The sequence below is a fragment of the Paraburkholderia humisilvae genome (genome assembly GCF_902859855.1).
Taxonomy (GTDB): domain Bacteria; phylum Pseudomonadota; class Gammaproteobacteria; order Burkholderiales; family Burkholderiaceae; genus Paraburkholderia; species Paraburkholderia humisilvae.
The window spans coordinates 1-43210 of the sequence record NZ_CADIKH010000053.1 but is presented as its reverse complement, the minus strand read 5'-3'; the positions used below and the strand labels follow the sequence as shown (position 1 = coordinate 43210).

At 60.7% G+C, this 43210-nt stretch carries 41 protein-coding genes, 1 tRNA gene and 1 pseudogene; 22 read left to right on the top strand and 21 right to left on the bottom strand.

Features of this window, described 5'->3' with window-relative positions; all coding sequences use genetic code 11:
• The first annotated feature begins 347 nt into the window (after positions 1-347).
• The 3 genes from imuA (at position 348) to HV796_RS33030 (ending at position 3693) form a co-directional block, all read left to right on the top strand.
• Positions 348-1055, top strand: coding sequence for a translesion DNA synthesis-associated protein ImuA (gene imuA, locus HV796_RS33040; protein WP_175232102.1), 708 nt, complete (start codon positions 348-350; stop codon positions 1053-1055).
• Positions 985-2466 (top strand): Y-family DNA polymerase, encoded by a 1482-nt coding sequence (locus tag HV796_RS33035; RefSeq protein ID WP_175232101.1) that lies wholly within the window; start codon positions 985-987, stop codon positions 2464-2466. Before imuA ends, HV796_RS33035 begins: the two co-directional genes overlap by 71 nt.
• A 288-nt stretch (positions 2467-2754) precedes the next feature.
• A complete protein-coding gene (locus tag HV796_RS33030; RefSeq protein ID WP_175232100.1) occupies positions 2755-3693 on the top strand; it encodes a LysR family transcriptional regulator in 939 nt (312 codons plus the stop codon).
• Between the two features lie 42 nt (positions 3694-3735).
• Here the strand turns inward: HV796_RS33030 and HV796_RS33025 are convergent, their stop codons facing one another.
• Positions 3736-4752: a bile acid:sodium symporter family protein gene (locus HV796_RS33025; protein WP_175232099.1), complete on the bottom strand. Its 1017-nt coding sequence runs from the start codon at positions 4750-4752 to the stop codon at positions 3736-3738.
• Positions 4753-5133: 381 nt separating this feature from the next.
• Between HV796_RS33025 and HV796_RS33020 the strand changes: the two genes are divergently transcribed.
• Positions 5134-8283, top strand: a complete 3150-nt coding sequence (locus tag HV796_RS33020) for an error-prone DNA polymerase (protein ID WP_175232098.1) — start codon at positions 5134-5136, stop codon at positions 8281-8283.
• A gap of 117 nt (positions 8284-8400) precedes the next feature.
• On the opposite strand, the gene HV796_RS33015 is transcribed toward HV796_RS33020, so the two are convergent.
• Together HV796_RS33015 and HV796_RS33010 are read right to left on the bottom strand one after the other, a co-directional pair.
• Positions 8401-9399: a dTDP-4-dehydrorhamnose reductase family protein gene (locus tag HV796_RS33015; protein WP_175232097.1), complete on the bottom strand. Its 999-nt coding sequence runs from the start codon at positions 9397-9399 to the stop codon at positions 8401-8403.
• 14 nt (positions 9400-9413) lie between these two features.
• Positions 9414-9623 carry a heavy-metal-associated domain-containing protein gene (locus HV796_RS33010; protein ID WP_175232105.1) on the bottom strand — a complete coding sequence of 70 codons (210 nt, stop codon included), beginning with the start codon at positions 9621-9623 and terminating at the stop codon, positions 9414-9416.
• Between the two features lie 130 nt (positions 9624-9753).
• Here HV796_RS33010 and cueR point away from each other — a divergent pair, with 130 nt between their 5' ends.
• The 3 genes from cueR to HV796_RS32995 all read left to right on the top strand — a co-directional run bounded on the left by cueR (position 9754) and on the right by HV796_RS32995 (position 11202).
• On the top strand, positions 9754-10185 hold the full coding sequence (gene cueR / locus HV796_RS33005) for a Cu(I)-responsive transcriptional regulator (protein ID WP_175232096.1): 432 nt from the start codon (positions 9754-9756) through the stop codon (positions 10183-10185).
• Positions 10186-10485: 300 nt separating this feature from the next.
• Entirely contained in the window at positions 10486-10632 is a 147-nt protein-coding gene (locus tag HV796_RS33000; RefSeq protein WP_175232095.1) for a DUF3563 family protein, read from the top strand.
• Between the two features lie 174 nt (positions 10633-10806).
• The gene (locus HV796_RS32995) at positions 10807-11202 is read left to right on the top strand and encodes a hypothetical protein (RefSeq protein WP_377694686.1); all 396 of its coding nucleotides are present in this window, start codon (positions 10807-10809) and stop codon (positions 11200-11202) included.
• Between the two features lie 33 nt (positions 11203-11235).
• Here HV796_RS32995 and HV796_RS32990 read toward each other — a convergent pair whose 3' ends face one another.
• Both HV796_RS32990 and HV796_RS32985 read right to left on the bottom strand, forming a co-directional pair.
• Entirely contained in the window at positions 11236-12081 is an 846-nt protein-coding gene (locus HV796_RS32990; protein ID WP_175232094.1) for a 23S rRNA (adenine(2030)-N(6))-methyltransferase RlmJ, read from the bottom strand.
• A gap of 203 nt (positions 12082-12284) precedes the next feature.
• The gene (locus HV796_RS32985) at positions 12285-13256 is read right to left on the bottom strand and encodes a potassium channel beta subunit family protein (protein ID WP_175232093.1); all 972 of its coding nucleotides are present in this window, start codon (positions 13254-13256) and stop codon (positions 12285-12287) included.
• Positions 13257-13473: 217 nt separating this feature from the next.
• On the opposite strand from HV796_RS32985, the gene HV796_RS32980 reads away from it, so the two are divergent.
• A complete protein-coding gene (locus HV796_RS32980; protein WP_175232092.1) occupies positions 13474-14271 on the top strand; it encodes a 3-hydroxybutyrate dehydrogenase in 798 nt (265 codons plus the stop codon).
• 15 nt (positions 14272-14286) lie between these two features.
• Positions 14287-15531, top strand: coding sequence for a DUF3734 domain-containing protein (locus tag HV796_RS32975; protein ID WP_175232091.1), 1245 nt, complete (start codon positions 14287-14289; stop codon positions 15529-15531).
• A 273-nt stretch (positions 15532-15804) separates the two neighbouring features.
• Here HV796_RS32975 and HV796_RS32970 read toward each other — a convergent pair whose 3' ends face one another.
• Complete coding sequence (locus tag HV796_RS32970) at positions 15805-17004, bottom strand: amino acid aminotransferase (protein ID WP_175232090.1); 1200 nt, start codon at positions 17002-17004, stop codon at positions 15805-15807.
• A 384-nt stretch (positions 17005-17388) separates the two neighbouring features.
• Here HV796_RS32970 and uvrB point away from each other — a divergent pair, with 384 nt between their 5' ends.
• The 6 genes from uvrB (at position 17389) to HV796_RS32940 (ending at position 23575) form a co-directional block, all read left to right on the top strand.
• Entirely contained in the window at positions 17389-19482 is a 2094-nt protein-coding gene (uvrB, locus tag HV796_RS32965) for an excinuclease ABC subunit UvrB (RefSeq protein ID WP_175232089.1), read from the top strand.
• A 296-nt stretch (positions 19483-19778) separates the two neighbouring features.
• Positions 19779-20327, top strand: a complete 549-nt coding sequence (locus HV796_RS32960; protein WP_175232088.1) for an iron transporter — start codon at positions 19779-19781, stop codon at positions 20325-20327.
• A gap of 144 nt (positions 20328-20471) precedes the next feature.
• The gene (locus tag HV796_RS32955; protein ID WP_377694696.1) at positions 20472-20789 is read left to right on the top strand and encodes a cupredoxin domain-containing protein; all 318 of its coding nucleotides are present in this window, start codon (positions 20472-20474) and stop codon (positions 20787-20789) included.
• A 90-nt stretch (positions 20790-20879) separates the two neighbouring features.
• The gene (locus HV796_RS32950) at positions 20880-21725 is read left to right on the top strand and encodes an FTR1 family iron permease (RefSeq protein WP_175232086.1); all 846 of its coding nucleotides are present in this window, start codon (positions 20880-20882) and stop codon (positions 21723-21725) included.
• On the top strand, positions 21722-23128 hold the full coding sequence (locus HV796_RS32945; RefSeq protein ID WP_175232085.1) for a 4Fe-4S binding protein: 1407 nt from the start codon (positions 21722-21724) through the stop codon (positions 23126-23128). The genes HV796_RS32950 and HV796_RS32945 overlap by 4 nt, the downstream gene beginning before the upstream one ends.
• A gap of 30 nt (positions 23129-23158) precedes the next feature.
• The gene (locus HV796_RS32940; protein WP_175232084.1) at positions 23159-23575 is read left to right on the top strand and encodes a GlcG/HbpS family heme-binding protein; all 417 of its coding nucleotides are present in this window, start codon (positions 23159-23161) and stop codon (positions 23573-23575) included.
• Positions 23576-23926: 351 nt separating this feature from the next.
• Here HV796_RS32940 and hemP read toward each other — a convergent pair whose 3' ends face one another.
• The 4 genes from hemP to HV796_RS32920 all read right to left on the bottom strand — a co-directional run bounded on the left by hemP (position 23927) and on the right by HV796_RS32920 (position 26374).
• Entirely contained in the window at positions 23927-24205 is a 279-nt protein-coding gene (hemP, locus tag HV796_RS32935; RefSeq protein WP_175232103.1) for a hemin uptake protein HemP, read from the bottom strand.
• A 174-nt stretch (positions 24206-24379) separates the two neighbouring features.
• Positions 24380-24874 (bottom strand): SRPBCC family protein, encoded by a 495-nt coding sequence (locus tag HV796_RS32930; protein WP_175232083.1) that lies wholly within the window; start codon positions 24872-24874, stop codon positions 24380-24382.
• Positions 24875-24905: 31 nt separating this feature from the next.
• Complete coding sequence (locus HV796_RS32925) at positions 24906-25304, bottom strand: OsmC family protein (RefSeq protein WP_175232082.1); 399 nt, start codon at positions 25302-25304, stop codon at positions 24906-24908.
• A 197-nt stretch (positions 25305-25501) separates the two neighbouring features.
• Positions 25502-26374 carry a pirin family protein gene (locus HV796_RS32920; protein WP_175232081.1) on the bottom strand — a complete coding sequence of 291 codons (873 nt, stop codon included), beginning with the start codon at positions 26372-26374 and terminating at the stop codon, positions 25502-25504.
• Between the two features lie 124 nt (positions 26375-26498).
• Between HV796_RS32920 and HV796_RS32915 the strand changes: the two genes are divergently transcribed.
• Positions 26499-27485: a LysR family transcriptional regulator gene (locus HV796_RS32915; protein WP_175232080.1), complete on the top strand. Its 987-nt coding sequence runs from the start codon at positions 26499-26501 to the stop codon at positions 27483-27485.
• 477 nt (positions 27486-27962) lie between these two features.
• Here the strand turns inward: HV796_RS32915 and HV796_RS32910 are convergent, their stop codons facing one another.
• The 8 genes from HV796_RS32910 to HV796_RS32875 all read right to left on the bottom strand — a co-directional run bounded on the left by HV796_RS32910 (position 27963) and on the right by HV796_RS32875 (position 34714).
• Complete coding sequence (locus HV796_RS32910; protein WP_175232079.1) at positions 27963-28379, bottom strand: ExbD/TolR family protein; 417 nt, start codon at positions 28377-28379, stop codon at positions 27963-27965.
• Positions 28380-28395: 16 nt separating this feature from the next.
• On the bottom strand, positions 28396-29154 hold the full coding sequence (locus HV796_RS32905; RefSeq protein WP_175232078.1) for a MotA/TolQ/ExbB proton channel family protein: 759 nt from the start codon (positions 29152-29154) through the stop codon (positions 28396-28398).
• 60 nt (positions 29155-29214) lie between these two features.
• Positions 29215-29955 (bottom strand): energy transducer TonB, encoded by a 741-nt coding sequence (locus HV796_RS32900; protein ID WP_175232077.1) that lies wholly within the window; start codon positions 29953-29955, stop codon positions 29215-29217.
• 200 nt (positions 29956-30155) lie between these two features.
• A complete protein-coding gene (locus HV796_RS32895) occupies positions 30156-30392 on the bottom strand; it encodes a (2Fe-2S)-binding protein (RefSeq protein WP_175232076.1) in 237 nt (78 codons plus the stop codon).
• A 260-nt stretch (positions 30393-30652) separates the two neighbouring features.
• Positions 30653-31630 carry a glutamate racemase gene (gene murI, locus HV796_RS32890; protein ID WP_175232075.1) on the bottom strand — a complete coding sequence of 326 codons (978 nt, stop codon included), beginning with the start codon at positions 31628-31630 and terminating at the stop codon, positions 30653-30655.
• A gap of 219 nt (positions 31631-31849) precedes the next feature.
• Positions 31850-32332: a bacterioferritin gene (gene bfr / locus HV796_RS32885; protein ID WP_175232074.1), complete on the bottom strand. Its 483-nt coding sequence runs from the start codon at positions 32330-32332 to the stop codon at positions 31850-31852.
• Between the two features lie 182 nt (positions 32333-32514).
• The gene (locus HV796_RS32880; RefSeq protein WP_175232073.1) at positions 32515-34056 is read right to left on the bottom strand and encodes a fumarate hydratase; all 1542 of its coding nucleotides are present in this window, start codon (positions 34054-34056) and stop codon (positions 32515-32517) included.
• Positions 34057-34111: 55 nt separating this feature from the next.
• A complete protein-coding gene (locus tag HV796_RS32875) occupies positions 34112-34714 on the bottom strand; it encodes a TIGR00645 family protein (RefSeq protein ID WP_175232072.1) in 603 nt (200 codons plus the stop codon).
• A gap of 851 nt (positions 34715-35565) precedes the next feature.
• On the opposite strand from HV796_RS32875, the gene acs reads away from it, so the two are divergent.
• The 4 genes from acs to HV796_RS32855 all read left to right on the top strand — a co-directional run bounded on the left by acs (position 35566) and on the right by HV796_RS32855 (position 40230).
• Positions 35566-37548 (top strand): acetate--CoA ligase, encoded by a 1983-nt coding sequence (gene acs / locus HV796_RS32870; protein WP_175232071.1) that lies wholly within the window; start codon positions 35566-35568, stop codon positions 37546-37548.
• A gap of 149 nt (positions 37549-37697) precedes the next feature.
• Positions 37698-38051: a DUF4212 domain-containing protein gene (locus HV796_RS32865; protein WP_175232070.1), complete on the top strand. Its 354-nt coding sequence runs from the start codon at positions 37698-37700 to the stop codon at positions 38049-38051.
• A complete protein-coding gene (locus HV796_RS32860; protein ID WP_175232069.1) occupies positions 38048-40066 on the top strand; it encodes a sodium:solute symporter family protein in 2019 nt (672 codons plus the stop codon). Before HV796_RS32865 ends, HV796_RS32860 begins: the two co-directional genes overlap by 4 nt.
• Before the next feature lie 73 nt (positions 40067-40139).
• A tRNA-Ser gene (locus HV796_RS32855) sits at positions 40140-40230 on the top strand.
• Between the two features lie 392 nt (positions 40231-40622).
• Here HV796_RS32855 and HV796_RS32850 read toward each other — a convergent pair.
• The 3 genes and pseudogenes from HV796_RS32850 to HV796_RS44335 all read right to left on the bottom strand — a co-directional run bounded on the left by HV796_RS32850 (position 40623) and on the right by HV796_RS44335 (position 41747).
• Positions 40623-41161 (bottom strand): annotated as a pseudogene (locus tag HV796_RS32850) (type VI secretion system amidase effector protein Tae4).
• Positions 41162-41164: 3 nt separating this feature from the next.
• Positions 41165-41395, bottom strand: a complete 231-nt coding sequence (locus HV796_RS44340) for a hypothetical protein (RefSeq protein ID WP_246356160.1) — start codon at positions 41393-41395, stop codon at positions 41165-41167.
• 58 nt (positions 41396-41453) lie between these two features.
• A complete protein-coding gene (locus HV796_RS44335) occupies positions 41454-41747 on the bottom strand; it encodes a PAAR domain-containing protein (RefSeq protein WP_246356161.1) in 294 nt (97 codons plus the stop codon).
• 618 nt (positions 41748-42365) lie between these two features.
• On the opposite strand from HV796_RS44335, the gene HV796_RS32840 reads away from it, so the two are divergent.
• Positions 42366-42632, top strand: a complete 267-nt coding sequence (locus HV796_RS32840; RefSeq protein ID WP_175232068.1) for a hypothetical protein — start codon at positions 42366-42368, stop codon at positions 42630-42632.
• Positions 42633-42852: 220 nt separating this feature from the next.
• A complete protein-coding gene (locus HV796_RS32835) occupies positions 42853-43047 on the top strand; it encodes a hypothetical protein (RefSeq protein ID WP_175232067.1) in 195 nt (64 codons plus the stop codon).
• Positions 43048-43210: the final 163 nt, after the last annotated feature.

The following is a 43210-nucleotide window of genomic DNA, read 5'->3' as shown; positions in this document are numbered from 1 at the left end:
TCCCCTTTCCAGACGCCCCAACCCCGCCCTCCCAGGCGGGGTTCGTGCGTTTACGCCTACACAATCTGCCCGGTCTACGCAGCCCAATTCCAGCCAGCCAGCACTACCGGCTAGCCTCTCCAGTATTCCTTAGCACTCCGTCGACTTCATCAGCCCGTTTTTCAATCGCGCCGGTTAAATTACCTTCCCCCAATCGTTTCTCGCTGACGCCCATATTCAGCCTGAAAACACACATTGCCGCTTCTACATCAGACAAAACCCTCCAACGGCATCTCAAAAGTACCAGTTCAGAGCGTCTGAGTTGAGTGTAGGATACTGTATAAACATACAGGTTTTTCCTACGATCGATGTCACCCGCCGCTATTCCTGCCGAAGATATCCATCCGGCGCTCTGGCGAGCTTCGCAGCTTGCGCATGGGCGCGGGAAGACGATCGACACGGGCTATCCGGTACTGTCTGTGGAATTACCGGGCGGCGGTTGGCCGATTGGTGAACTGGTCGATTTGCTGGTCGAGCAACCGGGTATCGGCGAGATGCGGCTCCTGCGGCCCGCATTCAGCGTGCTCGACGAGCGGCCTATCGCACTGATCAAACCGCCGCATATCCCGGATGGACCGGGTTTGAACCATATCGGGCTGTCGCTCGAACGGCTACTGCAGGTCAGAGCGACGAACATCACCGATGCATTATGGTCTGCCGAGCAAATTCTTCAGACCGGCAGTTGCGGTGCGGTGCTGCTGTGGGCGCAGCATGCAAAAGCATCGTCGTTGCGGCGCTTGCATCTGGCGGCCCAGTCATCCGAAACGCTGTTCATCATGGTGCGGCCGCTCGCGGCCGCACAAGACTCATCGCCAGCGCTGTTGCGGTTGGCGCTAAGGCCAGCAGCAGAAGGCCTGATGGTCGACATTGTGAAACGACGAGGTCCCATGCGCGCAGAGCCTCTGTCGATTTCCCTGCAACCCACCCCTGTTCTGTATTCCCGTCATGCGCGTCTTTCTCGCCGTTCACTTGCCGAAACTACCTCTCGAGGTCTTCCAGCCGAAGTGGCTGCGTGAGGACGGAGTCAAAGCGGCATACGGCAGTGCCGTGCTGGAGAAGGGCGTGGTGATCGTCGTCGATCGTGCGGCCCGGGCGGCCGGCGTGCGGCCCGGCATGAAGCGCGCCGGCGTGACGGCATTGTCTGTGCAGACACATCTCTATGAGCGCGACATCACGCGCGAAAACGCGGTGCAGCGCGAAGTCGGCATCGCGTTGATGAAGTTCTCACCGGATGTCGCATTACTCGACGAGGCGACGGTCATCGTCGAAGTCGGTGCGAGTCTGCGGCTCTTCAGCGGCGTGCTGTCGCTGTGCCGGCAGGCAAAGATGCTCCTCGAGACGTTCGGCCTGACCGCACGCATTAGCGTGGCGCCGACGGGCGAGGGTGCCTGGTTACTGGCGAAGCATGGCAACCGGCGAGTACTGCAAATCAAATCGCTTGAACGTGCACTCGCGTCCTTGCCGATGCAGGCTGTGCCGGAGATCCGCCCATTGGCCGACTGGTTCACGGGGCTCGGCTGCGAATCGATTGCCGACGTGCGCCGCCTGCCGCGCGCCGGCTTGCAGCGTCGTTGTGGCGAGCATCTGCTGGATTCGCTGGATCGCGCCTTCGGTTTAGCGCCGGAACTCTTCGACTGGCTCGAACTGCCGCCCACTTTTTCCGCGCGAATCGAATTGCCTGATCGGCTCGAGCATGCGGACGGCGCGGTATTTGCCGCTCATCGGTTGCTTGCACAACTATGCGGCTGGCTATGTGCAAAGCAACTCGCGGCCGCCGCTGTGACGCTGTCTTTCGAACATGAGCGGGGCAGACAGGCGCTTGCGCCGACCCTGATCGAAATCGCGCTCGGCGAACCGGCATGGCGCGAGGATCATCTGCTGCGACTCGTTAAAGAACGTCTGCATCGCATGGAACTGCCGGCGCCGGCCATTGCACTGCGACTCGACGTGACAAAAATCGCATCGGCGCAACCCGCCACCGATAATCTTTTCCCGGAGCCCGGCGGCACGCTGGAAGACCACGCGCGCCTGCTCGAATTGCTGATCGCGCGTCTGGGCGCCGAAAACGTGCTACGTCCCGCGCCAACGGCCGATTACCGGCCGGAAATTGCGAACCGCTGGGTACCGGTCGGCGACCCGGAAAAGAAGATCGCATTGCCGAAGGGTCTGCCGCGCCCGACATGGATGCTGGAGACACCCGTGCGCCTGCTCACGCGTCAGAACCGACCGTTTTACGGCTCACCGCTGCGGATGGTGTCGCCCGCCGAGCGGATCGAAGCCGGCTGGTTCGACGGTGGCTTGATCACGCGCGACTACTACGTCGCGCAAGCCGAAGACCGCAGCTGTTACTGGATTTATCTCGAGCGCGTCAGCAGCCGCGCGGCCGAAGAAGCGCAACGCTGGTTTCTGCACGGCCTGTTTGGTTAACGGAAATACCGGGAACCCGCTGCGGAAGCACGATGGACGATGGACTTAATCGTCCGCGGCCCGGCTGAACACGCCGTAGATCGATTGCAGATGCCGACGGCTGCACTGGGTCATGTCATGTGCACCATGCGTTCTCGCAAGCGGCTGCAACACGCTGACGGCAATCCGCGTCGGCAAGCTGGCTGATGAATGCGGATCGGCAATACCGGAAAACCAGCCCAACGCATAGGCACACGCATTCTGAGCCGGCAGCATAATGGGTCGCTATCCACTTCGGAGTCGAAAAGCATGGGTGAGAGAATCGACGAGGAGATAAGCTTTCGTAGGCTAGAAGTTCTGCTGGCTTTCCTGGAAGGTGGCAGCTTAGGAAAAGCCGCGGAATTACTCGACGTTAGTACTGTCAGCGTTCACCGCGCACTGCACTCTTTAGAGAAAGGCATGCGGTGCAAGCTATTCGAGCATCAGGGAAGACAACTGATACCAACCGATGCCGCGAGGACACTGGCGAGCACCGCGCGTGAGGTGCTAACCGCAATGTCCGTCGGCATTCGCACGGCGCGCGAGCTTGCCGGCTATTCGTCCTCGCTCTTGCGGTTGGGTTCTCTTTACTCGCTGACGCTCGAAACCGTTCCGGCACTCATCGCGGAACTCAAGGCACGCGGAATAGGGCTGGAAGTTGACCTGACACTTGGCTCCAACACGGAGCTAACCGAACTGTTGTCCCACGGTACGCTGGACGCGGCGCTGCTGGCAGTCTCCGACCTGGGAGCGGAATTTCAGTCGATTCCGCTGTTTGAAGATGAGATTTACTTCGCAGCACCTACCGGCTCACGGTACGCAGATCTCGAGACCATCGATCTGCAAATGTGCTCACACGAACCTTTTGTCTCGCTACATGAAGGGTTTGCGACGTATCACGGATTTCATCACGCGTTTCATGTGGCCGGAGCGATACCGACGGTCGTCATGACTGTCGGCGATATATTTTCCTTGACCAGCCTTGTGAGCGGCGGCGTTGGATACACGCTTTTGCCGGGGAGAATTCGCGGACTTTTGAAAGACAAAGTCCGCTTTATTCCCTTGAGCTCCCGCTTCCGGATGAAGCAGAAAATTGGATTAACCTTTTTGAGCATTCGCGAGCGCGACCCCACATTGCTGAAGCTTGGCGTCGCTTGCCGAGCCATCGCGCGGGCAGCTGGCAAAAGTAGACCCCATCCTGACCGGTAATCCGAAGATCGCTACCCAATACTCGACGTGCAACGTTGCTTGCTACTGCACCGTGCCCGTCGCCTTCGCGTTAGCGACTCTCTGAACGGGCTCGGCTTTCGTATGTGAGCCCCAGCGCTGCGCCAGCACAGAGCAGGTCATCAATTGAATCTGGTGAAACAGCATGATGGGCAGAACGATCAGTCCGGCATGGGTGCCGAAGAGTATTTTGGCCATGGGTATTCCGGATGCCATACTTTTCTTCGAGCCGCAAAAGATGATCGTGATTCGATCTTCATCGGAAAAGCCCAGCCACTTGCTGCCGTGTGTCGTCAATAAAAGAGCAATCGCAAGCAACACTGCGTTGGCGATGACGATTCCAACGAGAGCGCCTGCGGAAAGCTGATGCCAGATGCCCTCGTTAACTGCCTCGCTGAATGCCACATAGACGATGAGGACAATCGATCCCTGGTCGACAAAGCGGAGAATTTCCTTGCGCGTATCTATCCAGCGACCGATGACCGGACGCATGAGTTGGCCGGCGACAAATGGCACGAAGAGCTGAAGGACGATGTCGCCCACGGTACTAAACGATGAAGCGCCGCCGTTTGCGTGACTGCCGATAATCAGGCTCACCAATGCAGGGGTAAGGAAGATCCCAAGCAGGCTCGATGCGGAAGCGCTGCAAACAGCTGCCGGGACATTGCCCTTTGCCATTGACGTGAATGCAATAGACGATTGCACCGTCGAAGGCAGGGTGCAGAGAAACAGGATCCCAAGATACAGCCAGGGCTTCACAAAGTGTCCCAGCACCGGATGCAGTGCGATTCCGAGAACGGGGAAAAGCACAAAAGTGCTACCAAACACCGCTGCATGAAGCTTCCAGTTTGTCGCGCCGGCGACGATTGCCTCACGGGACAGCTTCGCCCCATGAAGAAAGAACAGCAAAGCGATAGCAGCGTCTGTCAGGCCGTTAAAAGCGGTGGCTGCGGAACCGCGACACGGAAACAGCGAAGCGAACGCAACGGTACATACCAGCGCCAAGGTGAATTTGTCTGGAAGCAGCTTGCGGAGTGTCATTGCCTTTCCTTCGAACGGGGGGCGGATTTCACCATCTCGTTTGCGGGTTGCGTAAGCGACGCAGTGGAAGACGAGCGGGTGCAGCCCCCAAGTTAAGGCGCAGGCAATGTTCAATCAATCAACGGGATGAGCAGATCTTTACGCGTGGCGAAATGGTTGAAGCTCCGCGTTTTGCACGGCTATCGCGGTGATAGGGTGCGGACCACACCCTGTGAAATTTTCGCCACGGCGCGGAAACAACCGTGACGAAGTGAGCTTGCCGCCCCGCCAGGAGAAAAAGTGGCAGTTCACTAGCTGCGATTTCAGTGTAAAGTACTGTATAAATATACAGGTATTCCCGTGCCAATGTCGCTTGCCGGCGGACCGTTCGGATGACATGCGATGGATACGACGCTGACTTCCTTGCCGGCCTACGCCGAGCTGTTCTGCTTTTCCAATTTCACGTTCCTGCACGGCGCATCGCATGCCGAGGAACTGGCGCAGCGTGCGGCGCAACTCGGTTATGCAGGACTTGCGATCACCGACGAATGCTCGCTTGCCGGTATCGTGCGCGCGCATGTTGCGGCGAAAGAAGCGGGCTTGCCACTCGTTATTGGCTCGTATTTCCAACTGCGCAATGCCGACGGTTCGCCGGCCTTCGGGCTGATCCTGCTGGCACAGAATCGCGAGGGATACGGCAATCTGTCGGAGCTGATCACGCTTGCGCGCAAGCGCGCGCCGAAAGGCGAATACCGGCTAACGCCACACGATCTGTCGCGGCCTGATCGCGAGAATGCCCATCTGCGCGGCATGCCCGATTGTCTTGCGATTCTGGTGCCCGAATTTCCTGCGAAAGAGGAGGCGCTCGAAGCGCAAATCCAATGGCTCGACGAGTCATTTCCGGAGCGCGCATGGGTCGGCCTCGTGCTGCATCAGCGGGCAATGGACGATATTCATCGCGGCTCGGTTGAATACGTCGCAGATCGTCTGCAGGTGCCGGTCGTTGCGCTGGGTCATGTCGTGATGCACGTGCGCTCGCGCAAGCCGTTACAAGACACACTGACGGCAATCCGCATCAGCAAGCCGGTTCATGAATGCGGCTACGCACTTGCGCCGAATGCGGAACAGCATTTGCGTTCGCGAGTGCGCATCGCCAATCTTTATCCCGAACATACGGTACGCGAGACGATCAGCGTGCTCGCGCGCTGCTCGTTTTCGCTCGATACCCTTCGGTACGAATATCCGGACGAACTCGTTCCCACGAGTTTCACGCCGACCGCCTATTTGCGGCATGAGACGTACAAGGGCGCGCAGCGGCGCTTTCCATCAGGCATTCCGTACGAGGTTCAGCAACAGCTCGAACACGAACTCGCACTGATCGCGGATCTGCAATACGAGCCATACTTCCTGACGGTCTATGACATCGTGCGCTACGCACGCAGTCAGAACATTCTGTGCCAGGGGCGCGGCTCGGCAGCCAACTCCGCAGTCTGCTATTGCCTCGGCGTCACCGAAGTGGACCCGGCTCGCGGCAATATGCTGTTCGAACGTTTCATTTCGAAAGAGCGTGGCGAGCCACCCGACATCGACGTCGACTTCGAGCATCAGCGGCGCGAAGAGGTTATTCAGTACATCTACAACAAATATGGCCGTGACCGCGCGGCAATTGCGGCCGCGGTCTCCACCTACCGGCCGCGCGGTGCGCTGCGGGAAACCGGCAAGGCACTCGGCATCGATCCGCAGATCGTCGACAAGGTCGCGAAATCGCATCACTGGTTCGACTCGAGCCGCGATCTGCTCGCGCGCTTCGAAGAGTCAGGACTCGACCCGCAGATACCGCTGATCCAGTTGTGGGCGAAACTGGCGTCGCAACTGCTCAATTTTCCGCGGCATCTGTCGCAGCATTCGGGTGGCTTCGTGATCAGCCGCGGCAAGCTGACGCGGCTTGTGCCGGTCGAGAATGCGGCGATGCCGGACCGCTCGGTGATCGAATGGGACAAGGACGGTCTCGAATCGCTCGGCTTGCTGAAGGTCGATGTATTGGCGCTCGGCATGCTGTCGGCCATTCGCCGTGCGCTGGACCTGGTCGCACAGCGGCGCGGCGAAGACTTCGAGATGCAGTCGATTCCACCGGAGGACACGCCAACGTACGAGATGATTTCACGCGCCGATACGGTCGGTGTGTTCCAGATCGAATCGCGCGCGCAGATGAGCATGTTGCCGCGCCTGCGGCCGAAAGTGTTCTACGACCTCGTTATCGAAGTCGCGATCGTCCGGCCTGGGCCGATTCAGGGCGGCGCTGTGCATCCGTATCTGCGCAGGCGTCAGGGTCTTGAGCCTGAAACGTATCCGAACGAGAACCTGAGAGCCGCGCTTGGCCGCACGCTTGGTGTGCCGATTTTCCAGGAACAGGTGATGCAGGTCGCGATTATCGCGGCCGGTTTCACCCCCGGCGAAGCCGATGAATTGCGCCGTGCGATGGCCGCATGGAAGCGCAAAGGCAACCTGCAGCGTTACTACGACCGTATCGTCGATGGGATGCTCGCACGCGGCTACGAGAAGCGTTTTGCCGAGGCGATCTTCGAGCAGATCAAGGGCTTCGGCGAATATGGTTTTCCAGAAAGCCATGCGGCAAGTTTCGCGCTGCTCGTGTACACGAGCAGTTGGCTGAAGTGCCACGAACCCGAGGCGTTTCTCGCGGCGATGCTCAACAGCCAGCCGATGGGTTTTTACTCGCCATCGCAGCTTGTGCAGGACGCGAGGCGGCACGGCGTCAAGGTGCTGCCGGTCGATGTCACGGTGAGCGGCTGGGACGCATCGCTCGAGATGCTCGACGGCGATGCGCGCCCCGCCGTGCGTCTCGGGCTTTCGCTGTTGCGCGGAATGAAGGATGGAGCCGCGGAGCGCATTGAAATTTCGCGCGCGGTGCGGCCGTTCGACAGCGTGCACGATCTTGCGTATCGTGCGCAACTCGATCGTCGCGATCTGCACGTGCTGGCGGATGCGAATGCGCTGGTGACGCTCGCCGGCAACCGACGCGAGGCGTTGTGGCAATCGGTCGCCGCCGTGCCCGACAAGGACATGCTGGCGGCTGCCGCGGTCAGCGACGAGACACCTCGACTAGGCGCGCCGTCGGAAGCGCAGGACATTGTCGCGGATTACCGGTCAGCGGGCCTGACGCTTGGGCGCCATCCGCTCGAGCTACTGAGACCGCAGTTGCTCGAACACCGGTTGATGCCGGCCGCGACGCTCAACACCTACCGCAACGGCCGGCTCGCGCGCGGCTGCGGGATCGTCACGGTGCGGCAGCAGCCGGGCACCGCGAAAGGTGTGATCTTCGTGACGATCGAAGACGAAACCGGCAATGTCAACGTGATCGTATGGCCGAAGCTCGTCGAGGCACAGCGCAAGGCGTTGCTGAGCGCGTCGCTGCTGGCGGTGTACGGTGTCTGGCAATGTCAGGGCGAAGTGCGGCACCTCGTTGCGCAGCGGCTTGTCGATATGTCGCATCTGCTTGGCGGATTGCAGTCGACGAGCCGGAATTTTTGCTGAGTCCGGTTGCCGCTGTCGTTGCTGTTATTTTGTCCACGGGCCGTGCGCCAACCGGTCGTGGTGCACAACGCCATGCGTCAGCTGCGCCAGCTCAGGCAACGCAACAACGCGGGCGCGCTATGCCGTGGTCTGCGACGCATCGCCGCGCCAGGGAAAATCGGACAGTACCTGCCGGATCGCGACATCGAACGGCGTGCGGCGCCCGATACCGAGCGCTTCGAGTACGCCCGAATCAAGGCGGCAATCGCGCGGACGCGGTGTCGCGTCGGCCGGCGTGTATTGCGGCGTGAGGTGCGCATCGATCTGCAGCGCGTCGGCGAGCCGCCGCGCGATATCGTACTTCGTCATCGGTTCGTTGCCCGACCATTGCGTGATGCCGCACACCGGTGCGCCGCGCAAGTGCCGCTCGATCATTTGCTCAATCACACATGCGACGTCGGGTGTGAAGGTCGGGTAACGGGTCGCCCATGCGTCCATCACAGCAGGCCGCGGGGCTCGATCTGCACACGCCGGATCTGAGTGTCGATCGGTGAGTGGCTGCGCCTGCGCAGAAGTATCGGCCCGCGCGCGCGCCGATGCGGCGATCGCTGGCACGAGGCTCGTCACCGCCGACTCCTGCCAGCTGACGATCGGCCCGTATAGCAATGGCAAGCGCAGGATGCAGCCCGTACTGGTCGACTCAAGAAGCGCCTGTTCGCCTTCCAGCTTGCTGCGACCATAGGCGTTGATCGGCGCAGGCGGAGCATCGTGCTGATAGGGCGGCCGGGTGCCGTCGAACACATAATCGGTTGAAACCGACAGCACCCACGCGCGATGCCTTTGCGCAGCGCGAGCGATCGCACGCACCGCGTCGACGTTCAATGCGTGTGCAAGCGCCGGATCGCTCTCACAAATATCCGGACGGCGCTCGGCTGCGGCGATCACAATGGCGTCCGGCGCCTGCGCGTCGACAAAGCGGTCAATCGCTTGCGTGTCAAGAATGTCGAGCACGACATGCGGCGCCCGGGCGCGCGTCAACGCCGTTTGTACGACCTGCCAGCCTGTCTGCTGCGACAGACGCTGCGCAATCGCGCGACCCAGCAGGCCGGATGCGCCGATCAATGCGATCTTGCCCATGCGCCGCCCGTCTGTCATTGATTTGCGACGGCGACGACCGTGTAGCCCGCGTCGTCGATCGCGTCTTTCAGCGTCTGGACCGGCGCAGCAGATTCGACGGTGACCTTGCCTGCCGCAAGGTCGACCTGGACGCGCGCCGCTGCGTCGCGCTCGCGGATCGCGTGGGTCACGGCCGACACGCAATGCTGGCAACTCATGCCTTCCACGTTGAATTCGATGGTCATTTCGGGTTCCTTCTGCAGAGAGATACGGATGATCGGATTATGCCCATCGATGCCCAACAGGCATGTTGACCTTCCCAACATGGGAAGGTGTAGGATCGGGCGGCATGGTGATGAAAGAGGGGCAAGCGGCATGAATATTGGCGAAGCGGCGCGCGCGTCGGGCGTGACGGCGAAAATGATCCGCTATTACGAAAGCGTCGGTTTGCTCGCAGCCAAGGCGCGCACGCCGGCAGGTTATCGCGTGTACGGGACGCAGGAGGTTCACTCGCTGCGCTTTATCCGCCAGGCGCGGCGCCTCGGCTTCCTGGTCGACGACATTCGCCGTCTGCTGGCGCTGTGGCACGACCGCTCCCGGGCGAGCGCGGAAGTCAAGACGATTGCCCTTGAGCATGTGGCCGAACTCGACCGGCGAATTGCCGAACTGGCGGAAATGCGCGACACGCTCGCTCATCTTGCCGACCACTGCCACGGCGACGATCGACCCGATTGTCCGATCATCGAGACGCTCGCAGCCATCGATGGAAAGCTGGGCAGCAACGGATGTCACGACCACGACGGATGAGCCATCGATGGGTAGGGAGGGCGATGGAGATGGGATTCGCCACGAGTGCGTCAACATGCACTTAATCGGTGCAAATTGGCATGGAAGGTTTCCCTGTCGCCGGCCTGCAGTTGGAAAACGTATCAGAATCAACCGTTTGCTCTGACAAAAACGGTGCATTGTTCCAAATTTAAATGCACAGAATTCAGGCATTTCACTAGCATAAGCGCGCCGAACGTCTATAATGCGGGTTAACCCTCTTACGGGAAATCCCTGATGTTCGACCCACCGGGGATTCATACTGATCCTTGGAGAAACATCATGATCGCGTTTGTCATCGAAAAACTGAGCAACTGGTTCGAAAGCGCAGAACAAAGCCGCCGCGAAGCGTATCTCGCCGAGTCGACCGATATCGTCCAACTCGAACAGCGGATCCGCGCGCTCGAAACCAATGGTTATACGCTGTAAGCCAGTGGTAGGCGAAAGCCTGCGTCGAAGCGAAAAAAGCCCCGCCAAGCGGGGCTTTGTCATGACTGGCACCCGTACACTCAATATTCACTAGTCTGAACGTTGCCACTGCGGTAAGGTAAAGCACTTTTTTGTGTGGACTTCGTCGCATTTCGCGCGAGGCGTTTGTCCCACTTGAAGTTGCCTCTTAATCTGATCTGCCCGTCGCCTATGCTCAAGGTCCGTTCGACCCATTTGGTGATCACCGCCGCAGCCTCGATGCTGCTGGCGCAGGCATTCGCGGCTTCGTCTGCGTTCGCGGCATCGGGCGGACAGCCGCTGATCCTCGACTCGCAACACGGCATTAGCGATGGCCAGAGCGGCACCGTGCTGCAGAACGCGCCGCTGTCCCAGCAGCCGATCGTGCAGGCGACGCCGGCAGCCCAGCCTGAGCAGCTGGCGCCGTACAATAATTCTTCGACGCCGATTTATGTGGCGCCGTACATCAATTTGCCGACGAACGCCGGAAAGCCGCCGCACTCAGGCGGGCCGCGTCCACAACCGCCGCGTCCGGCCCCACAGCCGCAGTAGCACAACCCACCGGCCAAGGCACCCCGGACTGCGTTAGTCCGGCCGAAATTCGACCTTGAATTGCGCCGCCTTGTCCTGTCCCAATGCTTCGACAAGCCACGGCATCGTGTCCTTCATTGCCTGGGGCAGCGTGAACGGTGGATTCAGTATGAACATGCCGCTGCCGAACAGCCCGAATCCATCGGTCGGCGGGCTGCCGACGGTCAGCGATACATGCAGCCAGTTTTTTTCCTGCAGCCGCTTGAGTTGGTCCGCGAAGCGCTGCGATTCGGGCCGCGCGACCTGTGGATACCAGATCGCGTAGGTTCCGGTGGCAAAGCGCTTCAGGCTCTCTTCGATGCAAGTCAGCGTGCGCGCATAGTCGCGTTTGTCTTCGTACGACGGATCGATCAGCACCAGCGCACGCCTGGGCGCCGGCGGCAGCAGCGTCTTGATGCCGTCAAGCCCGTCTCCCGCGAAAAGCATGGCCCGCCGGCCCGCGTCGCGAAAGTTGTGGCGGAGTACCTCGATTTCGGTGCTGTGCAGTTCGAACAGGCGCATCCGGTCCTGTGCGCGCATCAGACGATACGCGAGATAGGGCGAGCCGGGATAGTAGCGAAGCTCGCCGTCCGGATTGATCGCGCAGACTTCCTCGACGTAGTCGGCGAGCACGGGCGGCAGGTCATCGCGCTTCCACAGTTTCGCAATACCGCTTGTGGATTCGCCGGATTTTGCCGCGTAGCCTTCCTTTAGCGCGTACACGCCGGCGCCCGCATGCGTGTCGATGTACCAGTACGCCTTGTCTTTCTGACCGAGATAGCGCAGCAACTGGACCAGCATCGCGTGTTTCAGAACGTCAGCGTGATTGCCGGCGTGAAAGGCGTGTCGATAACTGAGCATGGTGGAATCCGGGGCGGGTGTCCAAAAACATATTAGGCACGTGCCGGCCGTTCCGACCGGTGACGCATGTACCGCGCGTTGCCGGTTCACGCAACGCGGGCGCGTATTGTAGTACGCGACGCCGCATTGCGGTCCACTAAAACGTTATGCTGAACTAGCCAGTGCCCGGAGCCGCGCGCTCCCCGAGCATGCGACGCATTCGCTCAATTGAACGAGTCGCCGATGATCGCTTCGATGCGCTGCTTGATCTCCGGCGTGATCTTTGACGTAACGTCTTGCGCCTTCATGTTCTCGCCGATCTGTTCGACGCGCGACGCGCCGGTAATCACCGTGCTGACGTTCGGGTTCGTCAGGATCCACCCGATCGCCAGTTGCGCGAGCGTGCAGCCGAGTTCGTTTGCGACTTCACCGAGCTTGCCCACAATGCTGTTCTTGCTCGCGTCGGTCAGCGAATGACGCAGCCAGTCGTAACCTTGCAGTTCGGCGCGGCTACCGGCGGGCACGCCGTTGCGGTATTTGCCAGTCAACAGGCCCGAAGCGAGCGGACTCCAGGTGGTCAGGCCGAGGCCGATGTCTTCGTAGAGCCGGCTGTATTCCTCTTCAACGCGTTTGCGGCAAAACAGGTTGTATTGCGGTTGCTCCATGACAGGCTTGTGAAGGTGATGCCGTTCGGCAATTTCGTAGGCCGCGCGAATTTCATCCGCGCTCCATTCCGACGTGCCCCAGTACAGCGCCTTGCCGCGCGTGATCATGTCGCTCATCGCCCATACGGTTTCCTCGATCGGCGTATGCGGATCGGGCCGATGGCAGAACACGAGATCGACGTAGTCGAGCTGCAGGCGTGCAAGCGAGGCGTCGATGGCGTTGAGCAAATACTTTCGATTGAGCGTGTGGTATTGGTTCGGTGCTTCATTGAGGCCCCAGAAGAACTTCGTGGAGACGACATAGCTGACGCGCGACCAACCGAGTTCCTTGAGCGCATGCCCCATGATTTCTTCGGACTGGCCGCCTGCATAGACTTCCGCGTTGTCGAAGAAATTGATGCCGGCATCGCGTGCCGCCGCGAGCGATTCACGCGCGACGCGGCGATCCACCTGATTGCCGTAAGTGACCCACGAGCCGATCGACAGCTCGCTGACCTGCAGGCCGGAGCGGCCAAGACGACGATAGTTCATGCAATTCCCCTTCTGGTTGTCCAAAACTGCGTGAAAACCGCTTAGCTTAATCCGATTCCGCTCAGCACGTGATCGGTGCTTTACGCGTTCAGCTTCATGCACAATAGCAGCGCTGGCCGCGGTGCAACATTCGTCCGGACGGGATATGCCGTTCGGCTAGCTTCACGGCACACGCGCGCCATGGTTTCATTGTTCATCTACTGCATGGAGGTTCGGGATGTCGTCATTGAATACGAGTCTGAAAGGCAAGGTCGCGGTCGTCACCGGCGCGGCTAGCGGTATCGGCAAACAGATCGCGTTGACGTTGTCGGAAGCCGGCGCCGCCGTCGCGATCGCCGACCTGAACCAGCAAGGCGCGAACGCGGTTGCCGATGAAATCAAAAGCGCGGGCGGCAAAGCGATTGGCGTCGCGATGGATGTCACGAACGAAGACGCGGTCAATCAGGGTATCGACAAGGTTGCCGCCGAGTTCGGTTCGGTGGATATCCTGATTTCAAACGCCGGCATTCAGATCGTTAACCCGATCGAGAACTACGCGTTTTCCGACTGGAAGAAAATGCAGGCGATCCACGTCGATGGTGCGTTCCTTACCACCAAGGCCGCGCTCAAGCACATGTACAACGGCGATCGCGGCGGCGTCGTGATCTACATGGGTTCCGTCCATTCGCATGAAGCTTCACCGCTCAAGTCGGCGTACGTTGCCGCCAAGCATGCGCTGCTCGGACTTGCGCGCGTGCTTGCGAAGGAAGGCGCGAAGCACAATGTGCGTTCGCACGTCGTTTGCCCGGGCTTCGTGCGCACGCCGCTTGTCGACAAGCAGATCCCCGAGCAGGCGAAGGAACTCGGCATCAGCGAGGAAGAGGTGGTCAAGCACGTGATGCTGGGCGGCACGGTGGACGGCGTGTTCACCACCGTCGAAGATGTGGCGCAGACGGTGTTGTTCCTGTCCGCGTTCCCGACGGCGGCATTGACCGGCCAGTCGTTTATCGTCAGCCACGGCTGGTATATGCAATAAACAGGGAGAGCACGAATGGCGCAACGCAACGTCAAGGAGGCCCGCGCAGGCGTGGCCGGCGAGGATAACGGTCAGCATGCGGGCGCCGCAGCCGGCATCGGCGCAAGTCGGCACCTCGAACTGCCACAGTACGAGACGGTCGCGCTGATGCTGCAAGGCGGCGGCGCGCTCGGTGCGTACCAGGCAGGCGTGTATCAGGGACTCGACGAGGCCGGCATCCTGCCGAACTGGATCGCCGGCATTTCGATCGGCGCGTTGAACACGGCGATTATTGCCGGCAATGCGCCCGAGCACCGGATCGAGCGGCTGCGCGAGTTCTGGGAGACCATCTGCCAGCCTGCATTTGGGCCGCCGTTGCCGCCATTCGTCGAGCACGCGTTCTTCAACTCCACCGACACGGTTCGCAAAGCATTCACGGCGATGCAGGCGGTGGGGGCGATTGTCGACGGGCAGAAGGGCTTTTTCGTGCCGCGTTTTCCGCCGCCGCTGCCGACCGTGTCCGGGCCACCGCAACTGGCCAGCTACTACGACACGACGCCGCTCAAGGCAACGCTCGAGCGGCTCTGCGACTTCGATCGCATCAACTCGGGGGAAACGCGTGTGTCGATCGGCGCGGTCAATGTCGGCACCGGCAACTTCGCCTACTTCGACAACACGCACCCAGGCACGACGCTCAAGGCGGAGCACTTCATGGCGTCCGGCGCGCTGCCGCCCGGTTTCGGCGCGGTCGAGATCGACGGCCAGTACTACTGGGATGGCGGATTGATGTCGAACACGCCGCTCAATCAGGTCGCGCAGACGACGCCGCGTCGCGACACGCTCGCGTTCCAGGTGGACTTATGGAGCGCGGTCGGCCCGGTGCCGGACAACGTCACCGACGTGCAAGGGCGGGTCAAGGACATTCAGTATTCGAGTCGTACACGCCTTGTCACGGACATGATGCAGCGTACGCAGCGCTTCCGGCATGTGCTGCGCGAGCTGCTAGACCGCGTCGGGCCCGAACATCGCAATGATCCGTGGTGCAAGCTTGCCGAGGAACTGTCGTGTTCGAAGCGCTACAACGTGATCCACCTGATCTACCGGAACAAGGAGTATGAAGGGCACTACAAGGACTATCAGTTCGGCTTGTCGACGATGCACGAGCACTGGCAAAGCGGACTCGAGGACATTCGCGCATCGCTCGCTCAGCCCGGCTGGCTCGATATGCCGGACAACGACTCGGGCTTCATAACGCACGATATTCATCGCGACATGCGTTGATGCTTGCAGGTTTGCAGCCCCGGCGCCGAAGCTGGCAAAGGTGTTCGTTCGGGCGTTTCCATTGAAGCAGGCGTGGGGCGAACCGAAACGGAGCAAAAGCAAAAAGTGGCGACAAGAAGTGGCGACACGCAGGGGCAATAAAAAGCGAAATGAAAGGACGCGAAACAAAAAAGCGGCACTGACTCTACAGTGCCGCTTCCGCTTCCGCTTCCGCTTCCGCTTCCCGCATCGGTCCGGACCGATCGAACGGTCCGGCCGGGCGCATGTGCCGCTTTACTTCAACACGCGCGCAATCGCGTTCGCGACCACATCGAGGTTGCGCGTATTGAGCGCCGCGACACAGATACGGCCGGTGCTGACCGCATAAATGCCGAACTCTTCACGCAGCCGATCGACCTGCGCGGCCGTCAGGCCCGAGTACGAGAACATGCCGCGTTGCACGTTCACGAAGCTGAAATCGCGGTCCACGCCCGCCGCCTGCAGACGTGCGACGAGGCCGTTACGCATGGCGCGAATGCGGTCGCGCATTTCGCCGAGTTCCGTTTCCCACGTCGCACGCAGTTCCGGCGAGCCGAGCACAGCGGCGACAACCGAGCCGCCGTGCGTCGGCGGGTTCGAATAGTTGGTGCGGATCACGCGCTTCAGTTGAGACAGCACGCGCGCGGTTTCTTCCTTGCTGTTCGTGATGATCGACAGTGCGCCGACGCGCTCGCCATACAGCGAAAACGACTTCGAGAACGACGACGAGACGAACACGTTCAGTTCCGACTGTGCGAACAGACGCACTGCGGCTGCGTCCGCATCGATGCTGTCGCCAAAGCCCTGGTACGCGATATCGAGGAACGGCACCAGCTGACGTGCCTTCACGACTTCGACGACCTGGCGCCACTGGTCGGCCGTCAGATCGACGCCGGTCGGGTTGTGGCAGCATGCGTGCAGTACGACGACCGTGCCCGGCGCATAACTGTTGAGGGCCGTCAGCATGCCTTCGAAATTGACACCGTTCGTTTTTGCGTCGTAGTACGGATACGAGACCACGTCAAAACCCGCGCCTTCGAACAGCGCGCGGTGGTTTTCCCAGCTCGGGTCGCTGATCGCGACCTTGGCCGCCGGGTTCAGACGCTTGAGAAAATCTGCGCCAATTTTCAGCGCGCCGGTGCCGCCGAGCGCTTGCGCCGTTACCACGCGGCCGGCCGCGATCAGCGGCGCGTCCTTGCCGAGCAGCAGTTGCTGGACCGCTGCGTCATAAACGGCGATGCCTTCGATCGGCAGATAGCCGCGCGGCAGCGCTGCTTCGATACGTGCCTTTTCCGCATCGCGCACTGCGCGCAGCAGCGGAATCTTGCCTTCTTCATTGGTGTAGACGCCCACGCCGAGATTGACCTTGGTCGGGCGCGGATCGGCATTGAAGGCTTCGTTCAGGCCCAGGATCGGGTCGCGGGGGGCAAGTTCGACAGCGGAAAAGAGAGACATGATGGTTCGGCAGTAGTGAATAGAGAGACGGCGACGGAACGGCTTCTGAAATGGCATCCGGCCATGGCAACCGGATGTGGACAGCCGGCGCAACTTGCCATTGTAGCGAATCCGCACGCGTTTTTAGGCGCAAATCTGTTGGAATGCTGCGCGATGGCCATATATGCGACCTGCCGTTATCGGGCGCCGGCCGACCGCGTGCGCGGTGCGCGGCATGTTTGAGTGCCGGACCGCCGAGGCCCGCCGTATCGACAAAGTGCTGGAAAGTCGTGCCAATCGGCCCTTGCCTGCAACTCGCTGCACCTAACCTGCGTTCCAACGCCCAGCCCCGCCGCTTCGCAAATCGCTAAAATAGTCGTTTGCTTCCGGCCCAGGATGCCGCCCATGTCCGAACATCACCTGAGTGAAGTCAACGATACGCTGGACGAATCCAAGTTCGTCGAGTTCGAAGACTCGCCGTTTAGGCTCTATCAGCCGTATCAGCCGGCAGGCGACCAGCCGACCGCCATCGAGACGCTCGTCGAAGGCATCGAGGACGGGTTGTCGTTCCAGACGCTGCTCGGCGTGACCGGCTCCGGCAAGACTTACACAATGGCGAACACGATCGCGCGGCTCGGCCGCCCGGCCATCGTGTTCGCGCCGAACAAGACGCTCGCCGCGCAGTTATATGCGGAGTTTCGTGAGTTCTTTCCGCGCAACGCGGTCGAGTACTTCGTGTCGTACTACGACTACTACCAGCCGGAAGCGTACGTGCCGCAGCGCGACCTGTTCATCGAGAAAGACTCGTCGATCAACGAGCATATCGAGCAGATGCGTCTGTCGGCGACCAAGAGTCTGATGGAGCGCCGCGACGTGGTGATCGTCGCGACCGTATCGGCGATCTACGGTATCGGCAATCCGTCCGAGTACCACCAGATGATCCTCACGCTCAGAACCGGCGATCGGCTCGGGCAGCGTGAGGTGATCGCGCGGCTGATCGCGATGCAGTACACCCGAAACGAGGCGGATTTCCAGCGCGGCACGTTCCGCGTGCGCGGCGACACGATCGATGTGTTTCCGGCCGAGCACGCGGAAATGGCGGTGCGCATCGAGCTCTTCGACGATGAAATCGATACGTTGCAACTGTTCGATCCGTTGACAGGCCGCGTGCGTCAGAAGATCCTGCGCTTTACCGTCTACCCGTCGTCGCACTATGTGACGCCCCGCGAAACCGTGATGCGCGCGGTCGAAACGATCAAGGACGAACTGCGCGAGCGACTCGAGTTCTTCCACTCGCAGGGCAAGCTCGTCGAAGCGCAACGCCTCGAACAGCGCACGCGCTTCGATCTCGAGATGCTGCACGAACTCGGCTTCTGCAAAGGCATTGAGAACTACTCGCGGCATTTTTCCGGCGCATTGCCAGGCGAGCCGCCGCCGACGCTGGTCGATTATCTGCCGCCCGACGCGCTGATGCTGCTCGATGAGTCGCACGTGCTGATTGGCCAGTTGAACGGTATGTACAATGGCGACCGCGCGCGCAAGGAAAATCTCGTCGACTACGGTTTTCGTCTGCCGTCGGCGCTCGACAACCGGCCACTCAAGTTCAACGAGTTCGAGCGCAAGATGCGCCAGGTCGTGTTCGTATCGGCGACGCCCGCCGACTACGAAAAGAAGACCGCCGGCCAGGTGGCCGAGCAGGTCGTGCGTCCGACCGGACTCGTCGACCCGGCAATCGAAGTGCGTCCGGCGCGCAGCCAGGTCGACGACGTGCTTGGCGAGATCAATGAGCGCGTGAAGGCTGGCGACCGCGTGCTGGTCACGGTGCTGACCAAGCGCATGGCCGAGCAGCTGACCGAATTCCTCGCGGACCACGGCGTGAAGGTGCGTTATCTGCACAGCGATATCGACACCGTTGAGCGCGTCGAAATCATCCGCGATCTGCGTCTTGGCACCTTCGACGTGCTGGTCGGCATCAACCTTTTGCGCGAGGGGCTCGACATCCCGGAGGTGTCGCTGGTCGCGATTCTCGACGCGGACAAGGAGGGCTTCCTGCGCGCCGAGCGCTCGCTGATCCAGACCATCGGCCGCGCGGCGCGCAACGTGAACGGCAAGGCGATTCTGTACGCGGACACGATCACCGACTCGATGCGTCGCGCGATCGACGAAACCGAGCGGCGGCGTGCGAAGCAGATCGCGTACAACGAGGAAAGGGGCATCGTGCCGCGCGGCGTCGTCAAGCGGATCAAGGACATCATCGATGGTGTCTACAACGCCGACGAAGCGCGCACCGAACTGCGCGAGCAGCAGCAGCGCGCGAAGTTCGAGGATATGTCCGAAAAGCAGCTTGCGAAGGAAATCAAGCGCCTCGAAAAGCAGATGATGGACTACGCGAAGAACCTCGAATTCGAAAAGGCCGCGCAAGCGCGCGATCAACTCGCGTTGCTGCGCGAACGCGTATTCGGCGCGAACGTTGGCGACCATCTGACGGGCACCGACTGACGATGGGACATCCTGTTCGTTTGCGGGGCATGCGGCGTCATGCCGCATCGGCGTTCACCCTGCGGAACTCCCTCGACAGAATGACCATAAGCTTCCCGTAAACCCCTGACGCGACGGGGTTTCCCGCGTATTTGCATTTGTCCCGGAACCAGAAGAGTGATACACTCGCGACAAGTATTGAGAATGGTTCGCATTATCGTTCTTTACTATTTTCGCAGTCAGGTTGGAAGCTTTGGAATGGGTTGTCGCAGCGGGTCGTGACGGCTCGCTTCATTTAAAAAAACAAAGGAGTTTCAATGCGCGTTTCGTCAATTTTGTGCGGCGGTGTTTTCGCTGCCGCCGTGGCTGTTGTTTTGCCGGCCGCGGCTGCCGAGTACCCGATCGGCAAACAGCAGATTCAGGGTGGCATGGAGATCGGCGCCGTGTATCTGCAACCGATCACGATGGACCCGGAAGGCATGATGCGCAAGGCATCGGATTCGGACGTTCACCTCGAAGCCGATATCCATGCGGTCAAGAACAATCCGACCGGTTTCGCCGAAGGCGACTGGATGCCGTACCTGCAAGTGCATTACGAACTGACGAAGAACGGCTCGAGCTGGTCGCAGAAGGGCGATCTGATGGCGATGGTCGCGAACGATGGTCCGCACTATGGCGACAACGTGAAGCTGTCGGGACCGGGTAAGTACCACCTGAAGCTGATCGTCGAGCCGCCGATGCAGATGGGCCATATGGCGTTCGGTCGCCACGTCGACAAGGAAACCGGCGTGGGTCCGTGGTTCAAGCCGTTCACGCTCGACTACGACTTCACGTTCGCGGGCATCGGCAAGAAGGGTGGATATTGAGCGAGTCGCGTCGATGAGCCGTTGCGTCGAGCTGCGGTTCTGACTAGCGGGTCGAACGGGGAATGTGCGGCGCGCATAGCACGTTCTTAAGTGAAGCTTCAGGGATCGTGCATGAGACTTAACAACAGGATTGCGCTTTTCGCAATGACGGTGTCGCTGGCTTGTTCTGCCGCTTGGGTCGACGTTGCACACGCAGCCGATTTGCCGACGTTCAAGCTCGAGATGAGCGACGGCAAGCTGAACCCGGCCCGGATCGAAGTGCCGGCGGGTCAGCGCATCAAGATCGAAGTGCACAACGTCGGCAAGGGCGCGGCTGAGTTCGAAAGCGTCGAACTGCGCAAGGAGAAGGTGTTGGCGCCGGGCGCGTCGTCATTCGTCGTGATCGCGCCGCTGTCGCCAGGTGAGTACAAGTTCTTCGACGATTTTCATCAGCAGGCGCAGGGCGTGATCGTGGCGAAATAACAAGGCCGTGTTCGGGCATCCGGTCGGCGGCTCACTCAGGTAAGGATCAGGAGCGCGCAAGCGTTCTCGGCAATGCGGTTGGAGGTATCGATGGGTCAGGTGATGTTCGTGGTGTGGCGGGAGAGCGTCGAGGCGTTGCTGGTCGTCGGCATCCTGTATGCGTGGTTGAAAAACGGTGATGAGAATGCGCGGCGTGGCTTGCCTTACTTGTGGGCGGGTGTCGGCGCGGGTGTGCTCGCGGCGATCGCGCTGGGCGCCGCACTGGTCGGCTTCACTGAGGTGCTGTCCGGCGATGCGCAGGACTATTTCCAGACCGCGATCGTGCTGATCGCCTGTGTGCTGATCGTGCAGATGGTGCTGTGGATGAAGAAGCATGGCCGCACGCTCAAACGCGACATGGAACAATCGCTGCAGAAGAGCACGCAGGACGCGAACTGGTGGGGCATTACGCTGCTCGTCACACTCGCGATCGCGCGTGAGGGGAGCGAGACGGTCATCTTTTTGTACGGGGTCGGTTTTGGGCAATCCGGGCATGTCGCGGTGACTCAGGTGCTCGCCGCGCTGATCGGCCTTGCGCTTGCGTTCCTGACGTTCTATGTGCTTCAGCTGGGCGGCAAGATCTTCTCGTGGCGGCTCTTTTTCCGCGTCACCGAAATCATGCTGCTTTTTCTCGGTGCGGGCCTGTTCGAGACGGGCGTCGACAAGCTGATCGACAAGGAATTCCTGCCGACCATCATCGACCAGGTGTGGAACACGTCGGGAATGCTCGACGATTCAAGCACATTCGGCTCGCTCGTGGCGACGCTCACCGGCTATCGCGCGCACCCGGCGCTGATGAATCTGATTGCTTATGCGGTGTACTGGGCGGTCGTGTATCTGTTGATGCGCCGTGCGCAGCGGCCGGTCGCGCAGCGGCAGGCGGGGCGCGCCGCATGAGCAGCGTGCTGAGCCGCCAGGGCCGGCTTGCCGAAGTCGGTTTGTGGATGCAGCGCAACGGCGCTGCCATCCGCGGCATTCAGTGGGTGGTCGTCGCGGTCTACGCATTTCTGATTCTGGTCCCCGCATTCACACCATTGCCGGGCGATAGCGCGCATCTGTGGAACAACCTCACGCTCGCTGCGCAGTTCGTGTTCTGGGGCATCTGGTGGCCGTTCGTGCTGCTGTCGATGGTGCTGCTTGGGCGCGTGTGGTGCGGCGTGCTGTGCCCGGAAGGCGCGCTCGCGGAGTTCGCCAGCAAATTCGGCCGCGGCCGCGCGATTCCGCACTGGATGCGCTGGGGCGGCTGGCCATTCGTCGCGTTTGGCATCACGACCATCTACGGTCAGATGGTGAGCGTCTACCAGTATCCGAAGGCAGTGCTGCTGGTACTCGGCGGATCGACCTTTGCGGCGATGATCATCGGATTGCTGTACGGCCGCGAGAAGCGCATCTGGTGCAAGTACCTGTGCCCCGTGAACGGGGTTTTTGCGCTTCTGGCGCGGCTCGCGCCGTTTCACTACAAGGTCGACGAAGAGGCTTGGCGACGCTCTTACAAGCAGGGCGAGCACGGTCATCGCGTGATTCCGATCAACTGCGCGCCGCTTGTGCCGCTGCGCAATATGAAAGGCGCAGCCCCATGCCATATGTGCGGGCGTTGCGCGGGCCATCGCGATGCGATCGCGCTGACGTGGCGCAAAGCCTCGTCGGAAGTCGTCGATCTCGGCGACAAGCAGGCGAACGCATGGGATACCGCGCTGATCCTGTACGGCCTGCTGGGTATCGCGATCGGTGCATTCCACTGGACCGCATCGCCGTGGTTCATCGGCGTCAAGCAGTTCCTCGCAACGTGGCTGATCGATCGCGACATCACATGGCCGCTCGAAACCGATCATGTGCCGTGGTTCCTGTTTACGCATTACCCGGAGCAGAACGACGTCTTTTCGTGGCTCGACGGCACGATGGTGATCGGCTACATCCTCGTGACGGGGTTTGTGTACGGTACCGTGCTGCTGGCGTTGATGGCCGGCGCCGCGCGTACGCTCGGCCGCTTTGACAGGACGCGGTTGCATCATCTTGCGCAGGCGCTGATTCCGATCGCGGGCACGGGCGTATTTCTCGGCCTGTCGGCGACCACGCTGTCACTGTTGCGCGCCGAGCACGTGCCGCTCTTCTGGGCATCGGATGTGCGGCTTGCGATTCTCGCGATTGCCAATCTGTGGAGCGCGTGGCTCGCGTGGCTCGTCACGCGCCGCTACAGTGCGCGGTTTTTGCAGCGCGGGTTCACAATGGTATGGTTCATGGCTGCATTGGCGGTCGTCGATAGCGCGTGGTGGCTGATGTTCTGGGGCTGGGCGCACTGACGGTGCGCCAGCCAACCGGAGGAGACACCTGTGAGAAGCAAACTTGTTTTGACTGACGACGACGTCAGGAAGATGGCCGCCGCGGCCGAAACGCACGCGGCCGCGAATCAGTGGCACGTGACCGTTGCGATTTTCGACGAAGGCGGTCATCTGCTGTATCTGCACCGGATGGACGGCGTGGCGGCAAGCACCGTCGAAATGGCGATCGGCAAAGGCCGTACCGCGTTGCTCGGGCGCCGTGAGACCAAGGTCTACGAGGACATCATCAAGCAGGGGCGCACCGCGTTTCTGAGTGCGCCGCTGGTGGCAATGGTCGAGGGCGGCGTGCCGATCATCGTGAATGGCGAGGTGGTCGGATCGATTGGCGTGTCGGGCGTGAAGTCCGACCAGGATGCGTCGATTGCTCGTGCGGGCATTGCGGCGCTGGACGAAGCCGGCGCGCACTGATAACCGACGCCTGACGGCGACGCGCGGGCCGCTGTCGAGGCCGAGGCACTGCTGCAGGCATTTCAAAAAAACAAACGCCGTGCGGTGTTTCCATCGGCACGGCTTCTGCTATTCATCGCAATGCGCGGCGCGCGGGCGCAATGGCCACTTGAACGCGTTGCTGTGAGTGAGAACCCAAAAAAGCGGCCTGGCTGGCTTCGACGGCTGGCTTGGTGTCTGCACGAAGGGGTCTAGATCTTGCGTGCAAGCCGTCGTGGCTGGCTAAAGCCCAACACCTCTCGCAGAGGTGGTCCCCACAATACCCGGTGATGACTCATTCGCTGCGCTGTCGCGCCGCGGTTACATCGTTCGCTACTTCGTCAGAATCAGTTTGCCCAAACGCGTTTCGCGCAACTGGTACGTTTCGCCGTTGTGCGTGATGCTGATATGACTGCGGCCCTGCAGCAGCGCGTCGCTGCGAATCACGCGCTCCGTGGCGGTCGTATCGGACGACGCGCTATTCGCGCGCTCCGGCCGTTCCGCGGACGGCGTTGCTGCCGATGCGCTGGCCTTGCTCGCACGGCTAGTCGTCAAGGCTTGCGCCGCGGGGCGGCGCAGGCTAAGCGTGGAAGAGCGCGTCAGGTTCGTCATTCGTGCCATCGGTTGTTCGATTCGATGGAGTTGATTCTAAATGATAACCATTCCTATTCACAAGAAAGCGAAATTCATCGGAATCGCGTTCCGATAGGGACGTACAAAGTGGATGTAAGCGGCGCCTGCTCCCGAGCGGCGAAGCCAGCATGCAGGTTGGAGCGCACGCCAATGTCAGTGCAACTGATTCGGCGCATTCAGCCCGAGGATGTATTCGCGAATCAGCCGCACCGTATCGATGTCCGACTCGCGGTAGGCGGATTTGACGATCTCCTGCGTCTGGCGAACGTCGTTATCCGCCGGCCGTTCTTCAGTGGTCGGCAGCGTGGTCTGATATTCGAAGCGCAGAAAGAGTTGCAGCGGGTCGGGCTGCTCGATGGTCATCGTTAGCGAGCCGCCGACGTGCGACGCGGTCGCCATGATGTCGTAGCGCACGCTTTCCTTCGGCAGCAGCGTGACGTGATCGTGCACGACCGCATGGCCGTAGTGCAGTTCGCGTTCGAGCGTGCTTTCGGTGCGCGACAATATCGTGCAGCTGTCCAGTCCCAGCACGAATAGCTGAGGCTGTTCAGCGCGCAGTACGAGGCCTTCCCAAAGCTGGTCGCGCGTCATTTTTTCGACGAGCGGGTTCAGCGGATCGTTGATCTGGACCAGGTGTTCGAAGTTCAAAGCGACAGCTTCCTGTTAGCGCGCAATGTGATCAAGCGACGGTCAAACCCGTGCGAATCGCGATCGGGCGCGTCAGGATCTTGTGCACCGGGCATGCATTGGCGATTTGCAGCAATCGCTCCCGCTGCTCATCGGACAAATTGCCTTCAAGCGAAATCTGTCGATCGATCGTCGATCCTTCGTCGCCGGTTTCGATCGACAATGTGACGCGCACATCGTCAAGCGCCCAGCCTTTACGTTGCGCATACATCTTTAGCGTAATCGACGTGCATGCGCCGAGACTCGACAGCAGCAGCCCGACCGGCGTCGGCCCGCGATCACCGCCGCCCAGCGATTCGGGTTCATCGGCGAGCCACGTATGGGCGCCGTCGTCGAAAAGAACCTTGAAATTCGTCGAGCCGATGTGTGCGGTGACCTTGGACTCTGCCATGTATGCTCCTGGACGGATGGAATGCAACGCGCGGCGCAAAGCGCCGCGCGCGGGCGAACTGCCGGGTAAGTGGCCGGGGTAGTCGCCAGGTGAGTCGCTATTGTGACCGAAATCGCGCTGAAGGTCGTATCGACGTGACGCACGCGCGCCAGCGCAGCACGCAAACCGCGCGCAAACCGCACGCGATCAGTGCGTAATCAGTGCGTGATGCGGCCCATGCGGCCCGCCTGGTAGTCGATCACAGCCTGGCGGATTTCGTCCTCGGTATTCATCACGAACGGGCCGTAGCGCACCACGGGTTCGTTGAGCGGTACACCGCCGAACAGCAACACATCGAGTGGCTCGTCGCCGGCTGCGAGCGTGATGCTGTCGCCGTCGTTGTCGAACACGATCATTTTCTGCGCAGCGATCGCCTGACGGCCTTCTCCGTACAAGCCGGTTCCCGACAATCCATATGCAAATACCCGATACTCGCGCGGCACCGGGTGCACGATTTGCGCGCCCGGTTGCAACGTGAAATGCTGGTACAGAATCGGCGTGCGCGTTTCGATCACGGCTTTCGCGCCAAGCGCTTCGCCTGCAATCACCTTGACGCGGACATTGCCGTCTGCTGACGTCGCGACCGGAATGCGCGTCGAAGGGATTTCCTGATAGCGCGGCTCGATCATCTTGTCACGACGCGGCAGGTTCACCCACAACTGCAGCCCATGGACGCGGCCGCCCGTTTGCACGAACGAAGGATCAGGCATTTCGCTATGCACGACGCCCGCACCCGCGGTCATCCATTGCACATCGCCCGCATGCAGCGTGCCGGAATGGCCTGCTGAATCCTTATGGCCGAATTGTCCTTCGAGCACGTAGGTCACGGTTTCGAAGCCGCGGTGCGGATGATCGGGGGCGCCTTTCGCTTCACCCGGCGCGTAGTCGACCGGCCCCATTTCATCGAGCAGCAGGAACGGGTCGAAGTCCATCAGCATGCGGGTCGGAAACGGGCGGTGGACGATAAAGCCACCGCCTTCGGTCGTGCGAACGGCGGGATACGTGCGTTCAATGGTGCGCGTCGAGCTCATCAAAAGTCACCTCAGAAAAATGGGGAATAGCGTTGTTTTTGAAACGTAGGGCTATTATATGGACCGCTTTTGGCGGTTGAAGTGGCCCTGCCGCAATGGATTGTTCTGCTAGTGGAACGATGACATGAAGATCGATTCGCATAACCTGAACGACCTGATGTACTTTTCGCAAGTCGTCGAACATGGTGGATTTTCCGCTGCCGAGCGCGTGCTCGGCATCTCGAAGTCGCGTCTGTCGCGCCGTCTGACCGAACTGGAAGGCTCGCTCGGCGTGCGCCTGTTACAACGCTCGACGCGCAAGCTCGCGCTGACCGAAGCCGGTCACCTGTTCTATCAGCACTGTCAGGCGATGCTGGCGGAGGCGCAAGCGGCCGTGAACGTGGTACAGCAGCTGCGTTCGTCGCCGCGCGGCACGGTGCGCGTCAGCGTGCCCGTTACCGTGTCGCAGACCATTCTTTCGCAGATTCTGCCCGAGTTCATGCATCGCTACCCGGAAGTCCGCGTGGTGATGCGCGTGACGAACCGCGTCGTCGATCTGTTCGAAGATTCAATCGATGTCGCATTGCGCGTGCGTTCAGATCCGCCGGATAGCTCGAACATCGTCGTGCGGCCGCTATGGCGCACACAGCAGATGCTGGTCGGCGCACCGAGCCTGTTAGGCCAGAATGCGCCGCCGCTGCAACCGTCGGATCTGAACCGTTTCGAGACGCTTGATACACCGACCAACGACGGCCGTCACGTATTCAGTCTGATTGCGCCGGATGGCACACGGCACGTGCACGAGCACGAGCCGCGTCTGGTCACCGCCGATCTCGTGATGGTGCGCGAAGCAGCGCTGGCGGGTGTCGGCATCGCTGCGCTGCCCGAGATGATGTACGGAGCCGCACTGCGCTCGGGATTGCTGTCGCCGGTGATGCCGGGCTGGACGCTGCCGTCGCCACAACTGTATGCGGTGTTTGCGTCTCGCCAGGGGATGGTGCCGGCGGTGCGGACTTTCGTCGACTACCTCGTTGAAATGCTCGACCCGGAGGAAGGCAAGTTCATCACGGGTGAATGCCCGGCGAGCGTCGCGCAAGAGTATGCGCGAGCGGAAGCGCTACAGGCGCAATAGGTACTGCCAGGCATCTTCAACGCGGGAACGGAGGTCGCACGGTCGTGCTGCATTGCACGGGGTTTGATTTAGGTATTCGAGCGTGCGCGTCGATCACTACTTTCAATCGCCGTTTGCTTGAATGCATGCGCTGGCGGGCCTATATTGAAATCCCATTCGCAAGGGAGCTTCCTATGCGAAAACTCATGGCCGCTATCATAGCGAGCCTGATAGGGCTGATCGCGCTGTCCGTGACGACCACGGCCGTCGCATGCGGTGATGCGAGCTACTCTTCCGATGGCAAGTAATCCCGCCGCCCGAATGCGCCGCGTGCGCAACGAAAAAAGGCCTTCATCCGACGATGAAGGCCTTTTACTTTGGCTACTTCAACTGCATCCGGTGGCGAAGCTTTGAAGGGAGTGCTGAAGGGGCGTTGGAACTGCGTCGATTCCATGGAGCGGGGCGGTGGGGCCGCATCACGCGGCCGACCGATCAGTCTCAGGGCTTCGGCTGCGTCACGAAACCGATTTTCGTTAGGCCGCCCGCCTGTGCCGCGGACATCACGTCGGCGACTTTTTCGTACGCGACTTTACGGTCCGCATTCAGATGCAGCTCCGGTTGCGGCGTTTGCTGGGCCGCTGCGGCGATCTTGGCGCGCAGTTCGTCGTCGGAGATCTTTTTCTCGTCCCACATCACATTGCCGTCCGCGTCGATCGACACGGTGACCTGTGCCGGCTTCGTGTCTTCCTTCTGACTGCTCGCGTGCGGCAAGTCGATCTTGACCGCATGACGTATCACCGGAATCGTCACCATGAAGACGATCAGGAGAACCAACATGACGTCGACGAGCGGCGTCATGTTGATTTCGTTCATCAGGCCGTCGTCATCATCGCCGGCGAAAGGGCTCATTGCCATCGAAGTGCCTCGTCAATCAGTTCGCGTTGGCGGCGTGGGCCGGATGGCGTGCCGTCGCGAGCCGCAGACCATCTGCGCCGCGCCTGGACGACGACAGGCGGGCACCCGTGACGAAGAATGCGTGCAGGCCGTGCGCGAAGCGGTTCAGCTTTGTGACGATCGCCTTGTTGGCGCGCGTCAGCGCGTTATAGCCGAGCACCGCGGGAATCGCGACGAACAGACCGGCCGCGGTCATGATCAGCGCTTCGCCCACCGGGCCCGCGACCTGATCGATCGACGACTGGCCGGTCGCACCGATCGTCAACAGCGCGTGATAGATACCCCACACGGTGCCGAACAGGCCCACGAACGGCGCGGTACTGCCGATCGACGCGAGAATCGCGAGGCCGCTTTGCATGCGCGCGACGCAATCATCCATCGTGTCTTTCAGGCAGCGCGTGATCCAGTCGGAGACATCCATCCGGTCATGCAGATGCGGCTGCGTCTGATGATGGTGATCGGCGGCTTCCTGGCCCGACAGCGCGAGCGCAAGGAACGGGTTGTCCTGCGGCGTCGATGCGCTGCCACCGAGCTTCTTGATGCCATCGGCCAGATCGTCGGAATGCCAGAACGCGCGCTCGGCATTTTTCGTTAGCCGGTTCAGACGCATCACGCCGAGGCTTTTGACGACAATCACGGTCCACGACAGCACCGACATGATCAGGAGCGCGAGCGCGATGCCGCGCGTCACGAAATCCCCTTGCGCCCACACATGGGCCATACCGTAGTTTTGCATTGCCATTCCTTCTTTTTAAAAACTGCATCAGCTCGACGGTTCAGTCGGGTTCAGTCGAGTTCAGTCTTTCAGGCCGAACTCGAACGGCTGGGTATAAGTTGCGCGGATCGGCTGGCCATTTTCCAGATACGGCTGGCACGAACTCGAGCGCATCGCCGACAGCGCGGCATCATCGAGGCGGTCGAAACCGCTGCTCTTCTTCAATTCGATATTTTCGATCTTGCCGGTCAACCCGACCACGAAGCGCACGAACGCCGTGCCGCTTTCGCCGCGGCGGCGTGACAAGGCCGGATAATCCGGGGCAGTGATGCTGCAGTCCAGATGCGACACGCTTTTCGGCGCGGACAGCGCGAGTGTTGGTTTGCCGGCCGCGGGCGCAGCCGGTTCCGCTGGTGCGGCGGGCGCGGGCGGAGCGGGCGGCGCCGGCTCGGGTGCGGCGATTTCGTGCTGTGACGGCGCGGCCGCTTCAGGCAGCGGCGTCGGCTTGGGCACCGGCGTCGGGCGCGGTTGAACCTTCGGCTTCTCGCGATGTACCGGTGGCGTGGGTTTCGGTGGCGGCGTCGGGTTTGACTGAATCGCCGCGGGCGCGGCTACCGGTGGGGCGGGCGGGCTCAGCAGTTCGGCCGTAATCGAGCGAAGTTCGACCGGTTTCGGCAATGGCTTTTCCCGCATCGTCAGTGCAATGACGATGAGCACCGCGTGCGCAATCAAAACCGCCGCGACCGCCGTAATGAAACGCGGATTGAACCGGACAACACCGGTCAGCGGGAAGCCCGCCGTGGTAGGAGAGGAAGCCTGCATGTTAGGGGAGCGGCGCGCTGTCGACGCGGCACGTCAGGCGGAGCAACGTCATTTGCGGAGTATCAGCAGCGAAATGCACAGCGTTATGACAAAACCGATCAGCAATTCCATCTCGAACTCCTCGAGGAATCGTGTCGCTGGCTGACTGACCGTTGGCTTGCTGACGGCGATTGGGCGCGGAGACTGCCGCGCCGGCAGATTTACGCGGCCTTGCGCTCGTAGAAAGTCATCGGCATGGCCTGGACTGCCGACTCGACGCCGCAGCGGCTTGCGCAGACGCCGCTTTGAGCCATGACATCGCGCACCGATTCCTCGCATTTGCCGCAGCAAATGGCGACGCCAAGCTCGAACTGCAACTCGTCGAAGGTATCGATGCCTTCGGCGATCGACGCCCGGATTTTCCGGTCGGAAACAGATTTGCACACGCAGACAATCATGGTGGATCGCGATAGGCAACGTTAATGCGAATTATTATCATTTTCTGGGCGCGGTTTGGCAAGTGCTTCGTGTGGAATTTTGTAACAAAACCAGCCCGTTGGCAGGGTTTTCGCTCACCGGAAGTGGCGTGGCGCACGTTTACATCGAAGCCTGCAGCGCAAAAGCCGGGATGTGTCCCGCAAACACAGGGACGAAGCGGATGGTGCAGAGGCACAGAGCAGGCGTTCGTGCAGATTGCGCGGCCGGCTGCTTCCTGCGGTCAGGCGGGCTCCGGTTCCGGGCGGGAGCGGGGCAGCAGGTCGGCGAGCAGGCCGGTGCACGTAGCGGCCGTCGCGTCGACTTGAGCGGCTGTATGAGCGCTTGCATACGCGTCAAGCTCGATCGTCCGACGAGACGGGATGACCACGCGCTCGACCGGCGCATCCATCGCGAGCAGGGTCGTCGACAGTTGTCGCAGATGCGCACCGTCGCTGGTCGAGCAAAAACGCGGTGTGCCGACCGCCGTGCGGGCAACCGCAGCCAGACCGTGTTGTTCCAGCACGCGTTCCAGTTGGCGTGCGATCGCGACGCTAGTGTCGATCAGCGCAAGCCGGTCGCCGACGATATCGCGGATCGTCGCATCCAGAAACGGGTAGTGTGTGCAGCCGAGCACGAGGGTGTCGGCGCCGGCATCGAGCATCGGCTGCAAATAGCTGGTCAGCAGCGCGCGCAGTTCGGTGGAATCGAGGTCGCACCGTTCGATCGCTTCCACGAGACCGTGGCCCGGCTGACAGAGGAACGTGCAGTCAGCCGCATAGCGCTCGTGCAACGCGAGAAACCTGGCGCTGCGCAGGGTGACCTGAGTCGCGAGCACGCCGGCGACGTGCGTCTTCGACTGTAGTGCCGCTGGTTTGATGCCAGGCTCGACGCCAATCACGGGAATGGGGAGCCGCTCGCGCGCGAGCGCGATCGACTGCGCGGTGGCCGTATTGCACGCGACCACCAGTGCTTTCGCACCCTGCGCGATCAGCCATTCGCCGATCGCCAGCGTGCGGTCCGCGATAAAGTCGTCGTCGCGTGCGCCGTATGGCGCGTAGAGCGAATCCGCGACGTAGATCACCTCTTCTTCGGGCAGTTGCGCGCGCACTGCCCGCAACACCGAGAGTCCGCCCAGGCCCGAGTCGAAAATGCCGACTGGCGCATGTGCAGCGGCCGGCGTGGCACTTAAAGTGGACGAGACAAATAGTGAATCAGTCATGGAAAGAGGAAGCGCTCAGGACGATATTCACGCGGCGCGCGCGACCGGTGCACGGTCACGATGCGCCGCGCTCTCAACAGGCTGAACGGCTAAACGCACGGTATGACGCATGGCCACACGCGTGCCGCGATGCAAATGGCCGGCAGTTTAACAGCACACAAGCGGGACACAGGCAGATGCACATATAGCGCGCGTTCCTTATCGAACGCGACGTTGCGTTCACGACTCCATCGAGTCGCCCATACCGGATTGCTGGTAGTTCTGAATACCGACCTTGTCGATCAGGTCGAGCTGTGTTTCGAGCCAGTCGATATGCTCTTCGGTGTCTTCGAGGATCGATACGAAGATTTCCCGCGACACGAAATCGCGCACCGTTTCGCAATAGGCGATGGCTTCCTTGCAGGTGGCCTGAGAGCCTTGCTCGAGTTTCAGGTCGCACTCGAGAATCTCTTTGGTTTCCTCGCCGACCAGCAGCTTGTGCAGGTCTTGCAGATTGGGCAGCGCGTCGAGCATGAAAATACGTTCGATCAGTTTGTCGGCATGTTTCATTTCGCCGATCGACTCGTCATATTCATGCTTGCCGAGCTTGTCGAGGCCCCAATGATTCAACATCCGCGCATGCAGAAAATACTGGTTGATCGCAGTCAGTTCGTTCTTCAACTGGGCGTTCAGATATTCAATAACCTTCTTATCGCCTTGCATGATGGTATTTCCTCTTGGAGACTTGGCAGATTTGATTTTCCACAACAATAAACGTCCGTTTCGAAAATGCCAAGGACCGATGTTGCTGTTGAGAATCGTTCTCGCGACTTGAATGGCGAGGCGCCGCGGACGATAAAAAAGCCGGGCCCGAAGCTCCGGCTTGGCTACGTTCAAACAGCGGATCAGACCTGGACGGTGGCGACCGGAATCTTGCCGATCTTCGCCTGCCATTCCTTCGGCCCGGTCTGATGAACCGAGGTGCCGTTCGCGTCGACCGCGACCGTCACCGGCATGTCCTGCACGTCGAATTCGTAGATCGCTTCCATGCCGAGGTCTTCGAATGCGAGCACTCGCGCGCTGCGGATCGCTTTCGACACCAGGTACGCGGCGCCGCCCACGGCCATCAGGTACGCGGCCTTGTGCTTCCTGATCGCCTCGATGGCCACCGGGCCGCGCTCGGCCTTGCCGATCATCGAGATCAGGCCGGTCTGCGCGAGCATCATGTCGGTGAACTTGTCCATCCGCGTCGACGTCGTCGGACCTGCCGGGCCGACGGCTTCGTCGCGCACCGGATCGACCGGGCCGACGTAGTAGATCACCCGGTTCGTGAAATCGACCGGCAGCTTCTCGCCCTTCGCGAGCATATCGGCGATGCGCTTGTGCGCAGCGTCGCGCCCCGTCAGCATCTTGCCGGAAAGCAGCAGCGTCTGGCCCGGCTTCCAGCTGGCGACCTCCGCCGGCGTCAGCGTGTTCAGATCGACGCGCCGGCTCGTTTCGGTATTCGCGGTCCATTGCACCTTCGGCCACGCATCGAGAGAGGGCGCGTCGAGCTTCGCGATACCCGAACCGTCGAGCGTGAAGTGCGCATGACGCGTCGCCGCGCAGTTCGGGATGATCGCGATCGGCTTGCTGGCCGCGTGCGTCGGCGCCGCCATGATCTTCACATCGAGCACGGTCGCGAGACCGCCCAGCCCCTGCGCGCCGATGCCGAGCGCGTTCACCTTCTCATGCAGTTCAACGCGCAGTTCCTCGATCCAGTCCCGCGGGCCGCGCGCGATGACCTCCTGGATGTCGATCGCGTCCATCAGCGATTCCTTCGCCATCAGCATCGCCTTCTCGGCGGTGCCGCCGATGCCGATGCCCAGCATGCCCGGCGGACACCAGCCTGCACCCATCGTCGGCACCGTCTTCAGCACCCAGTCGACAATCGAATCGGACGGATTGAGCATCGCGAACTTCGACTTGTTCTCCGAGCCGCCGCCCTTCGCGGCCACCTGCACGTCGACCTTGTCGCCCGGCACGATCTCGTAGTGGATCACCGCCGGCGTGTTGTCCTTCGTGTTCTTGCGCGGCCCCTCGGGGGGACTCACGATCGACGCGCGCAGCACGTTGTCCGGATGCAGATAACCGCGGCGCACGCCTTCGTTGATCATGTCGGTGACGCTCATCGTCGCGCTGCCTTTTTCGCTGCCCCAGCGCACGTCCATGCCGATCTTCACGAACACGGTGACGATGCCGGTGTCCTGGCAGATCGGCCGGTGCCCTTCGGCGCACATGCGGCTGTTGGTCAGGATCTGCGCGATCGCGTCCTTCGCGGCGGGGCTTTCTTCGAGTTCGTAGGCGCGGCCCAATGCCTGAATATAGTCCTGCGGATGGTAATAGCTGATGTATTGCAGCGAATCGGCAATGCTTTGAATCAGGTCTTCCTGTTTGATAACGGTCATGGCTAGCTCAGTGGGGACATGGGCGCTTTTAATCGTGATCGCAAATGTTGCGCGGTCACTCATGCGCCTTCAAGGGAGGGGAAATCGGTTGCCGTCCGGGCGGCTCGTGAAAGTGCTCGGGATGCGTACGCGTCGTCAGGCGGTCGACCCACGCCATCGCCACCGCCGACACGAGGAACGACATGTGAATGATCACCTGCCACAGGATCGTGTGCTCGCTGCGCTGGTCGGGATCGATAAAGGTCTTCAGCAGATGGATCGATGAGATGCTGATCAGCGCCATCGCGAGTTTGACCTTCAGCACGCCCGCATTCACGTGATCGAGCCACTCCGGCTCATCGGGATGACCCTCGACACCGAGGCGCGACACAAAAGTCTCATAACCGCCGACGATCACCATGATCAACAGATTCGAGATCATCACCACGTCGATCAGGCTCAGCACGACGAGCATCGTGCTGGTTTCGTCGAGCGTCATCGCGGATGTGACGAGGTGCCAGACTTCCTTCAGGAAAAGCACCACGTAGACCGCTTGTGCAACGATGAGGCCCAGATACAACGGCACCTGCAGCCAGCGGCTCATGAAAATGACGGACGGCAGCGCACGCATGCGTCGGCGTGTCGGGCGGCGGCCGGGATCGGGATTCGAGGCGGACATAGGCGGTCAGGATGGCGGAGGAAGGCGGCGGTAACGGTTGCTTACGGGCTGCGTCGGACTTCTTCAGGGCGTGCGCCAGGCGCGACATTGTACCGCGACACCCGTCGGCACTGCGCTTGCCGCGATAATGGCTGCGGGTTCGCTCGTGAGCGGTTTGACACCTGTCGAAGTTCCTGCAGCCGACGCAACATCCAATTGAATCCAACGCTCACCGCGAGCGTCGCGATTGAGATGACGAAAGGCGATGCCGGAAGTCGCGATGGACGCGCGGCAGATTGACCCGGCGTGCGCGTTGCGCCGACGCTGGAACGGGAATGACCAGTTCAGTTAGCATTACAGGAGCGCGCTTAGGTCAGCGATGCGCGGGAATACAGACGACGGCGAGATTCGCGCACGGCCTTGCGAACCGCTTGCATGATTTGCGAACGACAGCCGCTGCGTTTTGCATGGCTTCGTGTCGAGTTCCCGATGTCTTGTATAGGGGATGACCCGAATACGCGAAGCTGCGTAAGTGCACGGTAAGTTGCAACGCTTAACTTGCCGGATGAGGTGGCGAAAGATGTTGCAGCCGGGCCGGCGATCCGTTTCGCCACGAACGTGTTATATGAAGTGCACATGAAGCGTGCCAATGTTGCATCGCCGCATGCCGGTTTGCTGTGAGGGATGCGTGTGGGTTGCGAATCGCGAGGGTTTGCAAGGATTTGCGAGGCCGTTTCGTTGCACGAGGGTCGTGAGACCGGCGCCGCGACGGCGCCATGACGACAATGCGCGATAGCGCGACAACGCACGGCGAACCGTGTCGCGTCACGCGGGCACAAGGTTTACGTTTCATCTTCACCAAGGGGTAGTCGATGTCAGCGATTGAATCCGTTCTTCAGGAACGCCGCGTGTTTCCGCCGTCCGCCGAAACGATGAAGGCGGCCTCGATATCCGGTATGGACGCGTACCGCGCACTCGTCGCCGAAGCGGAGCGCGATTATGAAGGGTTCTGGGCGCGTTTGGCGCGCGAAACGCTCAGTTGGCACAAGCCGTTCACGAAGGTACTCGACGAATCAGATGCGCCGTTTTACAAGTGGTTCGAAGACGGTGAACTGAATGCGTCGTACAACAGCCTTGATCGGCACGTTGAAGCGGGCCATGGCAATCGCGTCGCGGTGATCTTCGAAGCGGATGACGGCACGGTCACGCGCGTCACCTACCAGGACATGCTGCAGCGTGTGTCGCGCTTCGCCAATGCGTTGAAAAAACGCGGCATCAAAAAGGGCGATCGTGTCGTCATCTATATGCCGATGTCGATTGAAGGCATTGTCGCGATGCAGGCGTGCGCGCGTATTGGCGCGACGCATTCCGTCGTATTCGGCGGCTTCTCGTCGAAATCGCTGAATGAGCGTCTCGTCGACGTCGGCGCGATCGCGCTGATCACCGCTGACGAGCAGATGCGCGGCGGCAAGGCGCTGCCGCTGAAGAACATCGCCGACGAAGCGCTCGCGATGGGCGGCTGCGACGCGGTGAAGAGCGTGATCGTGTATCGCCGCACGGGCGGCAAGGTCGCGTGGAACGAAGGCCGCGACCTGTGGATGCATGAAATCGCGCAAGGCGAAAGCGACCAGTGCGCACCGGAATGGGTCAGCGCCGAGCATCCATTGTTCATTCTGTACACGTCGGGTTCGACCGGCAAGCCGAAGGGCGTGCAGCACAGCACGGGTGGCTACCTGCTGTGGGCCGCACAAACGGTGAAATGGGCGTTCGACTGGAAGCCCACCGACATCTTCTGGTGTACCGCCGACATCGGTTGGGTCACCGGCCACAGCTACATCGCGTACGGGCCGCTCACGCTCGGCGCAACCCAGGTCGTGTTCGAAGGCGTGCCGACCTACCCGAACGCGGGCCGCTTCTGGGACATGATCGCGAAGCACAAGGTCACGCTGTTCTATACAGCGCCGACGGCGATCCGTTCGCTGATCAAGATGGCCGACGCGGACCCGAAGGTGCACCCGAAAAGCTATGACCTGTCGTCGCTGCGCGTGCTTGGCACGGTTGGCGAGCCGATCAATCCGGAAGCGTGGATGTGGTACTACGAGCAGGTTGGCGGTTCGCGCTGCCCGATCGTCGATACCTGGTGGCAGACGGAGACCGGCGGCCACATGATCACGCCGCTGCCGGGCGCGACGCCGCTCGTGCCCGGTTCGTGCACGCTGCCGCTGCCGGGCATCATGGCCGCGGTGGTCGATGAAACCGGCCAGGACGTACCGAACGGGCAGGGCGGCATTCTGGTGGTGAAGCGCCCATGGCCGTCGATGATTCGCACAATCTGGGGCGACCCGGAGCGCTACAGGAAGAGCTATTTCCCCGAGGAACTCGGCGGCAAGCTGTATCTCGCCGGCGACGGCAGTATCCGCGACAAGGACACGGGCTACTTCACGATCATGGGCCGGATCGACGACGTGCTGAACGTGTCGGGTCACCGGCTCGGCACGATGGAGATCGAATCGGCGCTAGTCGCGAATCCGCTGGTCGCGGAGGCGGCGGTGGTCGGTCGTCCGGACGATACGACCGGCGAAGCGGTATGCGCGTTCGTCGTGCTGAAGCGTACGCGTCCGGAAGGCGATGAGGCGAAGCAGATCGCCAACGACCTGCGCAACTGGGTCGGTAAGGAGATCGGGCCGATCGCGAAGCCGAAGGACATCCGCTTTGGCGACAACCTGCCGAAGACGCGTTCGGGCAAGATCATGCGGCGTCTGTTGCGCTCGCTGGCGAAGGGCGAAGAGATTACGCAGGATGTGTCGACGCTCGAGAATCCTGCGATTCTCGATCAGCTCGGCGAGTCTCGCTAAGGCGGACAGGCGGGCGGACAGGCGGGTCGAAATGCCCGCCTGAGCGAAGCAGTACAGCACCAACACGACCGCAGTATGACTGCGGTTCAACAGGCCGTTGCGCGGACAATCCTGATTGCGTGCGCAACGGCTTTTTGTTAAACAGGCGCATGGCCGCGCCGCACCCCCATTCCCGACAGACGATCAATCCGCTGCCCGAACCGCCGCCGGTTTCGGACGCGATGGCGCGCGCGCATCAACGCTACTGGCGTTTCAATCTGATCCTGATCGCCGCGCTGATGGTGATCGGCTTTAGCGTGTCGTTCATCGTGCCGATCGCGTCGAGCGGACTGACGGGCGTGCGGCTGTTCGGGTTCAGTCTGCCGTTCTACGTCGGCGCACAAGGGGCGATTCTCGTCTATCTGGCGTTGATCGTCGTGTATATCGTTTCGATGCAATTCGCCGACCGGGCTTTGCAGCGCGCCTTCGAAGCGGATGCCGCCGCGCGGCAAGCGAATCGATGAAGCTCGCGCATCGGTTGATCCGCTCGTATTCGATCTACACGCTCGGCTTTCTGCTCTTTATCTATATTGCGTGGCGCATCGAAGCGGCGATCGGGCCCGGCATGTGGGTCGGCTACGTGTTCCTGTTTGTGCCGATCGCGGTGTATGCGGTGATCGGCTTGCTATCGCGCACGTCGGACCTTGTCGAATACTACGTGGCCGGGCGGCGCGTGCCGTCCGCGTTCAACGGGATGGCGACGGCGGCGGACTGGCTTTCCGCCGCGTCGTTTATCGGTCTTGCCGGTTCGCTCTACGCGACCGGCTATGACGGCCTCGCGTACATGATGGGGTGGACGGGCGGCTACTGCCTGGTTGCGTTTCTGCTCGCGCCTTATGTACGCAAGCTCGCGCGCTACACGATTCCCGATTTTCTCGGGACGCGTTTTTCGAGCAACCTCGTGCGCGGGCTCGCGGCGCTTTCGGCGATTCTCTGCTCATTCGTGTATCTGGTTGCGCAGATTCAGGGAGTGGGGCTGATTGCGACGCGCTTTATCGGCGTCGATTTCGCGATCGGGATTTTCTGCGGGCTGGCCGGCATTCTGGTGTGCTCGTTTCTCGGCGGGATGCGTGCGGTGACGTGGACGCAAGTCGCGCAATACATCATCCTGATCGCGGCGATTCTGATTCCGGTTGCGATGATCGCGCATAAGGATGGACTCGGCTGGGTGCCGCAGTTCAACTACGGACGTGTGATGGAGCGGGTCGAAGCGCTCGAGCGCGACGTGCGCCATGCGCCGCAGGAGCGGGCGGTGCGTGATGTGTATCGACGGCATGCCGCGCAGATGCAGGCGGAGATCGACGCGTTGCCTCAGTCGTTCGACGATCAGAAGCGCGGGTTGAACCAGCAACTCGACAACTTGCGCCGACATAGCGGGCCGTTGCGCGAGATTGCGAACCTCGAGCGCAATCTCGAGCGATTTCCGCGCGATGCGGCGGCGGCGCGAATCGTATGGACGCAGCAGCGCGATGAACTGCTCGCACTCGCTGCGCCGCCCGTACCGATGCACGAACCGTTTCCGGATCAAAGCGAAGAAGAGCGGCGTGTACACAAGCGCAATTTTCTGTCGCTGCTGCTGTGTCTTTCATTGGGGACGGCGAGTCTGCCGCATATTCTGACGCGCTATAACACGACGACGTCGGTCGCGTCTGCGCGGCGGTCGGTCGGATGGACGTTGTTTTTTGTCGCGCTGTTCTATCTGACAGTGCCGGTGCTCGCGGTGCTGATCAAGTACGACATCTTGACGAACCTGGTGGGCGACCGTTTTTCGGATCTGCCGCAGTGGGTGATGCAGTGGCGCAAGGTCGAACCTTATCTGATCAGTATTTCGGATCTGAATGGCGACGGCATCGTGCGCTGGAGCGAGGTTCAGATGCAGCCGGATATGGTCGTGCTGGCGGCGCCCGAGATTGCGGGACTGCCGTATGTGATGTCGGGATTGATTGCGGCGGGCGCGCTGGCCGCGGCGCTTTCGACCGCGGACGGGTTGCTGCTGACAATTGCGAATGCGCTGTCGCACGATGTCTACTATCACATGGTCGATCCGGAGGCGTCGAGCCAGCGGCGGGTCACGATATCGAAGATTCTGCTGTTGGGCGTCGCGTTGTTTGCGTCGTATGTGGCGTCGTTGAATACGGGGAATATTCTGTTTCTGGTGGGGGCGGCGTTTTCGCTGGCGGCGTCGAGTCTGTTTCCGGTGCTGGTGCTTGGGGTGTTCTGGAAGCGCACGACCCGGCTTGGCGCGGTGACGGGAATGGTGGCGGGGCTGGCGGTGTGTGTGTACTACATCGTGTCGACGTATCCGTATTTCACACAGATGACCGGATTCGCGGGGCCGAAGTGGTTCGGGATCGAGCCGATTAGCTCAGGCGTGTTTGGGGTGCCGGCGGGGTTTGTGGTGGCGATCGTCGTGAGTCTGTTTGATCGGAAGCCGGATGCGTATACGCGGGCGCTGGTTGACTATATTCGGCATCCTTGATGGGGCGTGTGGCCATCAGTCATCCGGGATATGGGCGGGCGTCGAGGAGTTTGCTATAATGCGCGTCCCCGCCGGAGAGATGGATGAGCGGTTTAAGTCGCACGCCTGGAAAGCGTGTATAGGTTAATAGCCTATCGGGGGTTCGAATCCCCCTCTCTCCGCCAGGAACGAATAGAAAAGGCTCCGCAAGTGCGGAGCCTTTTGCTTTTAAGAACCGGTTCATCCGTCTTGCCTCTCGACGAGGCGCCGTGTCTAAGCCGCGGGTTCGGCCCGCGCTACCCAGCGGGCCAGATACAACATCAGCGCCTTGACGCCTTCATGCCGCCGACAATGGAAGCGGCGAGAACCAGCGCGAACCATAGTGCAAAAAAGAGGTTTGCTGCGTTAGGATTTGTATCGAACAGACTGCCCGGACCTCGAATCATACCGAGCAGGTAAAGGCCGCCCCAAGCAAGAACCGTCGCCGCAATCGCACCGATTATCGACCCGCAAAGGATTCGCAACAGTTTCATTTCACGGGAAAAAATAAAATGGTCTTTGAGTTACGGAAGTCGGATCAGATTCCCGGAACGACTATGTTCCATCTCATTCGCATCCCTGTCCCGAACCCTGTCAGCTTTTCGCCATTCCACAGGTCAATGTGACGACCGCTTGCGTCGCCTACTGATTCACTGCCGCGCGTCCAATAGCCATCGAACATGATGACACCGGTACGCCCTTTACTCGGGATACCCAATCCGCGCCCGTGACGTTCTCTGGTTTGCCAATTCCGGCAATTGGTTGCAGCTTCAGCCATTCGCCAAGTTCATTTGCGCGTGTCGCAGTTGCCTTCCCGTCCAGCATGATGCGTCCTATGTCTTTCTTTCCGGGTAGGGGCTTCATCACTTTTTCCGAGAAGGACTTCATCTCGATTCCGACACGATGAAACGTTACGCTCATGCGGATCGCGCATTGATCCTTGTACGCAGGGTTGTCGTAGGGGTTCCCACTAGGATAGCTATCCCACAGTTCCTGAAAAGTCACTGCTTTCAACTGCACAACCTTTACTGAATTTGGCGTCGAGTTGGTTCGAACTACGGTTGGTCTGTTCGGCATGGGTCAACCCTCACTTGTCTTTATAAGAGCGGCGCCGCCCCAATAAACGGTGTACTCGTCAGCGTTGTCGCCGGTCACCATGCGCGGCAACGCGCCGCCCGACTCGACGCGACCAGAGAAGACACGACCGTCCGCCATCTCGATGAAGTACGGATAGCCGTCGAGACTGGCAGTAGGCGTGGTAGCGCGTATTTGTTCGTTGAACGGTGTGTTATCAGCCGCAGCCTCGTCCAAACCTGCTAACACTGCGTCACCGCTTGTCGTCGCACGAGATATGATTTCTCCACGTGTCTCACGTCATATCGTCATACCACGCTTCCCCCGCGAGCTTGGCGAAGATGCGCGGTGGTGTCGGACAACTGCATACGACTACGTCGTCATGTGCTGCAACTTCGCTAATGAAGATACTCATACGACGCGGGCCACCGTCCCTGGCGATATAGCCGGTCGTCTTGCAGACAGGGCAGTAAGCTGCCCCGCCTATAAGCGCGGCCTGATGTCCACCAATCAGAAATCGCGGTCCTTGATAATCGCATATCTCACCATCATTACTGAGCCTGTCACCGACGACTGCAATCCAACGCATCATAGATGTATCCTGTTATCTATTTCGTTATGCTTTATTTTTTGTATATGTATAAGATTCCTGAATATTGAATCCACCCGTGATTGGATGAGACCGCCAGCATACGAAGGAGACCGGGAACGCGCAACCGGACACAGACACTCGAAGTGTCAACATCAACAAAATTTTGCAGCATCGTAAAATTACGATTGGGGATTGCGCTCTATTCTGCAAAGTGCAGCGCGCGGTGTGCTGGAACAGGCTTGGTGACCGGAAAATTCTCGCGCATTGCCAGAAAGTTGCTCCAAGATTTCTTCTCGAATCTCGATAATCAGTCGCTCTCGTTGGACGCAGGCTCGTTGCGATTACGCGAAGTGGGCTGGCTGTGTCCTTTACCAACAACACCTGCCAATACGATCCACACTTATCGCGGTCACAAGCGACAAGCGCGTCCATTGACATACGCGACGAAGGCTCTTTGTAAATATCGAGCGATTGCAAACTCGAACCCCATGCGCCACCCCCGCAATTCGACCCCTGCCCACCTCGCTGAACAACTTCTCCACCCGATGTATAGTCGCGACCTCTCCGTCTCTCGCGGCGAGTTGTCTTGCGATTTGTTAGGAATCTGGAGGATCTATGGCATTCAATCATCGTGGCTTTCGAGTCACTGTCGATGTGGCTCCGGACGCGTCAGGGACTCAATGGCATTGCGAGGCCAGCATTGAGGGCATTGAAGAGCGTACCCGGCAAGCCCGCATTGAGGGCGTCGACCTGACGTTTTCGAAGTTGAAAATTGACGTGCTGATGGCAATGAGCATGATCGAACACAAGGCGGTGTCATCCATTGACGAATGGCATACGGAGCACCTTGCGGTTGACGGACAATCCCGTGAACTTCACTGACCGACCCTGCTGTCCGCATTCGTAACAGTGGTGACAATCATGTCGTGGCGATGCCCGGTCACGACATCGAAGGGGGAGACATATTGACGCACCCCGCGAGTGAGGCAGTCACGATGATGCTTACACTCGACGAAAGAAAAGGAGCCGCCATACCTTACGGCTTTCATCGCACCCAGGCTTCGGGTAAGCTAAAAAACAATCAAAACACCGGAGGGGGCGAATGACACTCAGAATCACAGCGGTCACAATCAATCGCGACGTTCATCCGAACACGGTCTTTGTGGTCCTGCAAAATCCGGCAGGAGAATCGGCTAAAGTGCAGATCCACTTTGAGACCAGCATGAACGTCAACGACTTCACGCTAAAGGAACTCGAGCGGCTCGCTCATGACGAGTTAAAACGTCTCGAAGAGTGACCGGCGTCAAAGGGAAGCGCAGTTCAAGCACCATGCATCGCGGCGCTTCCCGAACTATTGACCTTTCCATAAATCATGACGTCACCACAAGGTTGCCTGAATCCAGCACGCGGCGATGATCGAAGGTCGGTGCTGAGCGCTTTTGAGCTTGTTGCGAGCGACG

Bases quoted from the DNA above. Each gene is read 5' to 3' on its own strand.
- imuA (WP_175232102.1), top strand. From the start codon at position 348: ATGTCACCCGCCGCTATTCCTGCCGAAGATATCCATCCGGCGCTCTGG.
- HV796_RS33035 (WP_175232101.1), top strand. From the start codon at position 985: ATGCGCGTCTTTCTCGCCGTTCACTTGCCGAAACTACCTCTCGAGGTC.
- HV796_RS33030 (WP_175232100.1), top strand. From the start codon at position 2,755: ATGGGTGAGAGAATCGACGAGGAGATAAGCTTTCGTAGGCTAGAAGTT.
- HV796_RS33025 (WP_175232099.1), bottom strand. From the start codon at position 4,752: ATGACACTCCGCAAGCTGCTTCCAGACAAATTCACCTTGGCGCTGGTA.
- HV796_RS33020 (WP_175232098.1), top strand. From the start codon at position 5,134: ATGGATACGACGCTGACTTCCTTGCCGGCCTACGCCGAGCTGTTCTGC.
- HV796_RS33015 (WP_175232097.1), bottom strand. From the start codon at position 9,399: ATGGGCAAGATCGCATTGATCGGCGCATCCGGCCTGCTGGGTCGCGCG.
- HV796_RS33010 (WP_175232105.1), bottom strand. From the start codon at position 9,623: ATGACCATCGAATTCAACGTGGAAGGCATGAGTTGCCAGCATTGCGTG.
- cueR (WP_175232096.1), top strand. From the start codon at position 9,754: ATGAATATTGGCGAAGCGGCGCGCGCGTCGGGCGTGACGGCGAAAATG.
- HV796_RS33000 (WP_175232095.1), top strand. From the start codon at position 10,486: ATGATCGCGTTTGTCATCGAAAAACTGAGCAACTGGTTCGAAAGCGCA.
- HV796_RS32990 (WP_175232094.1), bottom strand. From the start codon at position 12,081: ATGCTCAGTTATCGACACGCCTTTCACGCCGGCAATCACGCTGACGTT.
- HV796_RS32985 (WP_175232093.1), bottom strand. From the start codon at position 13,256: ATGAACTATCGTCGTCTTGGCCGCTCCGGCCTGCAGGTCAGCGAGCTG.
- HV796_RS32980 (WP_175232092.1), top strand. From the start codon at position 13,474: ATGTCGTCATTGAATACGAGTCTGAAAGGCAAGGTCGCGGTCGTCACC.
- HV796_RS32975 (WP_175232091.1), top strand. From the start codon at position 14,287: ATGGCGCAACGCAACGTCAAGGAGGCCCGCGCAGGCGTGGCCGGCGAG.
- HV796_RS32970 (WP_175232090.1), bottom strand. From the start codon at position 17,004: ATGTCTCTCTTTTCCGCTGTCGAACTTGCCCCCCGCGACCCGATCCTG.
- uvrB (WP_175232089.1), top strand. From the start codon at position 17,389: ATGTCCGAACATCACCTGAGTGAAGTCAACGATACGCTGGACGAATCC.
- HV796_RS32960 (WP_175232088.1), top strand. From the start codon at position 19,779: ATGCGCGTTTCGTCAATTTTGTGCGGCGGTGTTTTCGCTGCCGCCGTG.
- HV796_RS32955 (WP_377694696.1), top strand. From the start codon at position 20,472: ATGACGGTGTCGCTGGCTTGTTCTGCCGCTTGGGTCGACGTTGCACAC.
- HV796_RS32950 (WP_175232086.1), top strand. From the start codon at position 20,880: ATGGGTCAGGTGATGTTCGTGGTGTGGCGGGAGAGCGTCGAGGCGTTG.
- HV796_RS32945 (WP_175232085.1), top strand. From the start codon at position 21,722: ATGAGCAGCGTGCTGAGCCGCCAGGGCCGGCTTGCCGAAGTCGGTTTG.
- hemP (WP_175232103.1), bottom strand. From the start codon at position 24,205: ATGACGAACCTGACGCGCTCTTCCACGCTTAGCCTGCGCCGCCCCGCG.
- HV796_RS32925 (WP_175232082.1), bottom strand. From the start codon at position 25,304: ATGGCAGAGTCCAAGGTCACCGCACACATCGGCTCGACGAATTTCAAG.
- HV796_RS32920 (WP_175232081.1), bottom strand. From the start codon at position 26,374: ATGAGCTCGACGCGCACCATTGAACGCACGTATCCCGCCGTTCGCACG.
- HV796_RS32915 (WP_175232080.1), top strand. From the start codon at position 26,499: ATGAAGATCGATTCGCATAACCTGAACGACCTGATGTACTTTTCGCAA.
- HV796_RS32910 (WP_175232079.1), bottom strand. From the start codon at position 28,379: ATGGCAATGAGCCCTTTCGCCGGCGATGATGACGACGGCCTGATGAAC.
- HV796_RS32905 (WP_175232078.1), bottom strand. From the start codon at position 29,154: ATGCAAAACTACGGTATGGCCCATGTGTGGGCGCAAGGGGATTTCGTG.
- HV796_RS32900 (WP_175232077.1), bottom strand. From the start codon at position 29,955: ATGCAGGCTTCCTCTCCTACCACGGCGGGCTTCCCGCTGACCGGTGTT.
- HV796_RS32895 (WP_175232076.1), bottom strand. From the start codon at position 30,392: ATGATTGTCTGCGTGTGCAAATCTGTTTCCGACCGGAAAATCCGGGCG.
- murI (WP_175232075.1), bottom strand. From the start codon at position 31,630: ATGACTGATTCACTATTTGTCTCGTCCACTTTAAGTGCCACGCCGGCC.
- bfr (WP_175232074.1), bottom strand. From the start codon at position 32,332: ATGCAAGGCGATAAGAAGGTTATTGAATATCTGAACGCCCAGTTGAAG.
- HV796_RS32880 (WP_175232073.1), bottom strand. From the start codon at position 34,056: ATGACCGTTATCAAACAGGAAGACCTGATTCAAAGCATTGCCGATTCG.
- HV796_RS32875 (WP_175232072.1), bottom strand. From the start codon at position 34,714: ATGTCCGCCTCGAATCCCGATCCCGGCCGCCGCCCGACACGCCGACGC.
- acs (WP_175232071.1), top strand. From the start codon at position 35,566: ATGTCAGCGATTGAATCCGTTCTTCAGGAACGCCGCGTGTTTCCGCCG.
- HV796_RS32865 (WP_175232070.1), top strand. From the start codon at position 37,698: ATGGCCGCGCCGCACCCCCATTCCCGACAGACGATCAATCCGCTGCCC.
- HV796_RS32860 (WP_175232069.1), top strand. From the start codon at position 38,048: ATGAAGCTCGCGCATCGGTTGATCCGCTCGTATTCGATCTACACGCTC.
- HV796_RS44335 (WP_246356161.1), bottom strand. From the start codon at position 41,747: ATGCGTTGGATTGCAGTCGTCGGTGACAGGCTCAGTAATGATGGTGAG.
- HV796_RS32840 (WP_175232068.1), top strand. From the start codon at position 42,366: ATGGCATTCAATCATCGTGGCTTTCGAGTCACTGTCGATGTGGCTCCG.
- HV796_RS32835 (WP_175232067.1), top strand. From the start codon at position 42,853: ATGACACTCAGAATCACAGCGGTCACAATCAATCGCGACGTTCATCCG.